The sequence below is a fragment of the Streptomyces sp. NPDC056361 genome (assembly GCF_042262805.1).
Lineage (GTDB): Bacteria > Actinomycetota > Actinomycetes > Streptomycetales > Streptomycetaceae > Streptomyces.
This window is the reverse complement of record NZ_JBHJQI010000048.1, coordinates 9345-56697: the sequence shown is the minus strand read 5'-3', so window position 1 is coordinate 56697 and position 47353 is coordinate 9345. Positions and strand designations below refer to the sequence as shown.

The following is a 47353-nucleotide window of genomic DNA, read 5'->3' as shown; positions in this document are numbered from 1 at the left end:
GTACCGGTGCCGACACGGACGGCGGTGCCGTCATCGGTCCACGTCTTGAGCCAGCCGACGACCGTCTGCCGGGAGGTGCCGTGCTCCTGGGTGAGCGCCCGGGCGATCGCGGAGGCCCCGGTGCCCTCCGGCCCGGCGGCCAGGAGCAGGGCGAGCGCGGCGGTGCGGGCGGCGTTGTCCTCGTCGCGGAGTGCGGACAGGTTCAGCCCGCCCGTCGTGGGCGGCTGCCCGGCCGGCGGCTCCGCCCCGGTGGGTTCGGGGGTGGTGGCGAACTGGGCGTCGATCTGCTCGCGGAACTCCCGCGCCAGCCGGTCCGCCTCCGACTCGGCCGCGGGCTCCGGGGTGCGCAGCGCGGACAGGTTCAGCCCACCGGCTGCGGTGGTCTGCGACGGCCGGGCCGGTGCCGCCGTGGGGGTGTGGTCGTTCATCCAGTCGGTGCGGGAGGTGTCCCAGCGGCGGGCGTAGTCCGGTCCGGCCGCCTTGGCGGAGATCGCGTCGAGGGTGGGGTGGCGGTCGGAGGTGGCGGCGACGATGTCGCGGATCTGGTTGGGCAGGATCCGCCACGACTTGAACAGGCCGGCCGACGATTCGGGGGTGCCGATGAACCCGGAGCCCTTGTAGGGGGCCTGATCGACCCGCAGGCCCCGGGAGCCGGGGAACTGTTTGCCCAGGTCCATGCCCTCCGTCTCCCCGCCGGTCAGCGCGACCCGGACCTTCCCTTCGCGGCGGATCATCAGGTTCCCCAGCACCGAGCCGGTGGCACCGAGCGCGGTCAGGACGGTGCGGATGCCCATCGCGCGGGCGATCCGGATCACCTCCAGGATCTTGTCCGCGAGAAGCCGCAGCTTCCGGTCGGTGCTGGCGAGGATCTCGGCGCCCTCGTCGATGACGATCTCGATCTGCGGGATCTGCGCGCTGATGGGCAGCAGGTCGGTGTTCGCCTTCGACATCAGGTCCTGGTAGGCCATCTTGCGGTGCTTCGCGATCCGCACCGCCGCGTCCAGCATCAGCGCGGCCTCCTCGTGGGTGGAGGCAAGCCAGTCGACACCCGGCCGCATCCCCTGGCCGTCGCCGGTGAGGGCGGGGCGGACCCAGGGCAGGCCGGCGGAACCGGCGTTGAGGTCGATGACCCAGGTCAGCACGTCCGTGGTCCGGGCGAACCCGGCGAGGATCGTGTGGACCATGTTCGTCTTGCCCGACCCGGTCGGCCCGACCACCAGGGCGCACTGCTCGCGCAGGTAGACCGGCACCTGACGTCCGTCGGTCCGCAGCCCCCACGGGATCCCGGTGAGGAGGGAGAGGGGGGCGTAGTCGGTGGGGTAGGTGACCTCCTCGGCCAGCACGTTGACGGTGGTGACGTCGATCAGGACGCGGCCCTGGTCGATGCCCTGCGAGGCGGAGGCGGTGCAGCCGTGCGGGAGCCGGGCATCGGCCGACAGTCGGGCCGACTCCCGCGCGATCCGGTCGTAGGTGGTGCCGCCGGCGGGGAGTTCGGCGTCGATGGTGAACCCGGTGCCGGTCGGCCACATCTCCACCGCCAGGACCCGGATGGTCAGGCCGCACACCCGCTGAACCCGGTCCACCCACTCCGCGGCGATCGCCCGGCGTCCGGCGGACAGCTCGCGGGCGACCTGCCGTTCGGCCGCCGCGATGGCCTCCAGCTCGCGGGCCTCCTCGTAGAAGAGGGTGGAGCGGGCGGCGGCGCCGATCCCGACGCCGAGGGTGGCCAGCGAGCCGATCGCGGCCCAGGTGAAGGGCCCGGTGGTGATGGCCCAGGTGGTCCACCCGGCGCCCAGGAGCCAAGAGGCGGCGCGCATGGTGATGGTGCGGGCGGCGAGGCGTTCGCGGAGGCTGGTCACGGTGTGGCCGATGGCTCCGGCGGCGCCGGCGGCCAGCGCCCATCCGGCGGGCATGCCGGTCGCGGCGCCGGTGGTCGCGAGGGCGAGGGCTCCGGTGGTGGCGGACAGGGCGCCGGTCACGGGTCCGTGACCGGCCGCCCAGTCCCACACCGGCCCCGTCTTGGTGGCGGTGTTGGATGCCATGGTCAGACGTTCCATCCCTTCTCGGCCTCGGGCCCGTTGCGCGGGTCCTCGTGGCGGGCGATGTCCTGCTCGTGGGCCTGCCGGAACAGCGGCCCCATGTCCTCGGCGACCGCCACCGCGGACATGAGGGCGCCGAAGATGTCGTTGAAGCCGTCCGCGACCTCCTTCTCCAGCGGGAACTCGGAGTCGGCGCGCTCGGCCAGGACCTTCATCACGTTCGCCACGCTGGTCAGCGCGGCGGGGAGGCCTTCGACCATGGCGAGGATCTCCATGGCGTTCTCGGGCTCGTAGCTGTGGGCGGCCGCTTCCATCTCCGCCGCGTACTCCTCGAACCGGAAACCCGACACGATCTCTCCGCTCTCGCTGGTGGTGGGGGTGCTGGGGACCGGGCCGGCCGGACGCTCGGCCGTCTCCCCGATCCGCTCGCCGTCCTGTTCGGCCTCCGCGTCGGCGGCGGCCTCGTCGGTCTCCCGCTGCTCGCGGATGGCCTCGTCCCGGTCCTCCCGCTCGGCCAGGGCCTTCTTCAGGAGGCGGTGGTAGAGGCGGCGGCCGGGGTTTTGCAGCCACGCCCAGCCGAGCTTCCGGCCGAGCGGGGTCGTGATCAGGCCGACCAGGCCGAGGGCCCCGGCGAGGAGGGCGGCGAGCAGGCGGCGGCCCTGGAAGCGGGCGGCCGACCGCCACAGCGCCTTACGGGCCTTGGCCCGGGCGGGGGCTTTGCGGACCTCGGAGCGCCGCTCGGCGACCTTCCCCGCCGCCTGGGTGTCCCGGGCCTTCCGCATCCGCCCTGTGGCCGTGCCACGGGCGGCCCCGATGCGGCCGGCGGCCTTGCCGACCGTCCGACCGACCGGGCCCTTCTTCGCGGCGGTCGTGGTGCGGGCGGTGGTTTTCGCGGCGCGGCGGGCGTCGGCGACCTGGCGGCGGGCCCCGGTGGTCGCCGTCCGCCGCCCGGCCTTCGACGGCTGGGCCGAACGCGCCTGCTCACGCAGCGCCTTGACCTGGCCGACCCGGCCCCGCGGCTTCCCCGTGCCGGACGAACCGGCCGATGAGGAGCCGTGACCTGCCGCCCGCGACCCGGCACCCTTCGCCAGCCTCGTGGATCGGCCGCCGGGGGCCGCCGTGCCGGCCGTACGGAGGGAACCGGGCTGGGGGCGAGAGGACGTCCTCCGGCCCGAGACTGGAGACCCCGCTCCGGCCCGCGTACCGGACTTTCCCCCGGTGGCGGACCCGCGCTTGGGCTGGGCCGGGACCCGGCCGGATGCACCGCGCGGCGCGCCGGCCGACTTCCCGGGCGATGCGGCGGCCCTGGCCGCCTTGGCCTGGCGGGCGGCCTGCCTGGCGGTGGTCTTGCGGTTGCGGGCGGCGGCGGTGGTGCCCAGGACGACGGCGCCGGTCATCGCCACGGCCGCCGCGACCGGGCCACCGACCAGGGCGGCCCCCGCCAGGAGGGTCACCGTGGCGTTCGCTCCGGTCATCGCCAGCGGGACCACCGGCCAGCCACCCGCCGTGTGCTCCACACCCGCCCTCGCCTCAGGGCCCGGCACCTCCGGGGCGGGGCCGGGTGTCGGGTCGGCCGGGGGTTGGGGGGTGGGGGTGGTGAGGATCGGTTCGGTGCTGAGGTCCGTCACGACGTCACCCCTTCGCCGGTCAGGGTGTTGGTCTGCAGGTCGAAGTAGAGGACGATGGCGCCCTCCATCGACGGGTACTGGCGGACCGCGTCGGTCCGGAGCTGGGTGAGGATGTCGTACCGGGTGACCCCGACCGGCGGGGTGTAGGTGCCGGAGATCGTGCACGCGCTCATGCGGCTGTTCTGCAGGGACAGCACGTACATGTGCGTGCCCTGCGCAGTGTTGCTCTCCACCAGAAACCTCCAGGTCAAGCAGCGAGTTGAGGGGCGTCCGCGCACGGGACGCACATGCCGAGCGAGGTGGGGATGCGGTAGCCGGCATCCCGCCCGCACTGCGGGCAGACCCGGCAGGCCGCGTTCGCCTTGGCCAGCGCGGCCCACCGGGCCGGTGTCATCGGCCGGACCGGGCGGGCCAGGTCGATCCGGTAGAGGAACGCGACCAGTGGTTCGCGCCGGCGGCGGGGGCGTTCGAGCTGGGCCACGACCGGCTGACCGGCCGGCCGCAGCCCCAGCGCACGAAGCTGCCGGAACGTCGCCAGCCCCTCCGGGGCCAGCCGCCACCGGTAGACGGGGATGGTGGCCATCAGCCGAGCCGGTGGTAGGAGGCCCGGCAGGTGGTGGCGTGGGCGTTCGCGTCGTCGCGGGCGAACGCGAGGCCGTGCTCTCCGGACTGCTCGCCGCAGCCGTGGCAGTGCCAGCGCGAGGAGTGCCCGTGCTCGTTGCCGGTGACGTCGACGGCGGCGTCGGTCTGGTTGTGGAGGCGGATGAGGAGGTCGGTGGGCTCGGGCGGGTTGGAGTTCGGGGAGAGCTTCACTGGGATGCTCCTTCCAGAGCCGGGGCGGGGGCGTGGTCGCGGAGTTCCTGGTAGCGGCCGGTGACCCAGCCCGTGGACCAGCCGCACAGCTCCGCCGCCGCGCGCACCGACAGTCCGGCCGCGAAGGCGGCGGCCACCGTGCGCAGCGCCTGGTCCTTGCTCTGCTGCTCCTGGGCGGGGCCGGCGGCGAGGAGCTCGGCGTGTTCACGCTCGGCCCGTGCGGCCTGCTCGCGCTGTTCACGCAGCAGGTTCGCCTCACGCGCCAGACGGTCCTGTTCGGCGCGTGCGGCGGCCTCGCGTTCAAGGCGTTCACCGGCCAGGCGCTGCTGTTCACGGGCTTGTTCACGGCGTTCATCGGCGGCCCGCTCCGCCGCGGCCGCGGCCTCGGCCCGCTCGGCCTCCTCCCGCCGCGCCTGGGCTTCCCGGTCGGCCTGTTCACGCAGCAGGGCGGCCTCGTGCTCGTGCTGTTCACGGACCATGCGGGCCTCGAACTCCCGCTTGTCCCGCTCTCGCTGCTCGGCCGCTTCGGCCTGCGCGGCGGCGGCCTTCTCACGGGCCGTCCGGGCGGCCTGTTCACGCGCCTGGATCTCCGCGAGTGCGTTGGTGATGCCCCGGCGGTAGGCGAGACCGGTTTCGGCCGTGATGATCAGCAGTGTGGGTGCCACCGCGTGCACCGCGACCCCGACCAGGTCTTTCCTCAGCGCGGAGTCCCCGACGTTCAGGGCCAGGGTCATGCAGCCGGTCATCCACCGCAGCACGATCGGCCACCGTCCGCCGTCCCCGCCCAGACGGGCCAGGACGGAGTCGAGACGGACCACGATCACGACCGCCGCGTCCACCACGAGCGGCAGGATCGGGGCCGTCCACCGCCACGCGGCCGGCGTGTGGGCGGCCATCAGCGGGGTGACGGTGAGGATCGAGTACAGCATTGCCCCGGCCACGATCAGCCAGGTCCCCACCGACAATGAACGCTCCGCTGAACGGACTTGAACACCGTTCACGGCCGTGCCCCCGAACCCGCCGGCACCGGCAGCGCGGCCGGGACCTTCGCGTAGCCGATCAGCTCCAGCTCCGCCCCCGCGAACGTCGCGTGAACGCGCAAGACGCCGGTCTGACCGCCGACCTGAACGCGGTGAACGACGCTCTCGGGGGCGATGTCCAGGGCCTCGCGCCAGGCCTCGAAGGCGGCGAAGTCGTCGTGGAACGTCAGCTCCAGCCGCTCCGGGTAGATCGGCGAGACCTCCACGGTCGGCGCCGGCAGGTGCCCGAACTCCGCGCCGAGCAGCCGCAGCGCCAGCAGCGGAGCGGACAGGTCCGCCAGCGTCCCGGCCCTCACGCGGCACCACCCGACAGCACCGAGGCGGCGCGGTTGGTCAGGTCCCGGCGGGCCACCACGGCCCGGTGGCGGGCCCGGCGGATGCGCCGCTCGTCCAGCTTCCTGGCCGGACGGTCCAGCAGCTTGATCTCCGCGTCGAGCAGCTCGACGTCCGCCAGGATCAGCGGCATCTCGGCCTCGATCGCGTCCAGCTCCGCGTCCGACGGCTCGCCGTCGAACGCCAGGGCCGCGCTGGTGGCGGGGAGTGTGATGATGGACTTCATGGGTCGTGCTCCCTTCACAGCAGGGGGTGGAAACGGCCTGTATGAACCCCCGGTGTTCCAGCACCGGGGGTTCTCGCCGTTGAAGCTCGGGGTGGTTCTCCGGCTCCCCTCGACCCCGCCCGTACGGCACCCCGCGGGGGACCGGACGGGCGGAGGAGGCAACCGGCCGCAGCTCAGGCTGCGGAGGTGAAGGTGCAAGGTGGCCCTGGCGGGCCCGCGATCTTTGCCCCTGTCTCACCGCACGTGGACGACTTCTTGGTCGGCCCGAAGGTCGACTTGAAGCAAGGTGCTTACTGCTCGTGCGGCAGGGCCTACGGCTTATCGCAGATGCCTGACGTTCTGACGGCCGCTCTTCCCTAGTGAAGGCTGCGGTGCGTCCTCTGTTCAGTTCTCAACCGTGGCAGTCGCTTCCTTCGGAGCCGTTTCACCGGACTCCTCCGGGCATTGCGCGGCAGCACCGATCACCGAGCCGAAGCTCAATGAGGTACATGTACTACCTGTTCCTCATCATGCGGAGAAGGATTCGCATCGTCAAGTCCCTTGGTTCTTCAGTGGGTCGCGATTGCGTCCTGCTCGATGTGCCTAGCGTGGCCTGATCAGGGCAGACGCTGGACTTCGGAGATGTACGGCTCCGAGACGACTCGCTACGGTGAAAGTCGTACCAAGTCGTCCCGTCGGGGGGAGAGCACGGCATGGCCAATGAGCGGTTGCGCGGCGCGATCATCGAGAGCGGTCTGACGCTCGAACAAGTCGCTGAGAGACTCGGGGTGTCGGCGAAGACGGTGGAGCGCTGGATCAATGAGTCCAAGCGTCAGCCGTACCGCCGGTTCAAGTACGCCGCAGCCTCGCTCCTGCAATGCGAGATGTCCTACCTGTGGCCGGAGGAGCGGACGTCTGCCGAGGTCACAGAGGCGGGAAACGCGGAGCTGGTGAAGCTGTACCCTCATCGTTCCGTCGTGCCGAACCGGCTCTGGCCGCAGCTCTACGCCGGGGCCACTCGGCACTTCGACGTGCTGGTCTACTCGGGGTTCTGGCTCACCGAGGACGCCGCCTTCCACCAGGTGGTCAAGGAGAAGTCGACTGCCGGCGTCCCGGTCCGGTTCATGCTCGGCGACCCCGACTCTGCCGCCGTGGCCACGCGTGGGGCGGACGAAGGGATCGGTGCTGCCATGGCGAGCAAGATTCGCAACGCGCTGGTCAACTATGCGCCGTTGTTCGGGCTCCCCGGTGTGGAGTTCAGGCTCCACTCCACGACGCTCTACAACTCGATCTACCGGGCCGACGACGAGATGCTTGCCAACGGGCACCTGTACGGCGTGGGTGCGTACATGGCCCCGGTCCTGCACATCCAGCGCATCCCCGGGGGCGAGCTGTTCGACGCCTACGCTGAGAGCGTCGAACGGGTCTGGGAGACCGCGCGACCGATCTCCTCACCCACTGACCTGGGAGGTTCCAGCGCATGAGCCGGATCGACTACTTCCGTGACCCTGCGGCCCCGAAGGCCAACTCGGTGGTGCCCTCAGTCACGGCCGTCGTCCGTGACGACGCCGGGAGGGTCCTGGTCATCCACAAGACCGACAACGACTTGTGGGCGCTTCCCGGCGGCGGCCACGACATCGGCGAGCGGATCGCCGACACCGTTGTGCGCGAGGTGGAGGAGGAGACCGGGATCAGGGTCGTGGTGGACGGGATCGTCGGGCTCTACACCGACCCTGAGCACGTGCTCGCGTACGACGACGGCGAGGTACGGCAGCAGTTCTCGATCTGCTTCCGGGCCCACCCGGTCGGCGGGTCCCTCCGCACGAGCAGTGAATCGAAAGAGGTCCGCTGGATGGCTCCGGCGGACCTCGATGACTTGGACATTCACCCGTCCATGCGGCTGAGGATTCAGCACGGCCTGGACGAGTCACGGCGCGAGCCCTACATCGGCTGAGCGCCGGCCGTGGCAGCGGCCATGCGGCCCTCCACGCGCTCGTTGGCGGCGTGGATCTCCGGTGCCGCCCGCTGGATGAACCGGCCCACGATGGTGTCCGGGCCGTACCGCTGCACGATCTCGTCCAGGCGGGCCGCCGTCGTCGTGTGCTCACCGGTCGGCGTTGTTGTCATGTCGGACACGATGAGCGCGTCCACCAGCTCGGGTCGCTCCAGCTCGAACTCCGTCTCCAGCTCGTGTCGGAGACCTCGCTCCTCTGCCTCCAGGAGCGCGCAGGAGTGATGCGCCACGAGCCGGACGACCCGCTCGTCGGCGCCCTCCTGGTCCCTGAGGAACCGGGCCCCGTCGAGCGGGTGGAACCCTGTGGTGGCGATGGAGGGGGAGTAGCCGATGTCATGCAGGACGGCGGCGGCCTCCAGCAGCTCGGCGTCGCGCCCCAGGATTGGGCTCAGAGACCGGGCCCGCTTGGCGACCCCGAGGGAGTGCGCCCAGCGGCGCGGCAACGGCTCGGACAGCAGCGATTCGGAGAGCGAGTACGCCCACTCAGTAAGCCCCATGAGCGCCAAGGCTACGGCTGCCCGGGCGAGGCCGGGAGGGCGCGTACGTACCGGCCCTTGCCGTGCACGGTGCTGAGCAAGCCGATTCCCTCCATCTGTGCGAGGGCGCGTCTCACTGCCGTGCGGGACGAACTGAATCGCTCGCAGAGCTGAGCCTCAGACGGGTACGTATCGCCGATTTCCAAGTCCTCCTCCGAGATCAACTCTGTCAATCGGTCGACGAGAGTACGTCGGTCACTTCCGTCAGCAACCCGCCAACCGATGCCGGGTGAAGACTCGACGATGCCCTTCCCCTCCAGGCTCTTAAGCGCGCGACGAATAGTGTTGCGTGACACGTTATGTGCTCGCATTAGTGCGGCCTCGGAGGGCAGCGTATCGGTCAGTTTCTCCAGTGTGATCTCGTGGCGGATCGCTTCCGCGATCAAGAGGTATGTTCCGCGTGGGCTGGCATCTACCATGGTCCCTCCTTTCCCGCATTTGACTAGTATGACTCAAGTTCCAGAAGTCACAGTAGCTGTGCCACAGCGGCAGGAGTACTGCTTCGTCCCTGTGCGCTCCACCCATTGTCCGCACGATGCGCAATGGACTTGCTGGTAGAAATCCAAGACAGACTTTCCAAATGCCTCGGCTTCCAGCCACGTGACGCCTTCCGCCCACTCGTTGTAGTGGGCTCCAATGGCGTTACGGAGATGGCTCCAGCGGTCGACTTGCGTGATGACTTCCGCGCAAGTGGTGTTTTTCAGCTCCTTCTTAATGCCAGGCCACATGTCGGCGAGAGTGTAAGCGTCCTCACGCTTTCTCTTCACGCTGATCGGAACAGTCCAGCTCAGGCGGTCGCAAATCTGCTCAAGTAGGCGCCCGGCAACTCCGCAAACCGCAAAGGGGTCAGACCCGTTCATCAAGGACTCAAGTGACGATGCGGGGTCGACTCCTCCCGAGATTACAGAGGGACCCCAAATGTAGTCCCACTTCTTAATCTCAACGTCGACGCTGGGGTGCCCTGCGCGTTGAAAAATGTCTCGAAGCTGATTTCGCCAGAGTCGATCGTGTACCGTGACGATAAGCTGCCAATCCTTGAATTCTCGGACCGTTAGTTCCATCAGCGCGACCCTGATACTTGCGTCAACGCTTTGGAAAACATCATCCAGGATCAGCACTCGAGCCTGCCCCTGCTCACCTGCTGCTTTGGCTACAGCCAAGAAGTAGAGCAGGGCGATCAGGTCCTGGAACCCTTCGCTGAACACCTTCTGGGGGCTTGTTGTGGAAGTCCGCCCTTCCAGCGCTACGCGAATATCAAGGGAAACTGCACTTAGGTTCCCGAATTCGGGTAGAACTCGCTTGACGTGTGATGCTCCTGTGACCTCGAGGAAGGCGTCAGTCAGCCACTCACCCACTCCGGTCAGAAGCGATTGCATGGCAAGGAGTCGCTCTGTAGCGTCCGTCGTCGGCAGGCTGAGTCTTTTTGCGAGCTGATTTAGTTCCTGTACGCGCTTCTTATGCTTGAGAACTTGTGCGAGCTTCTCTTCGGTGGCGCGAGGGAGCGTGACTTTGAATCGCTCGTTCGTGGGCAGCCTCTTGTAGACGTCGTTCGCGATCATCGCGGCGATGTCATTGGCGTCCCTTGGGGGAGGGTCTACGCCGATAAGAGTAGCCAATTCCGCTGCGGCCTCTCGCATCTTCTGCTTCGTTTCGTGGCGCTCCTCTATGACGGACCGCTGGTCCTCTGACAATGAAGGAAGAGGTGCCGAAGATGCGTCTCCCAATGTGTGGTCGACGAAGATGGATCCGCGCTTAACTGCTGGAGTGTCGATAAAGCGAAGGATGTCCGCGCGCTTTAGGCTCATGGGGACGCGGCGGAATGCCTCGGGTACTGGGTCAGCGATGAGCTCGACACCTTGCTCGGTGAACGTGGCTCTTCGTGAAACTTTCCGTCCGTTGGAAAGAGTCACCTCGACTGAGCAACTTCTTCCATGAGAAGCGAGGTTTACGAGAGAAGGTACGGAGCTTCCCTGTAGCGCCTTGCTGCGCCCCACTGCTTGCTGGCAAGCCCACTCTACTGCGTCTACAATGCTCGATTTCCCCGAGCCGTTGTCGCCGAAGATGATGGCCGAGCTTGGCTTTCCGTTTGAATGAAGAAAGGAAACGTTGAGTTCCCCGGGGATTCCTCGGAATGATTCCATGCGGACGTTCGAGATCCGAGTCTTTTCGTTCGCCGAGCTTTGCCGATTTTCTTCCGAGTTCAAAAATCCCCCTCAAGTCCCCATGGCGGGCGACGACCATTTCCCCCGCTGGATGAACATCTAAGTGCATCACGTGGGCGGGCTACAACGGGGCGTAGCGATGCTGCTGGGGCAGACGGCGTCCTGGCACGCGATGAGCGCCTGCTGTAGCCAGAGGGCAGAGGTCGACAACTGGCTGAGCGTGGGTCGCGTGGACGACTCGTGGACGGTCGCACGAGGGGGGACTGCCACCGATGGCCATTCAGGCAGTTCAGGCCGTGTATGGGGCACTGGCATCCAGCGGACTGTAAATCCGTCGGCTTAGCCTACCCAGGTTCGAATCCTGGCGTCGCCACGTGAAGAAGGTCCCCAGTGCTTGCACTGGGGACCTTCACTCGTTTCCGGGGAGGGGCGGGGGTCAGTTGCCCGCGACGTCCTTGACGGCGACGGAGAGCGGGGTGGAGCCCGAGACGAGTTCGAGGGTGAGGCCGGCGGTCGCGGGGGTGTCGAGGAGTTCGGCGAGGGCGGCGGCGACGTCGTCGCGGGGGACGGGGCCGCGACCGGTGCGGGCCTCCAGGCGGACCAGGCCGGTGCCGGCGTCGTCGGTGAGGGAGCCGGGGCGCAGGATCGTCCAGTCCAGGGCCGTACGGGAGCGGATGTCGTCGTCGGCGGCGCCCTTGGCGCGCAGGTAGGCGTCGAAGACCTGGTCGCCCGGGTGGGTCGCGTCGGCGCCCATCGAGGAGACGACGAGGTGGCGCCGGACGCCGGCCCGTTCCGCCGCGTCGGCGAAGAGCACCGCGGCCGCGCGGTCCACCGTCTCCTTGCGGGCCGCGTCGCTGCCCGGTCCCGCGCCGGCCGCGAAGACGGCCGCGTCGGCGCCCTGCAGGACGGCGGCGACCATTTCGACCGACGCCGACTCCAGGTCGAGGACGACGGGCTCGGCGCCCGCCTCCCGCAGGTCAGCGCCCTGCTCCGGTTTGCGGATGATCCCCGCGACCTCGTGTCCGTGCGCCGCGAGCAGCCTCTCCAGGCGCAGGGCGATCTGTCCGTGTCCTCCAGCGATGACGATGCGCATACTCACGACCGTACGACGGGACCGGCCGGAGGGCTCCCCGGCTCGGGAGGACGCTCCGGGCGCGCCTGGCGGGGCAGGTCCAGGGCCGCCGCCGAGTCGCAGTACTCCCGCACCGCGCTGGTCCGCGCCACCACCCGCCCCCGGTGCACCACGATCCGGCTGTACGCGAGGGACAGCACGCCCGACAGGCGCTCGCCGCGCACCGCGAGCAGCTCCGCGGGGAAGCCGGCCTCCACCCGCACCTCCGGCAGCCCCATCGCCGCCCGCGCCTCCGCGCTCACCGCCGCGTACGCCTCCTGGGGCGGCAGCCCGCCGAGCGAGGCGAGGAGGTAGGCCGCCTCCAGGGGGTCCCCGCGCCCCACCGGGTTGGACACGTCGCGCATCGCCCCGCTGCCCGCGGCGACCCGCACGCCGGCCGCCCGCAGCAGCCGGACCGGCGCGGTGCCGCGCAGCTCCGTACCGCCGCAGCCGCCCTGCGGCAGGCACACCACCGTCGCGCCGGCCGCCGCCAGCTGGTCGGCCGCCCGTCGCGCTACGTCACCGGGGAGCCGGCCGAGCCCGGCGCACGGGCCGATCGTCACCCCGGGCCGCAGTCCGCCGGCCATGGTCGCGAGCCGCGCGAGGCGGGCCGGGTCGTCGGCGTCGGTGTGGAGGTCCACCGGGACGCCGTGCTCGGCGGCGACCTCCAGGACCGCCTCCACGTATCCCGCCGGGTCGGGGTCGAGGTCCGGGCAGCCGCCGACCACGCCGGCGCCCATCTTCACGGCGTCCCGCAGCATCGCCAGACCGTCCGCGCCGGCCACCCCGGTGAGCAGCCGGGGGACGGCGACGGCCGTGAGGTCGGCGAGGCCGCGCAGCGAGCGCCGGGCCTGGAGCACGGCTTCCAGCGGGCCGAGCCCCTGGACGTCGCCGATCCGCACGTGGGCGCGGAGCGCGGTCGCGCCGTGCCCGAGCTGGAGCAGCGCGGCCTCGGTGGCCCGGCGCTGCACCTCGTCGGGGGCGTACGAGACGGGGCCGGGGGTGTCGGCGGAGAGGGCGGTGTCGGCGTGCGCGTGGGGTTCGGCGGCGGCGGGCAGCAGCAGGTATCCGGCGAGGTCGACCCGGGCGCCGACGGCGGCCAGGCTGCCGGCCGTCCCGACGGCCTCGATGCGGCCCCCGGCGAGCCGGACGTCCACGGTCCGCCCGTCGGTGAGGCGGGCGCGGGAGAGCAGGAGCGAGGTCGAGTCGGCGGTGGTGGCGGCCCCGTCCTCGGGCGGCTGGGGCTGCTTGCTGTCGGCTGACATCGGGCTCCTCAAGGCTCCTCAAGATCAAGATCACGCAGCGTGGGGCCGAGCCTAGGGGGGCCCGGACCCGCCTTCGAGGAGGTGCGCAAAAGTCGTACCGACGAGTCCACGAGTGGCCTACGTGACGCCTGGTGAGGGCCGTCGCGAGGCCGCGGGGAAACGGATTTGGGTGATGGGCCGGAGACCGTGTAATGTCTTCCTCGCTCGCCCCAATAGCTCAGTCGGTAGAGCGTCTCCATGGTAAGGAGAAGGTCTACGGTTCGATTCCGTATTGGGGCTCTGGTGAGAGGGATCCCGTCTTCGGGCGGGATCCGGATCATCAAAGCGGTGTAGCTCAGTCGGTAGAGCAAGCGGCTCATAATCGCTGTGTCACCGGTTCAAGTCCGGTCACCGCTACAGACAGTAGCCGATTGTGGGGTCGGTCCTTCGATCGGCTACTCTTCTATGCGTTCATCCGTCCATCCGTCCGTCAAGGAGCACTCACGTGGCTGCCACCGACGTCCGCCCGAAGATCACGCTGGCCTGCGTGGAGTGCAAGGAGCGGAACTACATCACCAAGAAGAACCGGCGTAACAACCCGGACCGTCTTGAGATGAAGAAGCACTGCCCTCGCTGCAACTCGCACACTGCGCACCGCGAGACGCGTTAATCAGGCTCGTACACGAGGCCGTCCCCACTAGGGGGCGGCCTCGTGTCGTTTATCGCAACAGATCCAGCAGGAGGTATCGAGTCCATGGCGCTCGACCAGTCCTTCGTGGGCCGGACCTATCCGCCCACCGCGCCCTACGAGGTCGGCCGGGAGAAGATCCGCGAATTCTCCGAGGCGATCGGTGACGCGAATGCCGCGTACACCGACCAGGAGGCGGCCAAGGAACTCGGTCACCCCGATGTGATCGCCCCGCCGACCTTTGTGTTCGCCATCACTTTCAAGGCCGCCGGCCAGGTGATCGAGGACCCGCAGCTGGGCCTCGACTACAGCCGCGTCGTCCACGGCGACCAGAAGTTCGCCTACACCCGGCCCGTACGCGCCGGGGACCGACTCTCGGTCACCTCCACCATCGAGGCGATCAAGTCCCTCGCGGGCAACGACATCCTCGACATCCGCGGCGAGGTCCACGACGCCTCCGGCGAGCACGTCGTGACCGCCTGGACCAAGCTCGTCTCCCGCGCACCCGAGGGGGCCTGACCATGACCGCGAAGATCGCCTACGACGACGTCGAGGTCGGCACCGAGCTGCCCGCGCAGAGCTTCCCCGTGACGCGCGCCACGCTCGTGCAGTACGCCGGAGCCTCCGGGGACTTCAACCCCATCCACTGGAACGAGAAGTTCGCGGTCGAGGTCGGCCTGCCGGACGTCATCGCCCACGGCATGTTCACCATGGCCGAGGCGATCCGCGTCGTCACCGACTGGGCCGGCGACCCGGCCGCCGTCGTCGAGTACGGCGTCCGCTTCACCAAGCCGGTCGTCGTCCCCAACGACGGCACCGGCGCGCTGATCGAGGTCTCCGCCAAGGTCGCCGCGAAGCTGGACGACCAGCAGGTGCGGGTGGACATCACCGCCATGAGCGCCGGACAGAAGGTGCTGGGGATGTCGCGGGCCGTGGTCCGCCTCGCCTGACGGTACGAGCGTCACGGGCCCGTCGCGGAAGCGGCGGGCCCGTACTCTTGAGCCCGTGCAGCCACTCCACGACGCCCCCCTCGCGCCCCTGACCACCTTCCGGCTCGGCGGCCCCGCCACCCGGCTCGTCACCGCCACCACGGACGACGAGGTGGTCGCGGCGGTCCGTGAGGCCGACGCCGCGGGGACTCCGCTGCTGATCATCGGCGGCGGCTCCAACCTGGTCATCGGGGACAAGGGCTTCGACGGCACGGCCCTGCGGATCGCCACCACCGGCTTCGCCCTGGAGGGCACGCGCCTGGAGCTCGCCGCGGGCGAGGTCTGGACGGACGCCGTGGCGCGGACCGTGGAGGCCGGACTCGCCGGGATCGAGTGCCTGGCCGGCATCCCCGGCTCGGCCGGCGCGACCCCGATCCAGAACGTCGGCGCGTACGGGCAGGACGTCTCGGCGACCGTGACCGAGGTCGTCGCCTACGACCGGCGCGCGGGGGAGACCGTCACTCTCGCCAACGCCGAGTGCGCCTTCTCGTACCGGCACAGCCTCTTCAAGGACCGGCCCGACCGGTACGTGGTGCTGCGGGTCCGCTTCGCGCTCGAGGACGCCGACGGGATGTCGGCGCCGATCAAGTACGCCGAGACCGCCCGCGCCCTCGGGGTGGAGGCGGGGGACCGGGTGCCGCTCGCGACGGCCCGCGAGACCGTCCTGAAGCTCCGGGCGGGCAAGGGCATGGTCCTGGACCCGGAGGACCACGACACCTGGTCCGCGGGTTCCTTCTTCACCAACCCGATCCTCACGGCGGGGGAGTACGAGGGCTTCCTCGCGCGCGTGGCCGGGCGCCTCGGCCCCGACGTCCTGCCGCCGGCGTTCCCCGCGGGCGAGGACGGCGCCGTGAAGACCTCCGCCGCCTGGCTGATCGACCGGGCCGGCTTCACCAAGGGATACGGCTCCGGGCCCGCCCGGATCTCCACCAAGCACACGCTCGCCCTCACCAACCGGGGCGAGGCGACCACCGAGGACCTGCTCGCGCTCGCCCGCGAGGTCGTCGCCGGGGTCCACGAGGCCTTCGGGATCACCCTCGTCAACGAGCCGGTGACGGTCGGCGTCTCCCTCTAGGGGCTCTAGGGGCTCTAGGGGCTCCCGGGGCTCCCGGGAGTGTCCGTCCGCGGCCCGCGCGTCGGAGCGGGTCCTAGTACGCGACGCCGACGCCCTGCCGTACCGTCGCGCGGTCGTCGATCATCGCCAGCATCGCGTGGGCCACGTCCGCGCGGGCGAGGGAGCGGCCGCGGGGCGGGGTGCCGCCGACGACCGTGCGGTAGCGGCCGGTGAGCCGCTTGTCCGTCAGCTTGGGCGGGCGCACGGAGGTCCAGTCGGCGGAGCTGGCGGCGAGGTCGGACTCCATGACCCGCAGATCGGCGTAGACGTCCTTGAGGACCGAGTTGATGATCGCGAGGACGGCCTTGTCCAGGAGGGCCTGGCCGTCCGGGACCGGGCCGAGCGGGGCGGCGCTGACCACCAGGAGGCGGCGGACGCCCTCCACCTCCATCGCGGTGAGCACCGAGCGGGTGAGCCGGGCGGCCACGCCCGCGTCGGCCCTGCTCCGGGCGCCGAGGCCGGAGAGGACCGCGTCCCGGCCCGTGACCGCCTCGCAGAGGGCGTCGGGATCGGACAGGTCGGTCTGCCGGACGACGAGCCGCTCACCGGTCACCGTCAGCCGTGCCGGGTCCCGTACGACCGCCGTCACCTCGTGGCCGGAGGCCAGCGCCTGGCGGACGATCTCCCGGCCGATGCCGCCGGTCGCACCGAAGACTGTGAGCTTCATGTCGCATCTCCCGTGGTGGGTAAGTGTTCACTCACCCACAGGGTGGGTGGATACTCACTCACGCGTCAAGCGTCGATGGAGGATGCATGGAACAGAAGCCGACCCGCGTGCGGATCGTCGACGCCGCCCGCGACCTCATGCGGACGGCGGGCCTCGCCCGCACCACGACCAAGGAGATCGCCAAGGCCGCCGGCTGCTCCGAGGCCGCGCTCTACAAGTACTTCGCGAGCAAGGAAGAGCTCTTCCTGACCGTCCTGAACGAGCGCCTGCCCCAGCTCGGCGGGCTCCTCGGCACCCTCGCCGCCGACCCCGGCGGCCGCACCGTCGAGGAGAACCTCACCGAGATCGCCCGGCAGGCCGCCCTCTTCTACGAGGAGACCTTCCCGGTCGTCGCGTCCCTGTACGCGGAACCGCAGCTCAAGCGCCGCCACGAGGAGGCCATGCGCAGCTACGGCAGCGGACCCCACAAGCCCGTCGAAGGGCTCGCCGCCTACCTCCGCGCCGAGCAGCGGCACGGCCGCATCCACCCCGACGCCGACCCGGTGGCCGCCGCCTCCCTGCTCCTCGGGGCCTGCGTCCAACGCTCGTTCGTGTGGGAGATGAGCCAGGACCGCAGGCCGCCCGACACCCTCGACGACTTCGCCCGCACGGTCGCCCGCACCCTGGTCCAGGGCCTCAGCCGCTGATCCAGTCGTCGATCCCCGCCAGCAGCTTCGCTTGCACGTCCTCCGGAGCCGCCGAGCCCCGCACCGACTGACGGGCCAGCTCCGCCAGCTCCGCGTCCGTGAACCCGTGGTGCCGGCGGGCGATCTCGTACTGCGCCGCGAGCCGCGAGCCGAACAGCAGCGGGTCGTCGGCGCCCAGCGCCATCGGCACCCCCGCCTCGAAGAGGGTCCGCAGCGGCACGTCCTCGTGCTTCTCGTACACGCCGAGGGCCACGTTCGACGCCGGGCAGACCTCGCACGTCACCCCGCGCTCGGCGAGCTTCCGCAGCAGCCGAGGATCCTCCGCCGACCGCACCCCGTGGCCGACCCGGGCCGCCCGCAGATCGTCCAGGCAGTCCCGCACCGACGCCGGGCCCGTCAACTCGCCGCCGTGCGGGGCCGCAAGCAGACCCCCCTCACGGGCGATGGCGAAGGCCCGGTCGAAGTCCCGGGCCAAGCCCCGCCGTTCGTCGTTGGAGAGCCCGAAGCCCACCACGCCCCGGTCCGCGAACCGCACCGCGAGCCGCGCGAGCGTCCGCGCCTCCAGCGGGTGCTTCATCCGGTTCGCGGCGACCAGCACCCGCATCCCGAGCCCCGTCTCCCGCGAGGCCGCGTCGACCGCGTCGAGGATGATCTCCATCGCCGGGATGAGCCCGCCCAGGTGCGGGGCGTACGAGGTCGGGTCGACCTGGATCTCCAGCCACCCGGAGCCGTCCCGCACGTCCTCCTGGGCCGCCTCGCGGACGAGCCGCTGGATGTCCTCCGGCGCACGCAGGCAGGACCGCGCGATGTCGTACAGGCGCTGGAAGCGGAACCAGCCGCGCTCGTCGGTCGCCCGCAGCTTCGGAGGCGTACCACCGCTCAGCGCCTCGGGAAGGTGCACGCCGTACTTGTCGGCCAGCTCGATGAGTGTCGTGGGCCGCATCGAACCGGTGAAGTGCAGGTGCAGATGGGCCTTGGGCAGCAGGGTGAGATCGCGGGAATCGTGCTCCATCGACCGATCCTGCCGCACCCGAACGGACCAACACACCCCCTTTCCCCGATCGGGACCTTGCTAGAACGTAAAAACGGGCCCCCGGTTCCGGAGAACCAGGGGCCCGACCGGTCCTCGGATGCGAGGACCGAAGTGCGTATCAGTCGCGCGCCTCGGCGAGGAGCTTCTGGATCCGGCTGACGCCCTCCACCAGGTCCTCGTCGCCCAGCGCGTACGACAGGCGCAGGTAGCCGGGGGTGCCGAAGGCCTCGCCCGGGACGACGGCGACCTCGGCCTCGTCCAGGATCAGGGCCGCGAGCTCGACCGAGGACGCCGGGCGCTTGCCGCGGATCTCCTTGCCGAGCAGCCCCTTCACCGACGGGTACGCGTAGAACGCGCCCTCCGGCGTCGGGCAGTAGACGCCCTCGATCTCGTTCAGCATCCGCACGATCGTCTGGCGGCGGCGGTCGAACGCGGCGCGCATCTCCGCGACGGCGTCCAGGTTGCCCGAGACGGCGGCGAGCGCGGCGACCTGCGCCACGTTGCTCACGTTGGACGTGGCGTGCGACTGCAGGTTCGTCGCGGCCTTCACGACGTCCTTCGGGCCCACGATCCACCCGACGCGCCAGCCCGTCATCGCGTACGTCTTCGCCACGCCGTTGACGACGATGCACTTGTCGCGCAGCTCGGGCACGATCGCCGGCAGCGAGACGAACTTCGCGTCGCCGTAGACCAGGTGCTCGTAGATCTCGTCCGTCAGGACCCACAGGCCGTGCTCGACGGCCCAGCGGCCGACCGCCTCGACGTCGGCCTCGCTGTACACCGCGCCGGTCGGGTTGGACGGCGACACGAAGAGGACGACCTTGGTCTTCTCCGTGCGCGCGGCCTCCAGCTGCTCCACCGAGACCCGGTAGTTGGTGGTCTCGTCGGCCACGACCTCCACCGGGACGCCGCCCGCGAGGCGGATCGACTCGGGGTACGTGGTCCAGTACGGCGCCGGGACGATGACCTCGTCACCCGGGTCGAGGATCGCGGCGAACGCCTCGTAGATCGCCTGCTTGCCGCCGTTGGTCACCAGGACCTGGGAGGCGTCGACCTCGTAGCCGGAGTCGCGCAGCGTCTTCGCGGCGATGGCGGCCTTCAGCTCGGGCAGGCCGCCGGCCGGCGTGTAGCGGTGGTACTTCGGGTTCCTGCAGGCCTCGACGGCCGCCTCGACGATGTAGTCCGGGGTCGGGAAGTCGGGCTCGCCGGCGCCGAAGCCGATCACCGGGCGCCCGGCGGCCTTGAGGGCCTTGGCCTTGGCGTCGACGGCGAGGGTGGCGGACTCGGAGATCGCACCGATCCGGGCGGAGACCCGACGCTCGGTGGGAGGGGTAGCAGCGCTCATGCGGCCCATCGTCCCAGACCGTATGGAGGCCCGACACACAGGTTTCACGGACCGGACAGGACCGGTCATTACCGGTCGTACGCCCGCCCTACGGCAGGTCGGCCCGGTTTCTGTTCGACGCGGGGCCCTCTGACCACGTATGCTCACTCCTCGTTGGCCCGCACCGACCACATCTCACGATGCGGTACGTTGAGGACACCAGCAAAGGGTCGTAGCTCAATTGGTAGAGCACCGGTCTCCAAAACCGGCGGTTGGGGGTTCAAGTCCCTCCGGCCCTGCTACACACACCGCCAGGTGTTGTGCGCATGTACGTACTTCATTGCACCGCCGTGCGGCTCCACCCGGGCGCGGCACGGCCGACCCGGAATCAGGTGAGAGATCGTGACGGACGCCGTAGGCTCCATCGACATGCCTGATGCCGACGACGACGCCGCGGACTCGAAGAAGAAGTCCCGCAAGGGCGGCAAGCGCGGAAAGAAGGGCCCCCTGGGCCGTCTCGCGCTCTTCTACCGCCAGATCATCGCCGAGCTCCGCAAGGTCGTCTGGCCCACGCGCAGCCAGCTGACGACGTACACCACCGTGGTGATTGTCTTCGTCGTCATCATGATCGGCCTCGTCACCGTGATTGACTATGGCTTCCAGGAAGCAGTCAAGTACGTCTTCGGCTGACTTTTTGTTCCACCCCATCTGTATCGCAGGAAGAAGCAGCCACCGTGTCTGACGCGAACCTGAACGACGCCTTCGAGTCCGAGTCCGCCGAGGACGAGCTGGACATCGTCGAGGCCGCCGACGAGGACCAGGCAGACGCTGCTGACGACGCTGCCGACGAGGCCGCCGAGGACTTCGCCCTCGAGACCGAGGACGAGGACGAGGCGGAGTCCGACGAGGACGACGAGACCGCCGACGCCGACGACGAGGACGACACCGTCGAGGCCGAGGACGAGGACGCCGAGGAAGAGACCGAGGAGGAGGCCGAGCCGGCCGCCCCGGTCGACCCGGTCGCCGCGCTCCGCGAGGAGCTGCGCACCCTTCCCGGCGAGTGGTACGTCATCCACACCTACGCGGGCTACGAGAAGCGCGTGAAGGCCAACCTCGAGCAGCGTGCCGTCTCGCTCAACGTCGAGGACTTCATCTACCAGGCCGAGGTCCCCGAGGAAGAGATCGTCCAGATCAAGGGCGGCGAGCGGAAGAACGTCAAGCAGAACAAGCTCCCCGGCTACGTCCTCGTCCGCATGGACCTGACGAACGAGTCCTGGGGCGTCGTCCGCAACACCCCCGGCGTCACCGGCTTCGTGGGCAACGCCTACGACCCGTACCCGCTGACCCTGGACGAGATCGTCAAGATGCTCGCCCCGGAGGCCGAGGAGAAGGCCGCCCGCGAGGCCGCCGAGGCCGAGGGCAAGCCGGCTCCGGCCCGCAAGCTGGAGGTCCAGGTCCTGGACTTCGAGGTCGGCGACTCGGTCACGGTCACGGACGGTCCCTTCGCGACCCTCCAGGCCACGATCAACGAGATCAACCCGGACTCGAAGAAGGTCAAGGGCCTCGTCGAGATCTTCGGTCGCGAGACCCCGGTCGAGCTGAGCTTCGACCAGATCCAGAAGAACTGATCTCACCGTCTTCCGACCAGGTCAGAGTGGCTGCCAAAGCCGCTCTGACCTGCTCGGTTTTTGGCCGCACGTCTATACCCGTTATCGTTGTGCGGTATGCCTGCATCCGGATGACCGGAAGGCGGGCTGAACACTCTCACTAGGACCCGGAGAGAGCAATGCCTCCCAAGAAGAAGAAGGTCACGGGGCTTATCAAGCTCCAGATCAACGCTGGTGCGGCCAACCCGGCCCCGCCGGTCGGCCCCGCGCTGGGTCAGCACGGCGTCAACATCATGGAGTTCTGCAAGGCCTACAACGCCGCGACCGAGTCGCAGCGTGGCATGGTCGTGCCGGTGGAGATCACGGTCTACGAGGACCGCACCTTCACCTTCATCACCAAGACTCCGCCGGCCGCGAAGCTGATCCTCAAGGCCGCTGGTGTGGACAAGGGCTCCGGCGAGCCGCACAAGACCAAGGTCGCCAAGCTCACGGCCGCCCAGGTCCGCGAGATCGCCACGGTCAAGCTGCCCGACCTGAACGCCAACGACCTGGACGCCGCGTCCAAGATCATCGCTGGCACCGCCCGCTCCATGGGCATCACGGTCGAGGGCTGATCACCCCCCCTCGTGACCTCTAGTGGTAGGGCCGGCGCGGCCCGCACCACGACTCCATACCTGAACCAACAGGAGAAGCAGTGAAGCGCAGCAAGGCTCTCCGCACCGCGGACGCCAAGGTCGACCGCGAGCGGAACTACGCTCCCCTCGAGGCCGTCCGCCTCGCCAAGGACACCGCCACCACGAAGTTCGACGGCACCGTCGAGGTCGCCTTCCGCCTGGGTGTCGACCCGCGCAAGGCCGACCAGATGGTCCGTGGCACCGTGAACCTTCCGCACGGCACCGGCAAGACCGCCCGGGTCCTGGTCTTCGCGACCGGTGACCGTGCCGAGGCCGCGATCGCCGCGGGCGCCGACATCGTCGGCTCCGACGAGCTCATCGACGAGATCTCCAAGGGCAACCGCCTGAACGAGTTCGACGCCGTGGTGGCCACCCCGGACCTCATGGGCAAGGTCGGCCGCCTCGGCCGCGTCCTCGGCCCGCGTGGTCTCATGCCGAACCCCAAGGTCGGCACCGTCACCCCCGATGTCGCGAAGGCTGTCAACGACATCAAGGGCGGCAAGATCGAGTTCCGCGTCGACAAGCACTCGAACCTGCACTTCATCATCGGCAAGGTCTCCTTCGACGAGACCAAGCTGGTGGAGAACTACGCCGCGGCTCTGGAGGAGATCCTCCGTCTGAAGCCGTCCGCCGCCAAGGGCCGCTACATCAAGAAGGCGACCCTGACGACGACGATGGGCCCCGGCATCCCGCTGGACTCCAACCGCACCCGCAACCTCCTCGTCGAGGAGGACCCGGCCGCGGTCTGAACCCCATCGGTTCACTGAGTGGTCAGCCGGCCCCCGCCTTTCTCACGAGAGGCGGGGGCCGGCTCTTTGTTACGGTTCGAGGAACCGCAAAGACGTGGATCAAGGGGTGGGGAACACTCATGAGCAAGTCCGCATGGAAGCGCGCGGGCGTCGCCCTGACGGCCCTGGCCGTCGTGACGGGCGTCGCGGGTTGTCAGGACGGCGACGCGAAGGCCGGCGGTACGAAGGCCGGCGGCACGCAGGCGGCCCCCGAGGCACAGACGCAGACCCTCGGAGACGCCACGAAGGCGATCCAGGCCGCGTACCGCAAGACCTCGGCCGCCAAGGCCGCCAAGGTCAAGATGACGATGAGCATGAAGGGCGCCGGCGCGGAGTCGGGCACCGTCGAGATGACCGGCATCCAGGGCTGGGCCCCGGCGTCGATGGACATCACGATGAAGGGCTCCATGCTGTCCGCGGGCGACCCGGACGCGCCCGAGCAGATGCGCATGATCATGCTCGACCAGGTCATGTACGTCGACATGGGAGCCAAGCAGGCCGCCGAGATGGACGGCAAGCGCTGGATGAAGCTGGACATGAAGGCCGCCGCGGACGCCTCCGGCAAATCGGCGATGCAGAACCCGTTCACCGGCGGCGGCCTGGACAACATGAACCAGGACCCGGCCCAGCAGCTCGCCCTGCTCCTCGACTCCCCGGACCTGAAGCACATCGGGGCCGAGAAGATCAACGGCATGGAGACCGAGCACTACAAGGGCACGCTCACCTTCGAGCAGATGCTCAAGGCCAACGAGTCGTCGAAGCTCCTGTCCAAGGAGGAGCACGACCAGCTCATCGCCAACGTGAAGAAGACGGGCCTCAAGGGCTACGACACCGAGCTCTGGGTGACCGAGGACGGCTACCCGGCGCGCATGGACATCGGCATGACCATGGCCGAGGGCACGATGAACGTGCGGGCCGACTACAGCGACTACGGCACCGAGATCGCCGTCCAGGCCCCGCCGGCCAAGGACACCGTCGACCTCTTCGAGATGCTGAAGGGCCTCGGCAAGGCCTGATTTGCCCCCGGGCGCCCCGGTCGCGTACGCTTCCACAGAAGCCAAAGACCGCTGGTCGTTGCTGTGCCCTTACCGGGTGCGGTGGCCGAAGGATCCGCTGACAACGGACGACCCGCGCAGGTGACTGTGGAAGGTTCCCGGACTTGGTCCGGTCGAGCTAAGCCCCGTGCGCCTGCGCCCGGGGCGTTTTGTTTTGTTCAGCCACCTTCTGAGCGGTCCTCATCACCCGGAAGGAGGCCGAAGCACTATGCCGACGCCCAACAAGGCTGCATCGGTGGCCGAGCTCAAGGACGCGTTCCAGAGCTCCAACGCCGCCGTGCTGACCGAGTACCGGGGTCTCACCGTGGCGCAGCTCAAGACGCTGCGTCGTTCGCTCGGTGAGAACGCCCAGTACGCCGTGGTGAAGAACACGCTGACCAAGATTGCGGCCAACGAGGCCGGGATCACCGCACTGGACGAGCACTTCGCTGGTCCGACCGCGGTCGCCTTCGTCACCGGTGACCCGGTGGAGTCGGCGAAGGCCCTGCGTGACTTCGCCAAGGAGAACCCGAACCTCATCATCAAGGCTGGTGTCCTTGACGGTAAGGCTCTCTCCGCCGACGACATCAAGAAGCTTGCGGACCTCGAGTCCCGCGAGGTTCTGCTCAGCAAGCTGGCCGGCGCGTTCAAGGGCAAGCAGTCTCAGGCTGCCTCGCTCTTCCAGGCGCTGCCGTCGAAGTTCGTCCGCACCGCGGAAGCGCTTCGCGTCAAGCTCGCCGAGCAGGGCGGTGCCGAGTAATTCGGCTCGCGCATTGATCCGTGCCGCCTAGTGCACGGGTCGTAGCGGGCCGTTACGCCCGCCTCTATAGACACATCGGCACCTGCCGAATTAGTGGAAGGATCGCCCATCATGGCGAAGCTCTCTCAGGACGACCTCCTCGCCCAGTTCGAGGAGATGACCCTCATCGAGCTCTCCGAGTTCGTTAAGGCGTTCGAGGACAAGTTCGACGTCACCGCCGCCGCGGCCGTCGCCGTTGCCGGCCCGGGTGCCCCGGTCGCCGGTGCCGAGGCCGTCGAGGAGCAGGACGAGTTCGACGTCATCCTCGAGGGTGCCGGCGACAAGAAGATCCAGGTCATCAAGGTCGTGCGTGAGCTCACCTCCCTGGGCCTGAAGGAGGCCAAGGACCTCGTCGACGGCACCCCGAAGCCGGTCCTCGAGAAGGTCGCGAAGGAGGCCGCCGAGAAGGCTGCCGAGTCCCTCAAGGCCGCCGGCGCCTCCGTCACGGTCAAGTAAGACCGTTTCGAGTCGCTGAAGCTGACTCCTGCTCCCGTGTAACGCGGGAGCAGCCAAAGGCGATCACCCTTGTGGGTGGTCGCCTTTCGGCGTTCCCCGGGAAGGGCGTGGCGGGGTCCTTGAGGGCCGCCGGAAGCGGAGTATGGTGATCTTCGCCGTGCGCCCCGCACACCGGGGGGCCTTGACGAACCGCACGCAGCGCGCAATTCTCAGGACGCGTCGTCACAACGATCCGATTCCGAGGCATGGATCGACGACTGAACGGGCAGTATCGAGGTGCGCCGCACGGCGCGAGTAGCGCGGAGTTGAGAGCAACGAGGGTCGCGAAGAACTCGCCCTGGACATCAGTGAGCCAAGTGGCTACACTGACCCTTTGCGCTGCCTGTTAGCTGCCTCCTGCCCGTCACCAGGGGCATACCTTCGCATCCGCTTCGTCGACAGACCCCGTCTGACCTGGCCTTTTAGCCATTTCAGGAAATGTCCGACGCGAAGCGCTGCTGGGGACCGGTACGCGCGTAGTGAGTCCGAGCCCTCGGAAGGACCCCCTCTTGGCCGCCTCGCGCAACGCCTCGACCAATACGAACAACGGCGCAAGCACCGCCCCGCTGCGCATCTCCTTTGCAAAGATCAAGGAGCCCCTCGAGGTTCCGAACCTCCTCGCGCTGCAGACCGAGAGCTTTGACTGGCTGCTCGGCAATGCCGCCTGGAAGGCTCGCGTCGAGGCTGCCCTTGAGTCGGGACAGGACGTCCCCAGGAAGTCCGGTCTGGAGGAGATCTTCGAGGAGATCTCCCCGATCGAGGACTTCTCCGGGTCGATGTCGCTGACCTTCCGCGACCACCGCTTCGAGCCGCCGAAGAACTCGATCGACGAGTGCAAGGACCGTGACTTCACGTACGGCGCCCCGCTCTTCGTCACCGCCGAGTTCACGAACAACGAGACCGGCGAGATCAAGTCCCAGACGGTCTTCATGGGCGACTTCCCGCTCATGACCAACAAGGGCACCTTCGTCATCAACGGCACCGAGCGTGTCGTCGTGTCGCAGCTCGTCCGCTCGCCGGGCGTCTACTTCGACTCCTCGATCGACAAGACGTCCGACAAGGACATCTTCTCCGCCAAGATCATCCCGTCCCGGGGTGCCTGGCTGGAGATGGAGATCGACAAGCGCGACCTGGTCGGTGTCCGCATCGACCGCAAGCGCAAGCAGTCCGTCACCGTGCTGCTGAAGGCTCTCGGCTGGACCACCGAGCAGATCCTGCAGGAGTTCGGCGAGTACGAGTCCATGCGCGCCACCCTGGAGAAGGACCACACCCAGGGCCAGGACGACGCGCTGCTCGACATCTACCGCAAGCTGCGTCCGGGCGAGCCGCCGACCCGTGAGGCCGCTCAGACGCTGCTCGAGAACCTCTACTTCAACCCGAAGCGCTACGACCTCGCGAAGGTCGGCCGCTACAAGGTGAACAAGAAGCTCGGCGCCGACGAGCCGCTGGACGCCGGCGTGCTCACCACCGACGACGTCATCGCCACGATCAAGTACCTGGTCAAGCTCCACGCGGGCGAGACCGAGACGATCGGCGAGAACGGCAACGAGATCGTCGTCGAGACCGACGACATCGACCACTTCGGCAACCGTCGTCTGCGCAACGTCGGCGAGCTCATCCAGAACCAGGTCCGCACGGGTCTGGCTCGTATGGAGCGCGTCGTCCGCGAGCGGATGACCACCCAGGACGTCGAGGCGATCACGCCGCAGACCCTGATCAACATCCGGCCGGTCGTCGCCTCCATCAAGGAGTTCTTCGGCACCAGCCAGCTGTCGCAGTTCATGGACCAGAACAACCCGCTGTCGGGTCTGACGCACAAGCGTCGTCTCTCGGCGCTGGGTCCCGGTGGTCTGTCCCGTGAGCGGGCCGGCTTCGAGGTCCGAGACGTGCACCCGTCCCACTACGGACGCATGTGCCCGATCGAGACCCCCGAAGGCCCGAACATCGGTCTGATCGGTTCGCTCGCCTCGTACGGCCGCGTCAACGCGTTCGGCTTCATCGAGACGCCGTACCGCAAGGTCGTCGACGGCCAGGTCACCGACGAGGTCGACTACGTCACCGCCGACGAGGAGGACCGCTTCGTCATCGCGCAGGCCAACGCCGCGCTCAACGACGACCTGCAGTTCACCGAGCCCCGTGTCCTGGTGCGTAAGCGTGGCGGCGAGGTCGACTACGTCGAGCCGTCGGACGTGGACTACATGGACGTCTCGCCGCGCCAGATGGTGTCGGTCGCGACCGCCATGATCCCGTTCCTCGAGCACGACGACGCCAACCGTGCCCTCATGGGCGCGAACATGATGCGTCAGGCCGTCCCGCTGATTAAGTCGGAGGCCCCGCTCGTCGGCACCGGCATGGAGTACCGCTGCGCCACCGACGCCGGCGACGTGCTCAAGGCCGAGAAGGACGGTGTCGTCCAGGAGCTCTCCGCGGACTACGTCACCGTCGCCAACGACGACGGCACGTACATCACGTACCGCCTGCACAAGTTCTCCCGCTCCAACCAGGGCACCTCTGTGAACCAGAAGGTCGTCGTGGACGAGGGCGACCGCGTCATCGAGGGCCAGGTCCTCGCCGACGGTCCCGCCACCGAAGACGGCGAGATGGCGCTCGGCAAGAACCTGCTCGTGGCGTTCATGCCGTGGGAGGGCCACAACTACGAGGACGCGATCATCCTGTCGCAGCGCCTCGTGCAGGACGACGTCCTCTCCTCGATCCACATCGAGGAGCACGAGGTCGACGCCCGTGACACCAAGCTCGGCCCGGAGGAGATCACCCGGGACATCCCGAACGTCTCCGAGGAGGTCCTCGCGGACCTCGACGAGCGCGGCATCATCCGCATCGGTGCCGAGGTCGTCGCCGGCGACATCCTGGTCGGCAAGGTCACGCCCAAGGGCGAGACCGAGCTGACCCCGGAGGAGCGCCTGCTCCGCGCGATCTTCGGTGAGAAGGCGCGCGAGGTCCGCGACACCTCGCTGAAGGTGCCCCACGGCGAGATCGGCAAGATCATCGGCGTGCGCGTCTTCGACCGCGAGGAGGGCGACGAGCTTCCCCCGGGCGTGAACCAGCTGGTCCGCGTCTACGTCGCCCAGAAGCGCAAGATCACCGACGGTGACAAGCTCGCCGGTCGTCACGGCAACAAGGGCGTCATCTCGAAGATCCTCCCGATCGAGGACATGCCGTTCCTCGAGGACGGCACCCCGGTCGACATCATCCTCAACCCGCTGGGTGTCCCGTCCCGAATGAACCCGGGACAGGTCCTGGAGATCCACCTCGGCTGGCTCGCCAGCCGCGGCTGGGACGTCTCCGGTCTCGCGGACGAGTGGGCGCAGCGCCTCCAGGCGATCGGCGCCGACCAGGTCGCCCCCGGCACCAACGTCGCGACCCCGGTCTTCGACGGTGCGCGTGAGGACGAGCTCGCGGGTCTGCTCCAGCACACCATCCCGAACCGCGACGGCGAGCGCATGGTGCTCCCGACCGGCAAGGCGAGGCTGTTCGACGGCCGCTCCGGCGAGCCGTTCCCGGACCCGATCTCCGTCGGGTACATGTACATCCTCAAGCTGCACCACCTGGTCGACGACAAGCTGCACGCGCGTTCGACCGGCCCGTACTCGATGATCACCCAGCAGCCGCTGGGTGGTAAGGCCCAGTTCGGTGGCCAGCGCTTCGGTGAGATGGAGGTGTGGGCGCTGGAGGCATACGGCGCCGCGTACGCCCTCCAGGAGCTGCTGACGATCAAGTCCGACGACGTGACCGGCCGCGTGAAGGTCTACGAGGCCATCGTCAAGGGCGAGAACATCCCTGAGCCCGGCATCCCCGAGTCCTTCAAGGTGCTCATCAAGGAGATGCAGTCCCTGTGCCTCAACGTGGAGGTGCTGTCCTCGGACGGCATGTCCATCGAGATGCGCGACACCGACGAGGACGTCTTCCGCGCAGCGGAGGAGCTCGGCATCGACCTGTCCCGGCGCGAGCCGAGCAGCGTCGAAGAGGTCTGACGGGAGTCCGGCCCGGGGACTCGGTGACACACCGAGTCCCCGGCCGGCCCCAGGACCCCCGTATCAGACCCCACAGCCTTACAACCCTGAGAGGGATTGACGCATAGTGCTCGACGTCAACTTCTTCGACGAGCTCCGGATCGGTCTGGCCACCGCTGACGACATCCGTCAGTGGAGCCACGGCGAGGTCAAGAAGCCGGAGACCATCAACTACCGCACGCTCAAGCCCGAGAAGGACGGACTCTTCTGCGAGAAGATCTTCGGTCCGACCCGGGACTGGGAGTGCTACTGCGGCAAGTACAAGCGCGTCCGCTTCAAGGGCATCATCTGTGAGCGGTGTGGCGTCGAGGTCACCCGCGCCAAGGTGCGCCGTGAGCGGATGGGCCACATCGAGCTGGCCGCCCCCGTCACCCACATCTGGTACTTCAAGGGCGTTCCGTCGCGCCTTGGCTACCTGCTCGACCTCGCCCCGAAGGACCTCGAGAAGGTCATCTACTTCGCGGCGTACATGATCACGTACGTCGACGACGAGCGCCGTACGCGTGACCTGCCCTCGCTGGAGGCGCACGTCTCCGTCGAGCGCCAGCAGATCGAGAACCGTCGCGACTCCGACCTGGAGGCCCGCGCCAAGAAGCTCGAGAACGACCTCGGCGAGCTCGAGGCCGAGGGCGCCAAGGCCGACGTGCGCCGCAAGGTGCGCGAGGGTGCCGAGCGCGAGATGAAGCAGCTGCGCGACCGCGCGCAGCGCGAGATCGACCGTCTGGACGAGGTCTGGTCCCGCTTCAAGAACCTCAAGGTCCAGGACCTGGAGGGCGACGAGCTCCTCTACCGCGAGCTGCGTGACCGCTTCGGCACGTACTTCGACGGTTCGATGGGTGCCGCGGCGCTGCAGAAGCGCCTGGAGTCCTTCGACCTGGAGGAGGAGGCCGAGCGCCTCCGCGAGATCATCCGTACCGGCAAGGGCCAGAAGAAGACCCGTGCGCTCAAGCGCCTCAAGGTCGTCTCCGCGTTCCTGCAGACCGCGAACAGCCCCAAGGGCATGGTTCTCGACTGCGTGCCGGTCATCCCGCCGGACCTGCGTCCGATGGTGCAGCTGGACGGTGGCCGCTTCGCGACCTCCGACCTGAACGACCTGTACCGCCGCGTGATCAACCGCAACAACCGTCTGAAGCGTCTGCTCGACCTCGGTGCCCCCGAGATCATCGTGAACAACGAGAAGCGGATGCTCCAGGAGGCGGTCGACGCCCTCTTCGACAACGGCCGTCGCGGTCGCCCGGTCACGGGCCCCGGCAACCGTCCGCTGAAGTCCCTCAGCGACATGCTGAAGGGCAAGCAGGGTCGTTTCCGTCAGAACCTGCTCGGCAAGCGTGTGGACTACTCCGCGCGTTCCGTCATCGTCGTCGGTCCGCAGCTGAAGCTGCACCAGTGCGGTCTGCCGAAGGCCATGGCGCTGGAGCTCTTCAAGCCGTTCGTGATGAAGCGCCTGGTCGACCTGAACCACGCGCAGAACATCAAGAGCGCCAAGCGGATGGTCGAGCGCGGCCGCACGGTCGTGTACGACGTCCTCGAAGAGGTCATCGCCGAGCACCCGGTTCTGCTGAACCGTGCGCCCACGCTGCACCGCCTCGGCATCCAGGCCTTCGAGCCCCAGCTGGTCGAGGGCAAGGCCATCCAGATCCACCCGCTCGTCTGCACCGCGTTCAACGCGGACTTCGACGGTGACCAGATGGCCGTGCACCTGCCGCTCTCCGCGGAGGCGCAGGCCGAGGCCCGCATCCTGATGCTGTCCTCGAACAACATCCTGAAGCCCGCCGACGGCCGTCCGGTCACGATGCCGACCCAGGACATGGTCCTCGGTCTGTTCTTCCTGACCACCGACGGTGAGCTCCGTGACACCAAGGGCGAGGGCCGCGCGTTCGGCTCCACGGCCGAGGCGATCATGGCGTTCGACGCCGGCGAGCTCGCGCTCCAGTCGGAGATCGAGATCCGCTTCCCCGTCGGCACCGTCGCTCCCCGTGGCTGGGTTCCCCCGGTCGCCGAGGAGGGCGAGCCGGAGTGGCAGCAGGGTGACTCGTTCCGTCTGCGGACGACCCTGGGCCGCGCGCTCTTCAACGAGCTGCTGCCCGAGGACTACCCGTTCGTCGACTACTCCGTCGGCAAGAAGCAGCTCTCCGAGATCGTCAACGACCTCGCCGAGCGCTACCCCAAGGTCATCGTGGCGGCGACGCTCGACAACCTGAAGGCGGCCGGCTTCTACTGGGCGACCCGCTCCGGCGTCACCGTGGCCATCTCCGACGTCGTCGTTCCCGAGGCGAAGAAGGAGATCGTCAAGGGCTACGAGGCGCAGGACGAGAAGGTCCAGAAGCAGTACGAGCGCGGTCTGATCACCAAGGAAGAGCGCACGCAGGAGCTCATCGCGATCTGGACCAAGGCGACCAACGAGGTTGCCGAGGCGATGAACGCGAACTTCCCGCGGACGAACCCCATCTTCATGATGGTTGACTCGGGTGCCCGAGGAAACATGATGCAGATGCGTCAGATCGCCGGTATGCGTGGTCTGGTGTCCAACGCCAAGAACGAGACGATCCCGCGTCCCATCAAGGCGTCGTTCCGCGAGGGCCTCACCGTCCTCGAGTACTTCATCTCCACGCACGGTGCCCGTAAGGGTCTCGCCGACACCGCCCTGCGTACCGCCGACTCGGGTTACCTGACCCGTCGTCTGGTGGACGTCTCGCAGGACGTCATCATCCGCGAGGAGGACTGCGGCACCGAGCGCGGTCTGAAGCTGCGGATCGCGGCGAAGGACGAGGCGGGTGTCCTGCGCAAGACGGACGACGTCGAGACCTCCGTGTACGCGCGGATGCTCGCCGAGGACGTCGTCGTCGACGGCAAGGTCATCGCGCCGGCCAACGTCGACCTGGGTGACGTGCTCATCGACGCCCTGGTCAACGCGGGCGTCGAGGAGGTCAAGACCCGCTCGGTCCTGACCTGTGAGTCCGCCGTCGGTACCTGTGCGTTCTGCTACGGCCGTTCGCTCGCCACCGGCAAGCTGGTCGACATCGGTGAGGCGGTCGGCATCATCGCCGCCCAGTCCATCGGTGAGCCCGGTACCCAGCTGACGATGCGTACCTTCCACACCGGTGGTGTGGCCGGTGACGACATCACCCAGGGTCTGCCGCGTGTCGTCGAGCTCTTCGAGGCGCGTCAGCCCAAGGGTGTCGCCCCGATCTCCGAGGCGGCCGGTCGCGTCCGCATCGAGGAGACCGAGAAGACCAAGAAGATCGTCGTCACCCCGGACGACGGCACCGACGAGACGGCGTTCCCGATCTCGAAGCGTGCCCGTCTGCTCGTGGGCGAGGGCGACCACGTCGAGGTGGGCCAGAAGCTCACCGTGGGTGCCACCAACCCGCACGACGTGCTCCGGATCCTCGGTCAGCGCGCGGTCCAGGTCCACCTGGTCGGCGAAGTCCAGAAGGTCTACAACTCGCAGGGCGTGTCGATCCACGACAAGCACATCGAGATCATCATCCGGCAGATGCTGCGCCGCGTGACGATCATCGAGTCCGGCGACGCGGAGCTCCTGCCGGGCGAGCTGGTCGAGCGGTCGAAGTTCGAGACCGAGAACCGTCGTGTGGTCACCGAGGGCGGTCACCCCGCCTCCGGCCGTCCGCAGCTGATGGGTATCACCAAGGCCTCGCTCGCCACCGAGTCGTGGCTGTCGGCGGCGTCCTTCCAGGAGACGACCCGAGTCCTGACGGATGCGGCGATCAACGCCAAGTCCGACAGCCTCATCGGCCTCAAGGAGAACGTCATCATCGGTAAGCTCATCCCGGCCGGTACGGGTCTGTCCCGCTACCGCAACATCCGGGTCGAGCCGACCGAGGAGGCCAAGGCCGCGATGTACTCGGCCGTCGGCTACGACGACATCGACTACTCGCCGTTCGGCTCGGGCTCCGGCCAGGCCGTTCCGCTGGAGGACTACGACTACGGTCCGTACAACCAGTAAGCAGTGCGAAACCGAAGGGCGGTCACCCCGTGTGGGGTGGCCGCCCTTCGGCGTTCCTCCGGAGAGGGGGATCAGCGCGCGGCCAGTTCCCAGACCGCCAGGAGGACGCCCGCGCTCGCCGTCAGCGCGGCGATGCTGGCCACCGGCCAGCGGGCGCGTTCCAGGGAGTCGAGGCGGGCCTCGTGGTCGGCGAGCTGCTTGTCGGTCTGGTCGCTGCGCTGGACGAGCAGCGCGAGCGAGCCGTCGACGCGGGCGAAACCGGCCTCCAGCGTGCCCCGGAGCCGTTCCAGTTCGAGGGCGACGGCGACGGGGTCGTTCGGGTCAGACTCGGTCATCGGCACCGCCCGGGGTGCTGCGCAGCCAGGAAGGCAGCAGGTTCTGCACCAGGTCGAGGGCCATCACCCGGGCCAGCCCGCCGGCGACGGCCAGCGCCCCCGCGACCCAGGGGAGGGTCGCGGGGATGCCGGAGGCGTCGACGATCGCGGGCAGGACGACGGCGATGCCGACGGCGGACTGGAGGACGGTGCGGGCCGTGCGCTTGGCGGCATCGGACATCGGTGTGCTCCTTGGTGGGGGGTTACTTCGTGAAGGGGACCTTGAGGGCGTTCCAGGACGCGGCGCCGGGGACGCCGTCCGCGTCGGAGCCGCGGAAGCCGAGCTTGTGCTGCCACTTCGCGTAGCTGAGCCGGTCGGCCTCGCCCCAGCGGGGGCTGGGGCCGACGGTGTACGCGGAGCAGCCCTCGGCGACGAGGCGGCGGCCCATGGCCGTGATGATCGGGGAGCTCGTCTCCTTGCGGAAGAACGAGGAGCCCGGGAACGGCTGGAGGCGGGGGGCGGCCGGCTTGCCGGCGGCGGGGGCGTTCTTGACGGGTGCCTTGCCGAGCCGGGCCTGGACCCGGTCGCGCATCGTCGGCATCCCGAAGCCCTTGGGGTCGCTCTTCCAGTCGGACCACTCCAGGTGGCCGATGACGGACTTGGCGCCCCACTCGTGGGCCCGGCAGAGGGCGGCGGAGACCCGCTCGATGGCGTCGAGCTGGGCGGCCGGCCAGGGGTCGGAGCCGTTGCCGAGGTTGATGCACTCGAAGCCGTAGAAGCGGGCGTTGCCGTCGACGGCGTTGGAGCTGCCCTGGTGCTCGCGCGGGACGGGCGGGCGATCGCCGTACGCCTCGGTGACGACGGCCCGGAGGACCGACGGGTCGCCGCCGCCGGCGTGGTTGGCACGGCCGGAGGCGACGAGATGGACGGAGCCGTCCTTGGCGATCACACCGTGGCAGAGCGGGCCCGGCAGGCCGTCGTAGCCGTTGTAGCAGAGCTCGACGGAGGAGGCGGTGCCGCTGGAGACGGTGTGGTGGATCATCACGCCGGTGACCGGGCCCCAGGCTCCCGCCTGGTTGCGGTTGTGGGTGCGCCAGCCGGGGTGCTCGACGACGTTGACGCCTTCGGCGCGGAGTGCGGCGAGGAACCGGTCCGCGGACAGGGGAGTGGCCATCTGGTGTCCTCCAGGCATGAAAAAAGCCCGCGCTGCGGCGGGCGTGCGGGTGGGGCAGGGGGTTACGGGAGCGGCTCGGGCTCCGGGACCGGCTGCTGCGCGGCCGGGTCCCAGGCTGCGCAGAGGGCGGCGTAGTTCGCGCGGCGGGTCTCGAAGTCGGCGAGCGCGGCGGCGACGGCCCGCTGGACGGCGGTCGGGTCGGGCACGGCGGGGACGCCGTCCTTGGCATGGACGGTGGCCACGCCGTAGCCGCGCAGGGCGGCGTCACCCGTGCCCGGCTTGGCGAACTCCGCGGTGATGTTCACCGACGGGTACTCGCCGGTGAACGGGTCGCGCTCCAGGGTGTAGCCGAGCCCGTTGTCGAAGACGCGGATGGTGATGGTGTGCCCTTGCTCGGTGATGGTGGCGCGGCCGGCGTAGTCGATGGCCACGCCCCAGGGCAGGGTGGGGTCGATGTTCATGGTGTGCTCCTCGACGGCCTTGTCGGCCTGGTCGGCGGGGGTGGGCGGAAGGTCAGGTCTGGGTGCCGTACATGCAGACGGGCTGGGCGTACACCGTGCCGGAGGCGCTGGTGACCTGGGCGTGGATCTCGACGGTCATGACCTTGCCGAACTTGTTCGGCAGGTCGACCGGGAGGAGACCGGTGTAGTCGAACGACTGTCCGGCGTTCACGGTCGGGCCGAACTGCTGGCCGTCGACCATGACCTTCACCTGGCCGGTCGCGCCGCTGGACGCCTTCGTCACCATCGCCAGCCGCATCTTGGGCTGCCAGACCGGGTTGAAGGACTGGGCGATGGGGGTGAAGGCCGCCGTGTTCGTGGTGGACGGCCACTTCGCCACGTTCACGTGGTCCACCGGCGGCATCAGCTGGAGCCACGGCCTGGCGAGGCCGCCGGTGGTGATGTCGTCCGCGAAGATCTCGTGGTTGTAGCCGTCGAAGACCCGCAGGATCGGCTTGGTGAGGGGCGCGGCCTGGGCCGGCGGCTGAGGCGGGACGGGCCGGATCTCGTTGAGCGGAGGGCGGGTGTTGACCGCGGTGGACAGCACCTGGATCCGGCGCTCCATCTGGACCAGGCGGTCGATGATGTTCTCGGGCAGCAGGGCCATCAGCGCTCCAGGAGTGCGAGGTCGGCGGTGTCGGGACGGCCTCGCTCGGCCGGCCGGACCTTGACTCCGACGATGCGGAAACGGGCGTCGAGGCCCGTCGGGTGCCATTCGTCGGTGATACGGATGCGGGCGGTGCGCCCGAGGAGCGTCGGCGGGACGATCCCGTCGAGCCGGACGCTGATCTCGGGGATCTGCACGGAGCCCCACGGAGTGTCGACCTCGGTCTGGGCGAGCGCGTTCAGCGTGGCCTTGTCGCTGATCTCGTTGTGGTCCGAGGACAGGTCGATCTGGGGCCACACGTCCGGCAGCGGCGTCAAGGGCACCTTGATGTCGGACAGTGTCGGCCGGGACTCGGTGCCCGCGTTGCCGTTGGTCGAGGCGCCGCGGGCCAGGGCGTGGGTGCCGCCGCGGGTGGCGTCGTCCGGGATGGAGTACGACAGGATCGTGCCGGGCCGGTCGAAGAGCACGTCGGTGGCGCCGGTGCGGATGGGCGCGCCGAGCTTGAGCCGGCGGACCCGGGTGCCGTCATCCGGGTTGCGGTAGACCTGGATCTGGTACTCCAGGCCCTGGGCGCCGAGCTGGTCGAGGGCTTCCTGGTAGCCGGTCTCGTCGCCGTACCGCCAGGAGCCGGTCCGCAGGATGCCGGACAGCTCCTCCGGGTCACCGATGTCGATCTTGCTGGTGCCCAGGCCGGCCGAGAGGCTGCCCCAGAGGCCGCGGGCGATGGTGAACTGATCGGTCGGCTGGCTGTAGACGGACTCGAAGTCGTTCGTACGGATGCGGCGGCGGGCCGCGTACGAGTCGAAGGTGGAGGCCTGGATTCCCAGGGTCAGCACGCCCCGGCCACTGGACTGCAGGTTGGTGGTCCAGATGATGCCGCCCCACCACAGGTCGCCGCCGCGCTCCAGGTAGACGGTGGTGCGGCCGGGCTTGATGCGGTGGGCCCGCTCGGCGATGGTGCGGTCGGGGATGGGGACGGTGCCGGACAGGGAACCGGCGCGGCCGATGTAGTCCTCGAACGACACGTCCTTCAACGGCAGGATGTCGAGGGTCGTGTCGGTCCAGAGGTCGCAGAAGATGGCCCGGTAGGGCGTGTCGATTGCCATGGGACAGCCCCCTTACAGGACGTAGGTCGCGGAGATGCGCACGTTCCGGCCGGCGACGAGGGCGCCGTTGGACGACCAGGTGCGCAGATTGACCTGACCGCTGGTCGAGACGTAGGCACCGCCGTTGCCGAAGCCGTCGCAGGCGGAGGCCTCGTAGTCCATGGCCGGGCGCCATCCGCTGGGCAGGGTGCACAACGGCTCGTCGGTGATGTTGCCGGCGCTGTCGGCGTTGATGGTGGCGCCGTTGCGGGTGACGGTGATCAGGACGGTCGCGAGGCCCCGGGTGCGGCGGGCGGAGAAGGCCACGACCGTCCAGCCGGTCAGTGCGGTCGTGGCGCTCGTGGTGGTCTCCACCTCCACCGGCGGCTGGTAGTTCACCCAGGCCGTGCCGCTCCAGCGCTGGAGGACGCCGTAGTTGTCGCGGAACTGGCCCGCGTACGTGCCGGCCGAGACCGTGCCGCTGGGGGCGACACCGCCGATCTCCTTCGGGTACGCGACCCAGCCCAGGCCGTCCCAGCGCTGGAGGAAGTGGGCGTTGTCGTTGTCCTGGTACTGGCCCGGGTAGGAGCCGGGGACACCGGCGTTGTTGTAGACGGGCAGGATGCCGCCCACGCCGACCAGGGTGGTGCGCAGGTCGGTCGAGGCGCCGCCCGCCCAGTCGATGCCGCCGGTGCCGGCCGACGCCCCGGCCTTCACCTTGACGGAGAAGAGCGGGAGGGACAGCGGGGGCGCGGCCGGGGCGTCCGGCTGCGCCTTCGGCTGGCCCTTGACGATCTCCAGGACGGCCTCGTTGCGGGTGAGGCTGTCGAACTCGTCGTCGTACACGCGCAGGACGACGAGGTCGATGCGCGGGTTGAGCGGGTCGCCGTCGCCGAAGGTGAGGACGGTGTCCGCGTCGAGGGTGACGGGGTACGCCCCCTGGTTGCTCGGGCCCTGGATGACGGCCCGGCCCGCGTACACGGTCGCCGTCATCGGGCCGCTGGTGCTCATCCAGAGGCCGCCGACCCGGAACTTGCCGTCGATCGTGCCGGGCAGGATGCCGGAGCGCGAGGCGAGCGGGTTGACCGGGGTGGTGGCGCCGTGGGCGGTGAGGCGGGTGGTGACACGGGTCTGGCCGGTCGGCGGGAGCCAGCCGCTGCGCAGTGCCATGGTGTTCTCCTGTCGGGTGGGTGGGTCCGGGACTACGGCAGCGGGTCGACCTTGATGAACGTGTTGTCGAAGCCGGCCTTGAGGGTGAGGGTGTTGGTGATGACCCGGAAGAAGGCGGTGAGCGTGTACGTCTGACCCGCGGTCAGGTTGGAGTAACGGCGGGTGTTGGCCAGCGAGATCATGTTCGCGCTGGCGCCGATCACCGCGTAGTCGTCCTCCAGGTCGTTGACGACCGTCGCGCCCTGGGTGAGCTTGAGCGCCATGTACGCGTAGTGGTCGTTGCTCGACGACTTCATCTTGGCGCCGAAGCTGACGGCGACGGATCGCGACGGCGGGGCGACGAAGCTGACCGTGAGCGGGTTCGTGGAGCGGCCCGCGAGCGTCGAGGTGTACGTGATCGAGGTGGTGTCGCCGTAGTCGCCGTTGTCGACGAAGGCACCGACCGCCACGGCCGGGATCCACGCCGAACCGTTCCAGCGCTGGAGCTGGCCGCTCGCCGTGTCGCGGTACTGGCCGGTGTAGCTCGCCGGCGTGGCGGAGGCGGTGTTCGGGATGATGCCGCCGAGCGCCGCCGGGTACGGGACCCACTTGCCGCCGTCCCAGCGCTGGAGCGAGTTGGCCGCGTCCTGGTACTGGCCCGGGTAGGTGCCGGGGCCGGTCGCCCCCTCGGCCGGGAGGATGCCGCCGAGCGAGACGACCGTGCTGCGCAGGTCCTTGAGCGCGGTGTTCCACGGGATGCCGCCGTTGCCCGCGCTGGCGCCGGCCGGGACCGTCACCTCGTACAACGGCAGGCAGCGGGCCGGGATGAGCGGGACCTTCGGGGTCTGTTCCGGGGTGCCCTGGATGACCTCCAGCTTCGCCTCGGTCTTCGTCGAGGAGTCGTAGAGGGTGTCGTAGATCTTCAGGACGATGACGTCGATGCGGCTGTACTGGGCGTTGCCCGGCGTGAAGGTGACGGCCGTGGCGACCGGCAGCGTCACCGGGTAGGCGCCCTGCGTGATGTCGCCCTGGATGACGGCGCGGCCTTCGGAGACCGTGGCCGTCATGGCGCCGGCGCCGAAGGTCCAGAAGCCGGCCAGCCGGAAGGCGCCGTCGTAGGAGCCGGGCAGGACGCCGGAGCGGACCTGGACGGGGTTCTGCATCGTGGTGACACCGACCTGGGTGAGACGGGTGTCCTCGCGGGTCTGGCCGGTCTCGGCGACCCAGCTGCTGCGCAGGTTCATGGGGTTTCTCCGTTCGAGGAATCGAGGCGGGGGAGGGACGGGATCGGGAGTCGATCCGCTGGGATCAGGACCTGATCCACTCGGCCGAGAGGTTGCAGGAGTAGCCGCCGCCGCCGAGGGTGCGCACCGGGGTCGGGACCGTCTGGTACGCGGAGAGCTGGACCGTGCTGCCGGCGGTGAGCTTGATGAGGCCCTGGCCGCCGACGACGACGGGGCCGCCGCCCGCGGGCGTGAGCCAGGTCATCCGGGGCACGCCGACACCGCCGACGACGACCCGGGTGCCGCGCATGCCCTCGAAGGAGTCGCTGCTCCAGGCGGTGTGGCCGGAGACGCGCCACCAGCCGGTGCGGGGCACGGTGAAGGTGTCGGTCCCGTTCCAGCCGTTGAAGTCGTCGATGTCGACGGTCTGGAGGGTGACCGGGGTCCACACGGCGAAGGGGATGGACTGGTAGGACGTCTGCGAGGCGCTGAACAGGATCGTCGCCTTGCCCTCGGCGTACTGCCAGGCGGTGCCGTCCCAGCGCTGGAGCACTCCGGCGTTGTCCCGGAACTGGCCGGCGTACGAACCGGTCGTCACCGTGCCGTGCGGCGCGATGCCGCCGATCGCCTTGGGGTACGAGACCCAGGTCGAGGTGACGCCGTCCCAGCGCTGGAGCAGCCCGGCGGTGTCCCGGTACTGGCCGGTGTACGCGCCCTTGAAGCCGCTGGTGGGCATGATCCCGCCGAGCGCGACGACCGCCCAGTGCTGGGTGGTGACCGCGGTGGTCCAGTTCACGCCGCCGGTGCCGGCCGAGGTGCTCTTCGGGACCCGGATCGTGTAGAGCGGGAGGGTGCTGCCGGCGCCGCTCGCCGGGGCGACGGGGTTGGCCGCGGGGGTGCCCTTGACCAGCCGCACCACGGCCTCGGTGGTGGCGCCCTGGTCGTAGGAGCCGTCCACGACGGCCAGTTCGATCAGGTCGATCCGGTCGTACTGCGCGTCGCCGTCCCCGAGGGTGAAGCTCTCCGGGGCGGTGACGGCGACGAGGTAGGAGCCCTGGGCGGTGTCCTTGCCCTGGAGGATCGCGCGACCGGTGCCGATGGTGCACTGCATCGGGGTGCTGCCGGTCAGCACGAAGCCGCCGGGCACGATGCCCGACCGCGAGCGCAGCGGGGTCTCCTCGGGGCTCTGGCCGCTGGGGGTGAGCAGGGCGGCGAGGGTCAGACGGGTTTCCTCGCGGGTCTGGCCGGTGGACTGGAGCCAAGCGGCGCGTACGGTCATGGGGTCACCTCTCCGGAAGGGGTCGGGTCGGTCGGGGTGGAGGAACGGCCAGGGGCCGGCGGCGACCACGCCGTGGCGTGCTCTCCGCCGGCCCCGGGGGACGGTCACCGCGGGGCGGTCACCATTCGGCGCTGCGCCAGCGCACCGTCATCAGGGAGGCGGCGGTGCCCTCCTCGGGCCGGAAGGACAGGTCGGTCCGGCCGGGCTCCAGGACGAACAGCTCCTCCGGGGTGGAGTCGGCCATCGCGGTGTGCAGGCGGGAGGCCGAGTTGTTGAGCATGACCGTGCCCGCGCGGGTGTCGACGGTGAGCTCGTCGCCGTCGGCCAGGTCGATCGCGTACCGCAGGCGGCGCCGCGTGATGCGTTCGGTGACGGCCGGCATGGAGCACGGGCCGCGGAAGACGATCACCGGGTGGCAGGGGGCCGAACCGGTGTTGTCGATGACGACGTCACCGGTGCTCGTCGCGGTGCCCCAGCCGAGCGGCCAGGTCAGCGGCCAGGTGAGGCCCGACTCCGGCTGCGGGGGAGTGGTCGAGACGTTCTGCTCGACGACGCCGTACCGGCGGGGGTCGGTGGCCAGCCACTGCACGGACATGCGGGAGCTGCCCTGGGTGGCGAAGCCCTGGTCGGCGGGGACCACGCGCTGGGCGATCCGGGCGCGTACGGCGAGCAGTTCGCCGTGCAGCCGGACGGTGAGCCAGCGCTCCTCGTCGAGCAGGGCGAACGCCTGCCGCAGCGCGCGGACGGCGCTGGCCGTGCCGCTGAACTCCGGCATCAGCACGATCGTGCCGCCGACCTTGCGCGGCTTGGCGAACCGGGCACCCGGCCAGGCGCCGTGCGAGGTCGGCCGGTCGGCGTCGGAGGAGTCGTACTCGGGCAGGTCCTCCCAGCCGGTCAGGCCGGACTTGTCGACGGCGAAGGGAGTGCCGGGACCGATCAGGAGCCCGGCCCACTGCATCTGCCCGTCCTGGGTGATCAGCGAGCCGGGCGCGAGGTCGGCGATGTAGGGGTTTCCGGCGTACGGGGTCGTGGTCTCGGCCATGGGGCCGTCACCTCACTTGGGATGGGGTCAGCGGTGGGCGGACGCGCGCGGGTCGAGCGCGGGCGTTCAGCGAGCGGCGGTGGCGAGGAACAGCAGGTCCTCGGCGGTCGACCGGGGGCTCGCGCCGGGCTCCTCGTGGAAGTCCCGGACGTAGTGCGGCCGGGGAGCCGGCTCGGTGAGCGCCGGGACACGACGGTTCTCCAGCTGGGAGAGCGAGTCGATGCGGTAGTCGTCCGCGCTTCCGGGGGAGACGATGCCGCCCTCGGCGAGCATCGGGAGCTTGTCGAGTTCGACGCCGAACTTCTTGCCGGTGAACGGGATTTCGAAGCTGAGCTTGTTGAGCCCGTCGATGATCCAGTTGACGAAGGCGATCAGACCGTTGATCGGTCCCTTCACGACACCGATGACCGCGCTCAGCGCGCCCTTGACCAGGTCGCCGATGCCCCGCAGGGCGTTGCTCACGGCGTCCTTCGCGGTCCGGAAGAAGCCGGGGATCTTGTCGGTGATCCAGTCGGAGACCGGCTTGACGGCGGTCTTGATGCCGCCGATGGTCCGGGACGCGATGCCGCGCAGCGCGTTCGACGCCGAGGACACGGCGGAACCGATCTTCGAGATCCCGCCGATCACCGATCCGACGATCTTGAGCCCGGTCTTGAAGACGGTCAGGTACGCCTTGACGTACGTGCCCACGGCCTCGCCGAGGCCCTTCATGAACGGCTGGATGAACTTCCAGACCGCCTGGAAGCCCTTCAGCGCCTGCTGGAGCACCTGCTTGATGATCCGCTGACCGGTCTCGGAGTTGACGGCCAGTTCGATCAGGTACGCGGCGATGGGCACGATCAGGCCGACGAGGAAGCCGAGCGGGTTGGCCCGCATGGCGACGTTGACGCCTGTCATGGCGATCGAGGCGATGGTCATCACGACGCCGAAGGTGTCCATCAGGCCGGAGATGACGTCCGTGATGGGCAGCAGCGGCAGCAGGATGCCGAGGATCATCCCGGCGCCGGAGCCGATCTTCCCGGCGGCGATGCGGGCCTTGCCGGCGGCGGCGCCGATCCGCTTGACCCTGGGCGGTGCGGTGGACTGCTTGATCTTGGTGACGGCGGTGGCGGCGCCGGAGGCGTTCGAGCCGAGGGTGCGGAGGGAGGTGCCGGAGCCCTTGGCCGTGGCGGCGAGGGCGCCGATGCCGCTCGCCGCCCGCTGGACGTCCTGCCGCAGGTTCTTCAGCGCGCCGCTCGCTCCGCCGAGCCCCTGCCGCAGGGTGTTCATCGGCGCGATGGCCACCTGGAACCGGGGCATGGCGACGAGCGCGGCACTCATGCGCGTGCTCCTCGCGCCTTCACGAGGTACATGAGCGCGTCGGCGGTGGAGTGCGGGTCACTGTTCCGGGCCGCGTGGTAGTGCTCGATGTGCAGGCCGGGCCCTGCCGCGCCGCCCTGGGGGCCGACCTGGCCCGCGCGGGCCCGGCGGGCCGTGAGGGCGAGCAGCCGGTCCAGCTTGGACAGCGGCAGGACGGCCTCGGCTTCGCCGGCCTCGGCGAGGATCGCCGGGACACCGCCGTGGCGGGGCATGACGACACCACCGGTGGCGAGCATCGGGATGGTCGGCAGATTGACGCCGAAGGTCTTGCCGCCGACGACCGGGACCCAGCCGGGGACGCTGACCTTGACGCGGTTGAGGCTGCCGATCATCGAGTTGATGAGGCCGATGACCGCGTTGATCGGGCCCTTCACACCGCTTTTGATGCCGTCGAACGCCCGGGACGCGATGTCCTTGAGGCCGTTCCAGATGGACGACATCTTGTCCTTGACCGCGCTGAAGGCCTGCGGGATCGCGGACTTGATCCAGTTCACCACCGGGGTGATGACGGCCTTGATGCCGTTCCAGACGGCGCTGATGACGCTCTTGATCGCGTTCATCACCGTGGTGATGACCGTCTTCCAGATCTTCACGTACGTCTTGATGACCGTGGCGACGGCCTTCACGACGGTGGAGATCGCCTTCTTGATGCCGTTCCAGACCGTCTTGATCAGGGCGCCGGCCTGCTTCATGATCGGCCCGATGGCCTTCATGACCGAGCTGATCACGGTCTTGATGGCGCTGAACGCCTTCTTCATGACCGTCTGCATCGTCTTCGAGCGCATCGCCATCTCGACGATCGTCTCGATCAGCGGCATGAAGAGTTCGAGCAGCCGGACCAGGAAGTTGCCCTTCATGGACTTGTTGAGCTTGTCCTGGCCCTTTGAGGCCTTGCCGGCGCCGGACTCGTACTTGCCGAGCTTGCCGCCGGCCGACTGAGCGGTGTCGCCGGCCTTCTTCATCGCCCGCTCGGCCTGCTCCGAGGCCGTCTTCAGGTTCTTGAGCTGGGTGCCGGAGCCCTGGGCGGCGGTCTTGAGGTTCTTGAGCTGGCCGTTCGCCGCCTTGCCGGCGTCGCCGACCTTCTTGACCGAGGTGCCGGCACCGGACGCCTGGGTCTTGAGGTTGCCGAGGGCGGTGGACGCGTTCTTGAGGTTTCTTACGAGAGACATGGGTTACCTCCTTTCGGGGTGAGTCGGATCAGGCGGGGTTCATCTGGGAGTTGAGCTCACGGACCGCGTCCGCGAACCCGCGCATGTGCCTTGTCAGGGTCGTGGTGTGCTGGGCGAGTTCCCCCGCCTTCTGGGCGGCGGGGCCCAGGGCCGCGGCCGTGGGGACCTGGGTCGGGTCGAAGTTGTTCATGGCGAGCTTGAGCTTGCCGATGGCCTTGGCGAACGCCGTGGTCTTCTTGGGGTCGGAGTAGGTCACCCCTTCGTTGATCTTGCCCAGGGCCTTGGCGACGAGCGGCGTCTGCGTCGTATCGACGGCCTCGCCGAGCTTCTTGACCGCATCGGCGATCTTCGTCGCCTTGGTCAGGCTCGGCATGCCGCGCAGGTTGCGCTTGAAGTCCGGCGCGTGGCTGTTGAACTTCTGCAGTTCGGGGTTCAGGCTGGTGAGCTGTCCGCGCAGGGCGTCGAAGTTGGCGCCCGCGGGGATGTCGGCGATGCCGCCGGTGCCTTCCCACTGCCGCCTCTCACGTGCCTCGACCTGGCCGCGCTGCTGCCTGCTCCAACCGCCGTCGGCGTTCCTGCTCCAGATAGGTCGCTCATCGCGTGGTATCTGAGCGTTTCCGGCTCGATTGCGGGTCTGTATGTTTCGCGAGACGTTGACGGCCAAGCCCTTGATGGCGGGGAGCAGCACGAGCAGGACGCCGCCCACGATGGCCGCGAGCAGCCACTGCCACCACTTGACCTGACCGTCCTCCTTGCTCTCGAACCACTTCTCGAGCGCGGGGGCGAAGGCGCCGAGGGGCGTGGCCTCCAGGAACTCGGTCCACGGGTTCTTGGTGGCCTCGGTGTGGATGTCCTTGATCTGCTTGAGGGCCTCGGCGAAGAAGCTCCGGATGAAGTTCTCCGTGGTGATCATCGGGTTGTCGTTGATGAGGTGCCGCTTGAGCTCGGAGCCCACCTCCTTCGCCGTCGTCTCGACGAAGGGTTTCTTCTCGGCCTCCTCCTTGTTCGGGTTGGGGGCCTGGTACTTGAGTTCTTCGGTCTTCTTGAGCAGGGAGTTCTTGAACTCTGTGATCTCTTTGGAGAGCTCCGGGATTGTTTCTGCCATGGGTTGCTCCGCTTCCGGCCCGTGGGGGCCAAGCGCCGAAAAGCCCCTGCCGGTGGCGGCAAGGGCTCGTTCGTGCGGGGGCAGCCGGGGCGCTAGGCGTCCTGGTCCAGTCGGGGGGCGCGGCGCGTCGTCGCGAGGGCGTCGTTCCAGCCGGCGGCGTACGCGAGGGTCTCGCAGCGGGAGACCTCGGCGTACAGCGTGCCGAGCAACGCTCTCTTGTCGAGGGCGACGGGTCCGTCGAGGAGCTGGCGGAGGCGGTCCTGGAGAGGGATCTGCGGTTGCGATGCCTCGGCCTGCTGGGTCATGGACGCCTGCCTTCCGGTTGCTTGCCCGTGCGTGTGTGGCGGCGCCGCGGAGTGAGGGGCGGGGGCACCACGTGTTCGAACTGTTGTGCGAACAGAGTGTGGAGCATCTGTTCGATGTTTGTCGAGCGGGAAACGCCTGACGATGTGTCTTCTTGCGCGTTTTCCGAACGTGTTGGCGGCTGAAACGGTCATGAGTTCGACCGGGTAACCTGGAGGATGCGCTCCCCGGACCGGACCACCTAGGGGGGCGAGGGGCGCGAGGGGCGCGCGGGGACCCCAGGGGGCTGGAAGGCAGTACTGACGCATGGATACGGAGCCGGGCGCTGGCCGCCGGGAGCGGGTCGTCGACTGGCTCGCGGCCCACCCCGATCTGCCCCACCTCTTCGCTTATCTCTCGGAGCTCGTCCACGTCTCCGGGTACGCCCCGGACGAACTCGTCGTGATCCCCAGGGCCGAGGTCGACCGCCGCGAGACCGCCGCGTTCACCGCCGGCTGGGCCGAGGCCGTGTCGGACGAACTCCCGCGCATCCGCAGGGAGTACGAGAAGCGCGTGGCCGACGCCTACGCCCAGGGTCAGGGTGACGCGCGTGGAATCCGCCGCCCCCAGCGCCGTACGGACGCGGGCCAGGAGGGCGGCGCCCGGGTCATCGCGCTGCCCTTCGCCCGGCTCCTCGAACCGCCCGCGGCCGTCGTCGAGGCCGAGGAGCGCGTGCGCAGGGAACGCGAGCTGTTCGAACAGCGGGCCGAAACCGGGCCGCGGGCCGAGCCGGGTCGGCGAACCGACGCCGGGCAGCAGGCCGGAACCGAGCCGGAGCCCGAGCACCAGAAGGAACCCGAGCCCGACCCGGAGCCGGACGTCCTCGTGACCGCCCAGGAGAGCCGGGCCCGCCGGAACGTCCAGCCGGTGCGGAAGGTCGTGCGCGGCAAGGGCGGCCGGCCGATCGTGCCGCCGCTGGCCGGGGTGCCCGTCCAGGCCGGACCGCCCGCCGACCGCCGCGACGGCGACCCGGGCGACCCGGACGCGCGCGCGAGCAGGGGGCGGAGGCTGTCCGACCGGGCCAGGGCCCTGGAGAAGGACATGACCGCCGAACGAGCACGGGAAGAAGCGCCCCCGGAGCCCACTCCCTGACGGGAAGGGGCTCCGGGGGCCGCGGGGATCAACCGAAGAAGCGTGCGAGCGCCTGGGGGGAGATGCTCTCGCCCTCGGTGGACGGGCTCTGCCCGTCCTGGTCCGCCTGCTCTCCGTCCTCGTCCTCGGCGGAGTCGCCCGGACGGGGAACGGGCGTCGGTGCCTCCGGCGGGTCGGAGTCCTCGCCTTGGTTGACACAGGCGAACATCCAGTTCGACATGGCCAGATGGTCCACCGTGGCCGCGAGCAGATGGTCGGTGACCGACCACTCGGCGGCCTCGCCGTGCAGGTCGCGATGGACGGCGCTGTCCCGCGGCAGGTGCTTGATCAGCACCAGGAGGCGACGACTGGAGAGCTCGCCGCGGTGCCAGTCGAGGAGGTCGACCCCGTAATGGCGGATGAAGTCCGCCTCAAGGGCCTCGGCGTGTTCGTCGACGAACTCGACGAGGCTCAGTCTTCCCCCAGGCCGAGCCCGGTCTCCTTGCCGTAGGCCTCAAGGATTGCGGCGATGTCCTGCATGGTGACGTCGTGCTGCTCGAAGCGGGAGAACTGCTCCTCACCCATCAGGAGTGCGAGCAGGCCGTCCACGTCGTTGTCGTCGAGCTTGCGCAGCGCCTTGGCGGTGGCGCGGCTGAGCTCGGTCGGAAGGGTGTAGGCCTCGCCGTCCAGCTCGAAGGACCACTTGCGACCGTGGGCCTCCTGTCGCTGGGCGCGGGCGGCGTTGACGTCGAAACGGGCCATGGTGATGCGTACTCCTTGTTCGGATGCGTGAAGAGGAGAGGGGTGGGGCGGGACGGCGGGGTGGCGGGGCCCCCCCCGGGGGGAGGGGTGAAAAGGTGGCGGGGTAAAGGGGGTGAAAAATATGTTAATTGGACCCCCGCGTTGCGAGCC

The 47353-nt window shown here is 69.2% G+C and carries 48 protein-coding genes, 4 tRNA genes and 1 pseudogene; 21 read left to right on the top strand and 32 right to left on the bottom strand.

Going from position 1 to position 47353, the window contains the following annotated elements; genetic code table 11:
* The 8 genes from ACFCY7_RS17985 to ACFCY7_RS17950 all read right to left on the bottom strand — a co-directional run.
* Window positions 1–2042, bottom strand: a 2042-nt coding sequence (locus ACFCY7_RS17985; RefSeq protein ID WP_376486006.1) for a hypothetical protein, incomplete at its 3' end; no start/stop codon positions are given.
* A gap of 2 nt (window positions 2043–2044) precedes the next feature.
* The gene (locus ACFCY7_RS17980; RefSeq protein ID WP_376486005.1) at window positions 2045–3667 is read right to left on the bottom strand and encodes a hypothetical protein; all 1623 of its coding nucleotides are present in this window, start codon (window positions 3665–3667) and stop codon (window positions 2045–2047) included.
* Window positions 3664–3900 carry a hypothetical protein gene (locus tag ACFCY7_RS17975; RefSeq protein ID WP_376486003.1) on the bottom strand — a complete coding sequence of 79 codons (237 nt, stop codon included), beginning with the start codon at window positions 3898–3900 and terminating at the stop codon, window positions 3664–3666. The genes ACFCY7_RS17980 and ACFCY7_RS17975 overlap by 4 nt, the downstream gene beginning before the upstream one ends.
* Window positions 3901–3914: 14 nt before the next feature.
* Window positions 3915–4250, bottom strand: coding sequence for an RRQRL motif-containing zinc-binding protein (locus ACFCY7_RS17970; RefSeq protein ID WP_376486001.1), 336 nt, complete (start codon window positions 4248–4250; stop codon window positions 3915–3917).
* Entirely contained in the window at window positions 4250–4480 is a 231-nt protein-coding gene (locus ACFCY7_RS17965; RefSeq protein ID WP_376485999.1) for a hypothetical protein, read from the bottom strand. Before ACFCY7_RS17965 ends, ACFCY7_RS17970 begins: the two co-directional genes overlap by 1 nt.
* Window positions 4477–5481, bottom strand: a complete 1005-nt coding sequence (locus ACFCY7_RS17960; protein WP_376485997.1) for a DUF2637 domain-containing protein — start codon at window positions 5479–5481, stop codon at window positions 4477–4479. Before ACFCY7_RS17960 ends, ACFCY7_RS17965 begins: the two co-directional genes overlap by 4 nt.
* Window positions 5478–5816: a hypothetical protein gene (locus ACFCY7_RS17955; protein WP_376485995.1), complete on the bottom strand. Its 339-nt coding sequence runs from the start codon at window positions 5814–5816 to the stop codon at window positions 5478–5480. Before ACFCY7_RS17955 ends, ACFCY7_RS17960 begins: the two co-directional genes overlap by 4 nt.
* On the bottom strand, window positions 5813–6079 hold the full coding sequence (locus ACFCY7_RS17950) for a DUF6284 family protein (RefSeq protein ID WP_376485992.1): 267 nt from the start codon (window positions 6077–6079) through the stop codon (window positions 5813–5815). Before ACFCY7_RS17950 ends, ACFCY7_RS17955 begins: the two co-directional genes overlap by 4 nt.
* A 692-nt stretch (window positions 6080–6771) precedes the next feature.
* Here ACFCY7_RS17950 and ACFCY7_RS17945 point away from each other — a divergent pair.
* Together ACFCY7_RS17945 and ACFCY7_RS17940 are read left to right on the top strand one after the other, a co-directional pair.
* On the top strand, window positions 6772–7542 hold the full coding sequence (locus ACFCY7_RS17945) for a helix-turn-helix domain-containing protein (protein WP_376485989.1): 771 nt from the start codon (window positions 6772–6774) through the stop codon (window positions 7540–7542).
* Window positions 7539–8012, top strand: a complete 474-nt coding sequence (locus tag ACFCY7_RS17940) for an NUDIX domain-containing protein (protein ID WP_376485988.1) — start codon at window positions 7539–7541, stop codon at window positions 8010–8012. The genes ACFCY7_RS17945 and ACFCY7_RS17940 overlap by 4 nt, the downstream gene beginning before the upstream one ends.
* Here the strand turns inward: ACFCY7_RS17940 and ACFCY7_RS17935 are convergent.
* From ACFCY7_RS17935 to ACFCY7_RS17925, 3 genes are read right to left on the bottom strand one after another with little or no spacing between them, the layout of a single operon-like run.
* Window positions 8000–8569: an HD domain-containing protein gene (locus ACFCY7_RS17935; RefSeq protein WP_376485986.1), complete on the bottom strand. Its 570-nt coding sequence runs from the start codon at window positions 8567–8569 to the stop codon at window positions 8000–8002. The two genes, ACFCY7_RS17940 and ACFCY7_RS17935, sit on opposite strands and share 13 nt — an antisense overlap.
* 11 nt (window positions 8570–8580) lie before the next feature.
* Complete coding sequence (locus ACFCY7_RS17930) at window positions 8581–9027, bottom strand: winged helix-turn-helix domain-containing protein (protein ID WP_376485983.1); 447 nt, start codon at window positions 9025–9027, stop codon at window positions 8581–8583.
* Between the two features lie 33 nt (window positions 9028–9060).
* Window positions 9061–10749 carry an AAA family ATPase gene (locus ACFCY7_RS17925; RefSeq protein WP_376485980.1) on the bottom strand — a complete coding sequence of 563 codons (1689 nt, stop codon included), beginning with the start codon at window positions 10747–10749 and terminating at the stop codon, window positions 9061–9063.
* A 313-nt stretch (window positions 10750–11062) separates the two neighbouring features.
* Between ACFCY7_RS17925 and ACFCY7_RS17920 the strand changes: the two genes are divergently transcribed.
* Window positions 11063–11143 (top strand) — tRNA-OTHER (locus ACFCY7_RS17920).
* A gap of 63 nt (window positions 11144–11206) precedes the next feature.
* On the opposite strand, the gene ACFCY7_RS17915 is transcribed toward ACFCY7_RS17920, so the two are convergent.
* Window positions 11207–11863, bottom strand: coding sequence for an NAD(P)H-binding protein (locus ACFCY7_RS17915; protein ID WP_376485977.1), 657 nt, complete (start codon window positions 11861–11863; stop codon window positions 11207–11209).
* Between the two features lie 2 nt (window positions 11864–11865).
* Window positions 11866–13146, bottom strand: coding sequence for an amidohydrolase family protein (locus ACFCY7_RS17910; RefSeq protein WP_376485976.1), 1281 nt, complete (start codon window positions 13144–13146; stop codon window positions 11866–11868).
* A gap of 206 nt (window positions 13147–13352) precedes the next feature.
* Here ACFCY7_RS17910 and ACFCY7_RS17905 point away from each other — a divergent pair.
* The 6 genes and pseudogenes from ACFCY7_RS17905 to ACFCY7_RS17880 form a co-directional block, all read left to right on the top strand.
* Window positions 13353–13425, top strand: a tRNA-Thr gene (locus ACFCY7_RS17905).
* 44 nt (window positions 13426–13469) lie between these two features.
* Window positions 13470–13542, top strand: a tRNA-Met gene (locus tag ACFCY7_RS17900).
* An 88-nt stretch (window positions 13543–13630) separates the two neighbouring features.
* The gene (gene rpmG / locus ACFCY7_RS17895; protein WP_003956487.1) at window positions 13631–13795 is read left to right on the top strand and encodes a 50S ribosomal protein L33; all 165 of its coding nucleotides are present in this window, start codon (window positions 13631–13633) and stop codon (window positions 13793–13795) included.
* Window positions 13796–13879: 84 nt separating this feature from the next.
* The gene (locus tag ACFCY7_RS17890; protein ID WP_376485974.1) at window positions 13880–14332 is read left to right on the top strand and encodes a MaoC family dehydratase N-terminal domain-containing protein; all 453 of its coding nucleotides are present in this window, start codon (window positions 13880–13882) and stop codon (window positions 14330–14332) included.
* 2 nt (window positions 14333–14334) lie between these two features.
* Window positions 14335–14763: a MaoC family dehydratase gene (locus ACFCY7_RS17885; protein WP_376485971.1), complete on the top strand. Its 429-nt coding sequence runs from the start codon at window positions 14335–14337 to the stop codon at window positions 14761–14763.
* A gap of 40 nt (window positions 14764–14803) precedes the next feature.
* A pseudogene (locus ACFCY7_RS17880) lies at window positions 14804–15877 on the top strand (UDP-N-acetylmuramate dehydrogenase); the annotation flags it as partial.
* Between the two features lie 73 nt (window positions 15878–15950).
* Here the strand turns inward: ACFCY7_RS17880 and ACFCY7_RS17875 are convergent.
* Entirely contained in the window at window positions 15951–16583 is a 633-nt protein-coding gene (locus ACFCY7_RS17875; RefSeq protein WP_376485969.1) for an NAD(P)-dependent oxidoreductase, read from the bottom strand.
* 86 nt (window positions 16584–16669) lie between these two features.
* Between ACFCY7_RS17875 and ACFCY7_RS17870 the strand changes: the two genes are divergently transcribed.
* A complete protein-coding gene (locus ACFCY7_RS17870) occupies window positions 16670–17269 on the top strand; it encodes a TetR/AcrR family transcriptional regulator (protein ID WP_376485967.1) in 600 nt (199 codons plus the stop codon).
* On the opposite strand, the gene ACFCY7_RS17865 is transcribed toward ACFCY7_RS17870, so the two are convergent.
* Window positions 17259–18281, bottom strand: a complete 1023-nt coding sequence (locus tag ACFCY7_RS17865; RefSeq protein WP_376485964.1) for an adenosine deaminase — start codon at window positions 18279–18281, stop codon at window positions 17259–17261. The genes ACFCY7_RS17870 and ACFCY7_RS17865 overlap by 11 nt on opposite strands.
* Window positions 18282–18420: 139 nt before the next feature.
* Window positions 18421–19647 carry a pyridoxal phosphate-dependent aminotransferase gene (locus tag ACFCY7_RS17860; RefSeq protein ID WP_376485961.1) on the bottom strand — a complete coding sequence of 409 codons (1227 nt, stop codon included), beginning with the start codon at window positions 19645–19647 and terminating at the stop codon, window positions 18421–18423.
* A gap of 205 nt (window positions 19648–19852) precedes the next feature.
* On the opposite strand from ACFCY7_RS17860, the gene ACFCY7_RS17855 reads away from it, so the two are divergent.
* The 10 genes from ACFCY7_RS17855 (at window position 19853) to ACFCY7_RS17810 (ending at window position 33021) form a co-directional block, all read left to right on the top strand.
* A tRNA-Trp gene (locus tag ACFCY7_RS17855) sits at window positions 19853–19925 on the top strand.
* A 103-nt stretch (window positions 19926–20028) separates the two neighbouring features.
* Entirely contained in the window at window positions 20029–20316 is a 288-nt protein-coding gene (secE, locus tag ACFCY7_RS17850; RefSeq protein ID WP_376485959.1) for a preprotein translocase subunit SecE, read from the top strand.
* A gap of 44 nt (window positions 20317–20360) precedes the next feature.
* A complete protein-coding gene (nusG, locus tag ACFCY7_RS17845; RefSeq protein ID WP_376485957.1) occupies window positions 20361–21254 on the top strand; it encodes a transcription termination/antitermination protein NusG in 894 nt (297 codons plus the stop codon).
* A gap of 158 nt (window positions 21255–21412) precedes the next feature.
* On the top strand, window positions 21413–21847 hold the full coding sequence (gene rplK / locus ACFCY7_RS17840; RefSeq protein WP_015035536.1) for a 50S ribosomal protein L11: 435 nt from the start codon (window positions 21413–21415) through the stop codon (window positions 21845–21847).
* 80 nt (window positions 21848–21927) lie between these two features.
* The gene (gene rplA / locus ACFCY7_RS17835; protein WP_352017067.1) at window positions 21928–22656 is read left to right on the top strand and encodes a 50S ribosomal protein L1; all 729 of its coding nucleotides are present in this window, start codon (window positions 21928–21930) and stop codon (window positions 22654–22656) included.
* 119 nt (window positions 22657–22775) lie between these two features.
* Complete coding sequence (locus tag ACFCY7_RS17830; protein WP_376485955.1) at window positions 22776–23711, top strand: hypothetical protein; 936 nt, start codon at window positions 22776–22778, stop codon at window positions 23709–23711.
* 247 nt (window positions 23712–23958) lie between these two features.
* Window positions 23959–24489: a 50S ribosomal protein L10 gene (rplJ, locus tag ACFCY7_RS17825; protein ID WP_030687887.1), complete on the top strand. Its 531-nt coding sequence runs from the start codon at window positions 23959–23961 to the stop codon at window positions 24487–24489.
* Between the two features lie 111 nt (window positions 24490–24600).
* A complete protein-coding gene (rplL, locus tag ACFCY7_RS17820; protein ID WP_056552432.1) occupies window positions 24601–24984 on the top strand; it encodes a 50S ribosomal protein L7/L12 in 384 nt (127 codons plus the stop codon).
* A 548-nt stretch (window positions 24985–25532) separates the two neighbouring features.
* Window positions 25533–29015 (top strand): DNA-directed RNA polymerase subunit beta, encoded by a 3483-nt coding sequence (gene rpoB, locus ACFCY7_RS17815; protein WP_376485953.1) that lies wholly within the window; start codon window positions 25533–25535, stop codon window positions 29013–29015.
* Between the two features lie 106 nt (window positions 29016–29121).
* Window positions 29122–33021 (top strand): DNA-directed RNA polymerase subunit beta', encoded by a 3900-nt coding sequence (locus ACFCY7_RS17810; RefSeq protein ID WP_366304543.1) that lies wholly within the window; start codon window positions 29122–29124, stop codon window positions 33019–33021.
* 71 nt (window positions 33022–33092) lie between these two features.
* Here the strand turns inward: ACFCY7_RS17810 and ACFCY7_RS17805 are convergent, their stop codons facing one another.
* The 14 genes from ACFCY7_RS17805 to ACFCY7_RS17740 all read right to left on the bottom strand — a co-directional run bounded on the left by ACFCY7_RS17805 (window position 33093) and on the right by ACFCY7_RS17740 (window position 45333).
* Window positions 33093–33356, bottom strand: a complete 264-nt coding sequence (locus ACFCY7_RS17805; protein ID WP_376485950.1) for a hypothetical protein — start codon at window positions 33354–33356, stop codon at window positions 33093–33095.
* The gene (locus tag ACFCY7_RS17800) at window positions 33343–33576 is read right to left on the bottom strand and encodes a hypothetical protein (RefSeq protein WP_017239547.1); all 234 of its coding nucleotides are present in this window, start codon (window positions 33574–33576) and stop codon (window positions 33343–33345) included. The genes ACFCY7_RS17805 and ACFCY7_RS17800 overlap by 14 nt, the downstream gene beginning before the upstream one ends.
* A gap of 22 nt (window positions 33577–33598) precedes the next feature.
* Window positions 33599–34510: a peptidoglycan-binding protein gene (locus tag ACFCY7_RS17795; RefSeq protein ID WP_376485949.1), complete on the bottom strand. Its 912-nt coding sequence runs from the start codon at window positions 34508–34510 to the stop codon at window positions 33599–33601.
* Between the two features lie 62 nt (window positions 34511–34572).
* Window positions 34573–34971 (bottom strand): ATP-binding protein, encoded by a 399-nt coding sequence (locus tag ACFCY7_RS17790; protein WP_376485946.1) that lies wholly within the window; start codon window positions 34969–34971, stop codon window positions 34573–34575.
* A 52-nt stretch (window positions 34972–35023) separates the two neighbouring features.
* Entirely contained in the window at window positions 35024–35617 is a 594-nt protein-coding gene (locus ACFCY7_RS17785) for a hypothetical protein (RefSeq protein ID WP_376485944.1), read from the bottom strand.
* Window positions 35617–36723 carry a hypothetical protein gene (locus tag ACFCY7_RS17780; protein ID WP_376485942.1) on the bottom strand — a complete coding sequence of 369 codons (1107 nt, stop codon included), beginning with the start codon at window positions 36721–36723 and terminating at the stop codon, window positions 35617–35619. The genes ACFCY7_RS17785 and ACFCY7_RS17780 overlap by 1 nt, the downstream gene beginning before the upstream one ends.
* A 12-nt stretch (window positions 36724–36735) precedes the next feature.
* On the bottom strand, window positions 36736–37872 hold the full coding sequence (locus tag ACFCY7_RS17775) for a hypothetical protein (protein ID WP_376485939.1): 1137 nt from the start codon (window positions 37870–37872) through the stop codon (window positions 36736–36738).
* A gap of 32 nt (window positions 37873–37904) precedes the next feature.
* Window positions 37905–39095, bottom strand: a complete 1191-nt coding sequence (locus ACFCY7_RS17770) for a hypothetical protein (RefSeq protein ID WP_376485937.1) — start codon at window positions 39093–39095, stop codon at window positions 37905–37907.
* Window positions 39096–39159: 64 nt separating this feature from the next.
* The gene (locus ACFCY7_RS17765; protein ID WP_376485935.1) at window positions 39160–40353 is read right to left on the bottom strand and encodes a hypothetical protein; all 1194 of its coding nucleotides are present in this window, start codon (window positions 40351–40353) and stop codon (window positions 39160–39162) included.
* A 118-nt stretch (window positions 40354–40471) separates the two neighbouring features.
* Window positions 40472–41395: a phage tail protein gene (locus tag ACFCY7_RS17760; protein WP_376485932.1), complete on the bottom strand. Its 924-nt coding sequence runs from the start codon at window positions 41393–41395 to the stop codon at window positions 40472–40474.
* 66 nt (window positions 41396–41461) lie between these two features.
* A complete protein-coding gene (locus ACFCY7_RS17755) occupies window positions 41462–42715 on the bottom strand; it encodes a tape-measure protein (RefSeq protein ID WP_376485929.1) in 1254 nt (417 codons plus the stop codon).
* Window positions 42712–43923 carry a phage tail protein gene (locus tag ACFCY7_RS17750; RefSeq protein ID WP_376485928.1) on the bottom strand — a complete coding sequence of 404 codons (1212 nt, stop codon included), beginning with the start codon at window positions 43921–43923 and terminating at the stop codon, window positions 42712–42714. Before ACFCY7_RS17750 ends, ACFCY7_RS17755 begins: the two co-directional genes overlap by 4 nt.
* Window positions 43924–43951: 28 nt before the next feature.
* The gene (locus ACFCY7_RS17745; RefSeq protein ID WP_376485926.1) at window positions 43952–45028 is read right to left on the bottom strand and encodes a hypothetical protein; all 1077 of its coding nucleotides are present in this window, start codon (window positions 45026–45028) and stop codon (window positions 43952–43954) included.
* Window positions 45029–45120: 92 nt separating this feature from the next.
* Window positions 45121–45333, bottom strand: a complete 213-nt coding sequence (locus ACFCY7_RS17740; protein WP_376485925.1) for a hypothetical protein — start codon at window positions 45331–45333, stop codon at window positions 45121–45123.
* Window positions 45334–45637: 304 nt separating this feature from the next.
* On the opposite strand from ACFCY7_RS17740, the gene ACFCY7_RS17735 reads away from it, so the two are divergent.
* Window positions 45638–46462, top strand: a complete 825-nt coding sequence (locus ACFCY7_RS17735) for a hypothetical protein (protein ID WP_376485923.1) — start codon at window positions 45638–45640, stop codon at window positions 46460–46462.
* A 28-nt stretch (window positions 46463–46490) separates the two neighbouring features.
* On the opposite strand, the gene ACFCY7_RS17730 is transcribed toward ACFCY7_RS17735, so the two are convergent.
* Together ACFCY7_RS17730 and ACFCY7_RS17725 are read right to left on the bottom strand one after the other, a co-directional pair.
* The gene (locus ACFCY7_RS17730) at window positions 46491–46796 is read right to left on the bottom strand and encodes a hypothetical protein (RefSeq protein WP_376485920.1); all 306 of its coding nucleotides are present in this window, start codon (window positions 46794–46796) and stop codon (window positions 46491–46493) included.
* Window positions 46797–46912: 116 nt separating this feature from the next.
* Entirely contained in the window at window positions 46913–47203 is a 291-nt protein-coding gene (locus ACFCY7_RS17725) for a hypothetical protein (RefSeq protein ID WP_376445361.1), read from the bottom strand.
* Window positions 47204–47353 lie beyond the last annotated feature (150 nt).

What these genes read in the sequence shown, in the direction of transcription:
- ACFCY7_RS17770 (WP_376485937.1), bottom strand. Translation starts at nt 39,095, where the DNA reads ATGAACCTGCGCAGCAGCTGGGTCGCCGAGACCGGCCAGACCCGCGAG.
- ACFCY7_RS17860 (WP_376485961.1), bottom strand. Translation starts at nt 19,647, where the DNA reads ATGAGCGCTGCTACCCCTCCCACCGAGCGTCGGGTCTCCGCCCGGATC.
- rplL (WP_056552432.1), top strand. Translation starts at nt 24,601, where the DNA reads ATGGCGAAGCTCTCTCAGGACGACCTCCTCGCCCAGTTCGAGGAGATG.
- ACFCY7_RS17915 (WP_376485977.1), bottom strand. Translation starts at nt 11,863, where the DNA reads ATGCGCATCGTCATCGCTGGAGGACACGGACAGATCGCCCTGCGCCTG.
- ACFCY7_RS17930 (WP_376485983.1), bottom strand. Translation starts at nt 9,027, where the DNA reads ATGGTAGATGCCAGCCCACGCGGAACATACCTCTTGATCGCGGAAGCG.
- ACFCY7_RS17925 (WP_376485980.1), bottom strand. Translation starts at nt 10,749, where the DNA reads ATGGAATCATTCCGAGGAATCCCCGGGGAACTCAACGTTTCCTTTCTT.
- ACFCY7_RS17805 (WP_376485950.1), bottom strand. Translation starts at nt 33,356, where the DNA reads ATGACCGAGTCTGACCCGAACGACCCCGTCGCCGTCGCCCTCGAACTG.
- ACFCY7_RS17750 (WP_376485928.1), bottom strand. Translation starts at nt 43,923, where the DNA reads ATGTCTCTCGTAAGAAACCTCAAGAACGCGTCCACCGCCCTCGGCAAC.
- ACFCY7_RS17775 (WP_376485939.1), bottom strand. Translation starts at nt 37,872, where the DNA reads ATGGCACTGCGCAGCGGCTGGCTCCCGCCGACCGGCCAGACCCGTGTC.
- ACFCY7_RS17885 (WP_376485971.1), top strand. Translation starts at nt 14,335, where the DNA reads ATGACCGCGAAGATCGCCTACGACGACGTCGAGGTCGGCACCGAGCTG.
- ACFCY7_RS17790 (WP_376485946.1), bottom strand. Translation starts at nt 34,971, where the DNA reads ATGAACATCGACCCCACCCTGCCCTGGGGCGTGGCCATCGACTACGCC.
- ACFCY7_RS17945 (WP_376485989.1), top strand. Translation starts at nt 6,772, where the DNA reads ATGGCCAATGAGCGGTTGCGCGGCGCGATCATCGAGAGCGGTCTGACG.
- ACFCY7_RS17910 (WP_376485976.1), bottom strand. Translation starts at nt 13,146, where the DNA reads ATGTCAGCCGACAGCAAGCAGCCCCAGCCGCCCGAGGACGGGGCCGCC.
- ACFCY7_RS17735 (WP_376485923.1), top strand. Translation starts at nt 45,638, where the DNA reads ATGGATACGGAGCCGGGCGCTGGCCGCCGGGAGCGGGTCGTCGACTGG.
- ACFCY7_RS17785 (WP_376485944.1), bottom strand. Translation starts at nt 35,617, where the DNA reads ATGGCCCTGCTGCCCGAGAACATCATCGACCGCCTGGTCCAGATGGAG.
- ACFCY7_RS17935 (WP_376485986.1), bottom strand. Translation starts at nt 8,569, where the DNA reads ATGGGGCTTACTGAGTGGGCGTACTCGCTCTCCGAATCGCTGCTGTCC.
- ACFCY7_RS17940 (WP_376485988.1), top strand. Translation starts at nt 7,539, where the DNA reads ATGAGCCGGATCGACTACTTCCGTGACCCTGCGGCCCCGAAGGCCAAC.
- ACFCY7_RS17875 (WP_376485969.1), bottom strand. Translation starts at nt 16,583, where the DNA reads ATGAAGCTCACAGTCTTCGGTGCGACCGGCGGCATCGGCCGGGAGATC.
- ACFCY7_RS17760 (WP_376485932.1), bottom strand. Translation starts at nt 41,395, where the DNA reads ATGGCCGAGACCACGACCCCGTACGCCGGAAACCCCTACATCGCCGAC.
- ACFCY7_RS17830 (WP_376485955.1), top strand. Translation starts at nt 22,776, where the DNA reads ATGAGCAAGTCCGCATGGAAGCGCGCGGGCGTCGCCCTGACGGCCCTG.
- ACFCY7_RS17765 (WP_376485935.1), bottom strand. Translation starts at nt 40,353, where the DNA reads ATGACCGTACGCGCCGCTTGGCTCCAGTCCACCGGCCAGACCCGCGAG.
- ACFCY7_RS17970 (WP_376486001.1), bottom strand. Translation starts at nt 4,250, where the DNA reads ATGGCCACCATCCCCGTCTACCGGTGGCGGCTGGCCCCGGAGGGGCTG.
- ACFCY7_RS17740 (WP_376485925.1), bottom strand. Translation starts at nt 45,333, where the DNA reads ATGACCCAGCAGGCCGAGGCATCGCAACCGCAGATCCCTCTCCAGGAC.
- ACFCY7_RS17800 (WP_017239547.1), bottom strand. Translation starts at nt 33,576, where the DNA reads ATGTCCGATGCCGCCAAGCGCACGGCCCGCACCGTCCTCCAGTCCGCC.
- ACFCY7_RS17870 (WP_376485967.1), top strand. Translation starts at nt 16,670, where the DNA reads ATGGAACAGAAGCCGACCCGCGTGCGGATCGTCGACGCCGCCCGCGAC.
- ACFCY7_RS17890 (WP_376485974.1), top strand. Translation starts at nt 13,880, where the DNA reads ATGGCGCTCGACCAGTCCTTCGTGGGCCGGACCTATCCGCCCACCGCG.
- ACFCY7_RS17755 (WP_376485929.1), bottom strand. Translation starts at nt 42,715, where the DNA reads ATGAGTGCCGCGCTCGTCGCCATGCCCCGGTTCCAGGTGGCCATCGCG.
- ACFCY7_RS17795 (WP_376485949.1), bottom strand. Translation starts at nt 34,510, where the DNA reads ATGGCCACTCCCCTGTCCGCGGACCGGTTCCTCGCCGCACTCCGCGCC.
- ACFCY7_RS17865 (WP_376485964.1), bottom strand. Translation starts at nt 18,281, where the DNA reads ATGGAGCACGATTCCCGCGATCTCACCCTGCTGCCCAAGGCCCATCTG.
- ACFCY7_RS17950 (WP_376485992.1), bottom strand. Translation starts at nt 6,079, where the DNA reads ATGAAGTCCATCATCACACTCCCCGCCACCAGCGCGGCCCTGGCGTTC.
- rplJ (WP_030687887.1), top strand. Translation starts at nt 23,959, where the DNA reads ATGCCGACGCCCAACAAGGCTGCATCGGTGGCCGAGCTCAAGGACGCG.
- rplK (WP_015035536.1), top strand. Translation starts at nt 21,413, where the DNA reads ATGCCTCCCAAGAAGAAGAAGGTCACGGGGCTTATCAAGCTCCAGATC.
- ACFCY7_RS17780 (WP_376485942.1), bottom strand. Translation starts at nt 36,723, where the DNA reads ATGGCAATCGACACGCCCTACCGGGCCATCTTCTGCGACCTCTGGACC.
- ACFCY7_RS17745 (WP_376485926.1), bottom strand. Translation starts at nt 45,028, where the DNA reads ATGGCAGAAACAATCCCGGAGCTCTCCAAAGAGATCACAGAGTTCAAG.
- ACFCY7_RS17725 (WP_376445361.1), bottom strand. Translation starts at nt 47,203, where the DNA reads ATGGCCCGTTTCGACGTCAACGCCGCCCGCGCCCAGCGACAGGAGGCC.